Source organism: Streptomyces sp. NPDC005863 (genome assembly GCF_042871345.1).
Taxonomy (GTDB): Bacteria; Actinomycetota; Actinomycetes; order Streptomycetales; family Streptomycetaceae; genus Streptomyces.
The window spans coordinates 281,246-337,793 of the sequence record NZ_JBIAII010000008.1 but is presented as its reverse complement, the minus strand read 5'-3'; the positions used below and the strand labels follow the sequence as shown (position 1 = coordinate 337,793).

Here is a 56,548-nt window from a genome sequence, read left to right as displayed (position 1 = left end):
TTCCCGCGGACCGCGCGGAACCGAGCTTCTCGCCCGGGGTGCCCACGGCGATGTCGCCGTACCCGTCGTGGTCGATGTCGGAGACGGATACGTCCGTGCCGAAGGAGTCGTCGTTCTCGGAGGCGCCGGGCACGCCGGGCGTGGACTGGTTGATCAGGATCGGGTCGGCCTCGGGGTCGACGCCCGTCGCGCTGCCCGGCCAGATCGCGATCTGGCCGCCCTGGTGGCCGGTGCCGGCCTGCGGGCTGCCGTCGACCACCATGTCGCCGGGGTCGCCGATGACGAGGTCTCCGTAGCCGTCGCCGTTGACGTCACCGATGGTGGCGTTGTCGCCGTCGGTGGCGAGCGGGTGGTTGCCGCGCGCCGCCGGGTTCACGTACACGGCGCCCTCCGGCTGGTCGGACATCCCGACGGTGATGTCGACGGTGTCGGCGCGGCGGTCCCCGTCGAGGTCGCCGAGGAGCGTGTCGTTCACCGAACCGGTGCCCGTCGCCGTGGAGTTGGCGACCGGCTTGCCGGCCCGGGTGAAGGGGCCCGTCATCCGGCGGCTCGCGCACCACCCGGCGACGGAGACCGAGCCGCGGGATCCGGTGGGCGCCTGCGCGGCGGCGAGGCCGACGCCGTAGACGCAGCCCGCGTCACCACCCGAGCCGTCCGGAGTGGGCAGCACCGCACTGGACTTGAGCCCGTGGGCGCCGCCCCACAGGACCGTGACGCTGCCCCGGTCGCGGGCGCCGCCGACGTCCTCGTAGGGCACCCCCACGAGCAGATCGGCGTACCCGTCCGCGTCGAGGTCGGCGGTGGCCACGGAGTCGCCGAACCGGTCGAGGGACTCCGCGGCGCCGCTCACCCCTGCGGAGGACTGGGAGATCAACTGCTTCTTCGCGGCGCGCGGACCCGACGCCGAGCCGTACAGCACGACGACGGCGCCCGCCTGGTCCTTGCCGGAGACCTTGGCGTCGGGGGCGGCCACGACGAGGTCACGGTAGCCGTCGCCGTTGAAGTCGTCGGAGAGCCGGGACGGGGCGGCGGGGGCTGCCGGGGCCGTGGCGCCGGCGGGGAACGGGAGGGCGAGCAGGCCGGTGGTCGTCAGGGACGCGGCCAGGAGGAGGGTGCGTGCGCGCACGGGGGGCTCCGGAAAGGGGAGGGTGGGCGCCGGGCCCGCGTCGAGAGAGGTGCGGGCCCGGCGGATCGATGTCGTAACTGCCGTACGGTGTAGGCGAGTCGGGTCAGTCCGCGAAGTTCGTGCCGAGGCGGGGCCGGCCCGTCGCCGAGATGCCCACCGTCGAGGTGTAGACACCCGACGTACCCGCGAGGGTGCCGTCCGCCTTGCTGGTCAGCGGGTAGATCGCACCGTTCTCGCCGTTCTCGCCGGACGCGCCGACCGTGACGTCGCCCCGCCCGTCCCCGTTCAGGTCGTCCACATGGACGTCCGAGCCGAAGAAGTCGTACGTCTCGTTGGAGTTGGGGACGCCCGGCGTGTTCTGGTCGAGGAAGGCCGCGCCCCGCGTGGACAGGCCCGAGCCGTCCGCGGCGCCGTAGATGACGGTGACCGCGCCCGCGTCCGCGACGCCGTCGAGGTCCTCGCCCGCCGCGCCGACCACCAGGTCGAGGTGGCCGTCGCCGTTGATGTCGCCGAGGTCGAGCTCGGTGCCGAACGAGTCGCCCTTCTCGCCCGTGCCCGGCACGCCCGCGCTGTCCTGCGTGAACACCTGCGTGTCGCCGTACGGGCCGTTCGCGGCGCCGTGCACGACGTGCACCGAACCGCCCTTGTGCGCGCCCGCGATCTCGTCGTCCCACTGGAGGCCGATGACGATGTCGCCGTACCCGTCGCCGTCGGTGTCGCCGACGTCGGTGATCAGGCCGCCGGGCAGCCGCTGCTGCCGGGCGGTCTTGAGGCCGTCCGGGGTGCCGGGCACCCACAGGTTGGCGTTGTAGTCGTCGGCCGTGGAGTAGCCGTCGACGATCAGGTCGTCCCTGCCGTCGCCGTTCACGTCGCCGGAGTGCAGGTTGAACGGGCCCGCGCCCTCGCCGCTGATGATGGCGGGCTTGACCGTGTAGCGGCTCTCGCCGGTGCCGTGGGTACGGGAGATGTCACCGTTGATGACGTCGATGGTGGCCGCGCCGGACCGGGCGCCGATGGCCAGGTCGGTGGCGCCGTCGCCGTCGAAGTCGCCGGCTTCCATGGGCCCGCCGAAGAAGTCGTGGCCGGACGGCCGGGGGTCCTGCACGGTGGTGCCGCCGGTGAGGCCGTTCGCGGAGCCCCACAGGATCTGCGCGGTGCCGCCGTCGGTGTCGCTGCCGACGTCCTCGCCGGGCGCGCCGACCGCGAGGTCGTCGTAGCCGTCGCGGTCGAAGTCGCCGTACGCGGTGTCCGAGCCGAAGCCGTCGCCCTTCTCGGCGGAGCCGGGGACGCCCGCGCTGTTCTGGCTGAAGGTCTTGTGGCGCAGGGTCGTACCGCCGTACGTGACGGTGACCTGGCCCGCCGAGTCCTTGCCCGCGACGTTGGCGCCGGGCGCGGAGGTGGCGAGGTCGGCGACGCCGTCGCCGTTGAAGTCCGCCTCGTGCGAGGGCAGCGGCTCGGCGGGCGCGGCGGACGCCGAGGCAGCCGTGACGGTGAGCAGTCCGCCGGTGAGGGCGGCGGCGACGACCGTCGACGCGGCGAGGCGGCCGCGTCTGGAACGGGCGGGGGTGGAGGTGGAGGTGCGCTTGTGCGTGGCCATGCGGGTTCTCCTGCGGCGGGCTGGGATGCGTGGCGGGCATCCGCGGTCAATGGGACGGGGTGGACGACGAAGGGGAGACCGCTGGAGGGGAGCAAGGGTTGTATGGGGCGCGTGAGTTGGGGGTGCAGTCCGCTGAGGCGGGGGATTTTTAGCCCGTCCGGCGTTTGAGGACGAACTCGGCGAAGCCGGTGACTGGACGGCCACCGACCCGCCGGTTCACCGACTCACCGCCCAAGAACCATCCCGTACTCCCGCGCCCCCGCGAGCGAAAGCTTGGCCGGCGTCACCGACGTGACCGGCGGCTTCGGCCCGTCCTTCGGGGTCGGCGCGTACCAGACGCCGCCCTTCCGCGCGTCCTCACCGGGCGCGCCCACCGCCACGTCCGGGTACCCGTCACCGTTGTAGTCGCCCGCCGAAACCGCCGCGCCGAAGTGGTCGTCCGCCTCCGCCGTGCCCGCGACGCCCGCGGAGTTCTGGCTGACGGCGGGCCCCACCAGGGGCTTGCCCGTGCCGGTGGAGGCGAGGACCCAGTACGTGCCCGCGTTCCCCGCGTCGCCGACGGCCTCCGCGTCCGCGCCGACGATCAGTTCGTCGATGCCGTCGCGGTCGAGGTTGGCGGCCGCGAGGTGCGCGCCGAAGTTGTCGCCGGCCTCCGCGGTGCCGCCGACCTCGGGGGAGGCCTGCGTGATGCAGGAGGTGCCGCCGCCGCCGAGCGCGCCGCCCCGCTTGCCGTAGACGGTGAGGATCGCGCCGCCGAGCCGGTCGGCGCAGAGGGTCTCCTCGGTCTCGGGGTTGGGCCGGACGTCGCCGACGGCCAGGTCGGTGGTGCCGTCCCCGTCGAAGTCACCGGCGACGAGGTCGCTGTCGCTGCGGTCGGAGGCGCCCCACGTCTGCTTCCACTCGCCGGAGGCGCGGCTCAGCACGCTCGTGCCGTTGGTCTCCATGCCGTGGTACGAGATCGCCAGGTCGTCGCCGCCGTCCCCGTCGAAGTCACCGCTCGCGAGGGCGGTGGGGCCCGCGAAGTGCCAGCCGTCGACCCGGGAGAGCGCGGCGGACGAGCCCGCGGTGAAGGGTCCGGGGCGTACGACGACCGAACTGGACTCGTCGAAATGGGAGTTGAGGGCGATGTCCTTGTCGCCGTCCTTGTCGAAGTCACCGGTGGCGAGCAGCGCCCCGTACGACGCGTCGCCGTAGTCGCCGTTGGCTGCGGTGAAGCCGCCCTTGAAGCCGGTGGCGGCGCCCCAGACGACGGCTACGGTGCCGGTGCTCAGGCCGATGTCGGTGTCCTCCTCGGGCGTGCCGACGACGAGGTCGCTGTAGCCGTCGCCGTTCATGTCGTCGGAGGCGACGGCGAACCCGAACCCGTCACCCGCCTCCACGGTGCCGGGCACGCCGGCGGTGGCCTGGCTGACGGTGGTGGAGCCGTGTTTGCCGAGGCCGCTCGCGCCGCCCCAGACGACGTTGACGTATCCGGCCTTGGCCTTGCCGTTCACCGTCGCACCCGGCACGCCGACGGCGAGGTCCACGAAGCCGTCGCCGTTGTAGTCGGCGCGGATCTTCGAGGGCGCGGCGCTCGCCGTACCGGCCAGGGGCAGCGTCAGGCCCGTGGCGGCGAGGGCCGCGACGGTGGTGGTGACGGCCAGATTTCGTACGCGCACGGTGACTCCCGAAAGGGGGTGGGGCTGGGCTTTCGGGGGTGTGACTCGTGAGGCGTACGAAGGGTTGTGCGTCGGGGGAGGGTGACGGGGCCCCGCCGCGCTCCCCCCGCCGCCCCTCCATCAGTCGTCGCTAAGCGCCAGGAACTCCGCCGTCGAGAAGGTCAATTGCGCGTCGCGCGCGATCAACTCGCCGCTCTCCCGGCCGGGATACACGGCCACGGTGTCCGCGCTGTCCCCGCGATACGTGTGCACCACCAGGTCGGCCCGCTTGTCGCCGTCGAAGTCCGCGACCTGGAGCACCTGGGTCGTGCCCTTGGCGGCGGGCCGGGTGATCGCCGTGGCGTTGGGGGCGAGCCCCGCGGTACGTCCCCTCAGGACCCGTACGTCGCCCGCGCTGCCCCCGTTGCCGCTGCCCTCACCGCTGATGACGAGCTCGCTGAGGCCGTCCCCGTCGAGGTCGCCTGCGTCGACCGACACGTTCTTGGCCTCCAGGGTGTCGCGCAGGGTGCCCGGCACCTCGTACCGCAGCGCGATGCCCTTCGGCGAGGCGACGGCGGCGTCCGTGCCCTTGCCCCGGCCGAAGCGGCCGAACGCGACGTCCGTGCCCGCCGGGAAGAGCACGCCGGTCTCGCCGGGCCCCTTCGGGCCGCCCAGGACGAGGGCGCTGACGGCGGCGCCGGAGGCGTTCGCGGCCTTGCGCACGAGTACGTCGTCGTAGCCGTCGCCGTCCACGTCCGTGGCCCGGCCCGACACGAGGTTGTTGCCGGGCCCCGTGACGGGCTTGCCCGCGGCGCGCGGTGCGCCGGTCCGCTTGAACGGGCCGCGCAGGAAGCTCAGTCGGGCCTCGCTCGCGTGCAGGACGAGGTCGGTGGCGCCGTCGCCGTCGAAGTCGCCGCAGACGGGCTGGTCCGGCCAGTCGTTGCCGAAACGCGCCTGCGCGGGCACGCGGAGCTTCACCGCCTTGCCGGTCAGGCCCTTGGGCGAGCCGAAGAGGATCTGCAGCGGCACGGGTGGGCGGCCCTGTCCGTCGTACGGGGGGTCGGTGGACACGATCAGATCGGTGAAGCCGTCCTCGTCCAGGTCGCAGGAGGCCTCGGACTCGAAGGCGGCGGGCAGCTCGCCCTTGGTACGGGCGCCGTTGGCGTGGGCACTGAGCAGTTGCCGTGCACCCGGGACGAGTCCGCCCTTCCCTCCGTAGACGATGCCGATGCCCGCGTCGTCGCCGTGGTCGCGGTGAACGAGGTCGTCGAGTACGAGGTCACGGGCGCCGTCACCGTTGAAGTCGTCGTCGACCTTGCTGCCCTTGCCGGGCGGGACGGGGCGCTGGGCGGGGCCCTTGCCCGCCGGGCCGACGGGGTGGCTGCGGCCGTCCTTCGCGCCGGAGCCGTCGCCGTTGCCGCCGCCGCAGCCGGCGAGGATCAGCACGCAGCTGAGGGCGCCGGCGGCTCCGATGAGGGCGGGGTGTCGGGTGCGGGGTCCTGTACGCCGCGTACTCGGCGTGCCCGGCGTGCCTGGCGTGCCCGGCATACCCGGCGTCCTCCGCGTGTCCCGCGTGCTCCGTGCGCCGCGTATCCCGGCACTCCGCATGCCCCTCACCCGCCCCGACCACCTCGCCAGACAACAACCAGCCCATGATGCCGCCCTCCCTCGCCGGGCATAAGACGGGCGGGGTCCCGTTTCCATTACGCCCCGGGGCGGCGTCTTCGGTGACCGGTGCCTTTGCCGGTAACCGGGGCCGCCCCGGGGGTTTTGCGGAGTGTGGCGCTTCCAGGCCGGCAGTAAAGGGCGCCCTTCGGGCGTCGGCTTCGCCGATTCCGCTCCGCTCCACCCTTGACTCCCGTCCCTCCACCGCGACTTGACCTTCGACCCGGACGGCCAGGGGTGAGGCGGCGGGCGCGGCTGGGGTTGGGTCATCCCCTTTCGCTGCCGGGTGCGGTCCGGCTCATCGTGGGCCGACGCTCCGGTGCGAGCTCGGCCCACGGCCGGTCTGGTCGGGTCATCCGCTCGCACGGCCGGGTGCGGGCCGGTCCATCGTGGGCGGGGCCACGGTCGGGGCTCGACCCGGAGCCCACCCTTCGCTGGCCCGGTGCCTTCGATTCGTACCGGGGCCGCCCGGGTGTGAGTGGAGTGTGGCGGTTCCGGGCCGGCAGTAAAGGGCGCTCCCTGCGGTCGCGTCGGCTTCGCCGATTCCGCTCCGCTCCACCCTTGACTCCCGTCCCTCCACCGCGACTTGACCTTCGACCCGGACGGCCAGGGGTGAGGCGGCGGGCGAGGCTGGGTTGGGTCATCACCTTTCGCTGCCGGGTGCGGCCCGGCCCAACGTGGGCGGGCGCCCCGGTGCGGGCTCGGCCCACGGCGGGTGTGGTCGGGTCATCGGCTTTCGCGGCCGGGTGCGGACCGGTCCATCGTGGGCGGAGGCCATGGTGCGTGCTCGGCCAGCCCGGCGGCCTCGCTGCTCGGGTCATCATCTCGCGTTGCCGGGTGCGGAGCGATCCATCGTGGGCGGGGGCCGCGGTGTGTGCTCGGCCAGCCCGGCGGTGTCCTCGCTCGGGTCATCGCCTTTCATCGGCGGGTGCGGTCCGGTCCGTCGTGAGCCGACGTCAGGGTCTGGGCTCGGCCGGGCGAGCGGCCTTACTTCAGGTGCGGGGGCAGGGGGCAGGTACCAACTTCGGCAAAGTTGCGAATCGGTTCGTCGCGCGCCCCCCTCTCATACCGAGTGCGCCGCCCCCCCCCTATGCCCCCAGACGGCCGACCGCCGTGGGTGAGAGCCACGGTCGGAGCTCGGCCAGCCACGCGGCATAGCTGTCGGGGGCGTCGGCTCGCGTTGCCGGGTGCGGGCCGCCCATCGTGGGTGGGTCTCAGGGGCTGGGCTCGGCTCGTCGCTCGGCATCGCGGCTCGGGTCATAAGCCTTCGCGGCCGGGTGCGGTCCGGCCCGGCGTGGGCCGATGTCCGGGTGCGTGTTCGGCCACCCCGGTGGCTTCCCGGGGGGCGCCATGGTCGGGGGGCGCGTGTTGGGCCGCCGATGCGGCCCGTGGCGCTGGGGGGTTTGGCACCTACTTTGGGAAAGTTGCGAAGCGGATCTCCGCGCGCCCCCTGCCACACCCCGCGCGCCGCCCGGCGGGTGGTCGGTCGCAGGGTTCGGCCATCCGCCGTGCCCGGCGGCCCCGCTGAACCCATCCGTCCCACAGGCTTCATGGGCCACGAGAGCTTTGCAGGGGGTGGGTCTGGCACCTACTTCGGGAAAGTTGCGAAGCGGATGCCCGCGCGCCCCCTGCCACGCCCCGCGCGCCGCCCAGCGGTTGCCCGATCGCAGGGTTGCGCGCCTCCGCTGCACCTGGTGGCCCCCCACTGAACTCATTCGTCACACAGGCCTCCTGCGCCAAGAAAACCCACCAGTCCCACGACTCCCACAGCTCGCAGAGGGCCCGCCCACCCCATTCCCTTCGGCGGATGGGACGGTTCCGGGGGCGCTTGGGGTGTGGCAGGGGGGCGTGCGGCATATTCATTCGCAACTTTTCCAAAGTAGGTGACAGCCGCCGGGACGGCGGTCCCCTGTCCTGGGCAGCGCATCGAAGTTGACCTCTGCCGACGATGTGCCGGAGCGCACCCGGCGATGAAAGGTGATGACCCGAGCGGGGAGGCCGCCGGGGTGGCCGAGCTCGCACCGTGGCCTCCGCCCACGATGGGCCGGGCCGCACTCAGCGGCGAGAGGTGATGGCCCGAGCAGCGTGGCCGGGCGGCTGGCAGGGCGCAGACCGTGGCTGCGCCCACGATGGGCCCGTCCGCGCCCGGCCACGAAGGTGATGGCGCGAGCAGCGAGCCCGCCAGGGTGGCCGCGCCCACACAGTGGCACCCACTCACGATGAGTCGGTCCGCACTCGGCCGCGTGAGCGGATGACCCAACCAGACGGGCCGTGGGCCGAGCGCGCACCGTGGCGTCGGCGCACGATGGTCCGGTCCGCACTCGGCCGCGAGAGCCGATGACCCGACCACACCGGCCGTGGGCCGAGCGCGCACCGTGGCCTCCGCCCACGATGGGCCGGTCCGCACCCGGCAGCGAGACGTGATGACCCGAGCAGCGAGGTCCGCCGCCTCACCCCTGGCCGTCCGGGTCGGAGGTCAAGTCGCGGTGGAGGGGCGGGAGTCAAGGGTGGAGCGGAGCGGAATCGGCGGAGCCGACGCGTAGCGCAGCGGAGCGCCCTTTACTGCCGGCCCGGAACCGCCACACTCCGCAAAACCCCGGGCGGCCCCGCCCACCATCCAAGGCACCGGCCCACCAACGTCACCGGTCAGACCTCGCCCCCGCCCCCTCCGACGTCGCGTACAAAACACCCCGCGCCTGCTCCGCCGCCCGCACAAGGCTCTCCGAGACGAAGTCGACGAAGCGGGCTACGTTTTCCAGGCGGGTGGACGCCGGGGTGTCCGGGCCCAGGATCGCCACCCCCTGACGCGCCGTCTCCACGAGCGTGGCGTGGGCCCGCGCACTCGCGATCATCGACTGGTACCAGACGTCGTTGTCGACCACATACCGCTCGCGGCGCCGCTCGTCCCGCTCCCGCCGGACCAGGCCCTGGCTGTCCAGGAAGGCGATCGCCTTGGAGACGGACGCCGGGCTGATCTGCAGCCGCTGGACGAGTTCGGACGCGGTCAAACTGCCCTCGTCCGTGGTGAACAGGGCGACGAGGACCCGTGCGGTCATCTTGGGCAGGCCCGACTGCATGAAGACCGTGGCGAGCACCTCCTCGTACTCGCGCACCGCCTCCTCGTCACGTCCGCGCGAGGACGCGGGCGCCTGCGCACCCCGGGCCGGGGCCTGCCTGCGCCGGTGGGCGCGCTGCTCCGTGGCGCGGTGGGCCAGATCGGCGCGGTAACCGGCGGGACCGCCATTGCGCATCACCTCGCGCGTGACCGTCGACGTGGGGCGGTCCAGGCGGCGGGCGATCTCCGCGTAGGCGAGGTCGTCGGCCAGGCCCAGCGCGATCTGCCGGCGTTCCTGCTGAGTGAGTCTGCCTCCCGGCATCACGGCCTCCTCGGTCGTCTGCGATACCGGGCAGCATAGCGTTTGATTCCTAGTCATTGCAACGCAACCGCACTTGTACGTTGCGTTAGATTCACGCCCGTTGCAATGAAATGGCTGCCCTGAGCTGCGTATATAGGGGTCGGGTGCAACGAGCTTGTTGCCGGGTGCGGAAAGGCAACGTAGCGTTTCGCACATCGGAAACGCCGAGGCGCACCGCCGAAGCTCACCCCAGTCAAGGAGCACTCCATGCAGACGTTCGACACCCCCGCCGCCATCTCCGCCGTCCTCGACATCCCCGCGGGCCGCCTCCAGTTCATCGCCGCCGACCGGTCCGACACCGCGGTCGAGGTCCGGCCCGCGGACGCCTCGAACGGCAAGGACGTCAAGGCGGCGGAGCGGATCGCGGTCGAGTACGCCGACGGCGTGCTGCGGATCGCGGCCGCCGCGCCCAAGAACCGCCTCCTCGGCAGCTCCGGCTCCGTCGAGGTCACCGTCCAACTGCCCGCCGGCTCCCGGGTCGAGGCCAAGGCGGCCGCCGCCGAACTGCGCGGCGTCGGGCGGCTCGGCGACGTCGACTTCGAGAGCGCGCAGGCCACCGTCAAGCTCGACGAGGCCGCCGGCGCCCGGCTCGCCCTGATGGCCGGCGACGTCTCCGTGGGCCGCCTCACCGGATCCGCGGAGATCAGCACGATGAAGGGCGACCTCCGGATCGCCGAGGCCGTCCGCGGCACCGTCGAACTCCGCACCGACGCGGGCGAGATCTCGGTCGGCGCCGCCCGCGGCGTCTCCGCCTCGCTGGACGCCGGCACCACGTACGGCCGGATCCACAACGCCCTCCGTAACTCCGAGGGTGCCGACGCCGGCCTGAACATCCGCGCGACCACCGCCTACGGCGACATCTCCGCTCGCAGCCTCTGAACCGCCGAAGCTCCCTCGCAGCCTCGCCTCGAAAGGGAACAACCACCATGACGAACCTGGCCATCGCGGCGCACGGGCTGCGCAAGTCCTACGGGGACAAAGTCGTCCTGGACGGCATCGACCTGGCCGTCCCCGAAGGCACCGTCTTCTCCCTGCTCGGCCCGAACGGCGCCGGCAAGACCACCGCCGTACAAATCCTGTCCACCCTCATCCGCGCCGACTCCGGCGACCTGCGCGTCGCCGGCCACGACCTGGCCACCCACCCCCAGGCCGTCCGCGCCACCATCGGCGTCACCGGCCAGTTCTCCGCCGTCGACAACCTGATCACCGGCGAGGAGAACATGCTCCTCATGGCCGACCTGCACCACCTGCCCAGACAGGAAGGCCGCCGCACCACCGCTGAGCTTCTGGCCCGTTTCGACCTCACCGACGCCGCCACCAAACCCGCCGCCACCTACTCGGGCGGCATGAAACGCCGGCTCGACATCGCCATGACCCTCGTCGGCGACCCCCGCATCATCTTCCTCGACGAGCCCACCACCGGCCTGGACCCCCGCTCCCGCCACACCATGTGGCAGATCATCCGCACCCTGGTCGCCGACGGCGTCACCGTCTTCCTCACCACCCAATACCTCGAGGAAGCCGACGAACTCGCCGACCACATCGCCGTGTTGAACAACGGCACCATCGCCGCCCACGGCACCCCCGACGAACTCAAACGCCTCATCCCCGGCGGCCACGTCCGCCTGCGCTTCACCGACCCCACCGCCTACCGCACCGCCGCCGACACCCTCCACGACGCCACCCACCACGACGACACCCTCGCCCTGCACCTCCCCAGCGACGGCAGCCAGCACGCCCTGCGCACCCTCCTCGACCGCCTCGACGCCGCCCACATCAACGCCGACGAACTCACCCTCCACACCCCCGACCTCGACGACGTCTTCTTCGCCCTCACCGGCGACACCCACACCAGCGACACCCACACCGGCCACACCCAACAGCCCACGGAGGCCCTGCGATGAGCTCCCTCACCCTCGCCCTGCGCGACTCCCACACCATGCTCCGCCGCAACCTCCTCCACGCCCGCCGCTACCCCTCCCTCACCCTGAACCTGCTGCTCACCCCCGTCATGCTGTTGCTGCTCTTCGTCTACATATTCGGTGACGCGATGAGCTCGGGGATCGGCGACGGCGGCGCCGACCGCGCCGCGTACATCGCGTACGTCGTCCCGGGCCTGCTGCTGATGACCGTCGGCAGCACCCTGATCGGCACCGCGGTCTCCGTCTCCAACGACATGACCGAGGGGATCATCGCCCGCTTCCGCACCATGGCGATCCACCGCCCGTCGGTGCTCATCGGGCACGTCGTCGGCAGCGTGCTGCAGTCGGTCATGAGCGTGGTGCTCGTCGGCGCCATCGCCCTCGCCATCGGCTTCCGCTCCACGGACGCCTCCGCCCTGGAGTGGCTGGCCGCGTTCGGGCTACTGGTGCTCTTCTCCCTGGCGCTCACCTGGATCGCGGTCGGCATGGGCCTGGTCAGCCCGAACGCCGAGGCCGCCGGCAACAACGCGATGCCGTTGATCCTGCTGCCGCTGCTCTCCAGCGCGTTCACGCCCGTCGGCGCGATGCCGGGCTGGTTCCAGCCGATCGCCGAGTACCAGCCGTTCACCCCCGCCATCGAGACCCTGCGCGGACTGCTGCTCGGCAGCGAGATCGGCAACAACGGCTGGCTCGCGATCGGTTGGTGCCTCGGACTCGCGGTACTCGGCTACTTCTGGTCGACGTCGAGGTTCAACCGCGATCCCCGGTAAGCCGCTTACTCGGCCGGTGCCTCGACGGGCGTCTTCACGGAGTCGAGGAGGAGTTGGGCGACGTCGACGACTTGGAGGGTTTCCTTGGCGGCGCCGCCCGCGGCGGCGCCGCTATTGGGCTCAGCCTTCTTGCCGTTGACGGAGTCGGTGAGCATGACGAGGCAGAAGGGGCAGGCGGTGGAGACGATGTCGGGGTTGAGTGACAGGGCTTCGTCGACGCGCTCGTTGTTGATGCGCTTGCCGATGCGTTCTTCCATCCACATGCGGGCGCCGCCGGCTCCGCAGCAGAAGCCGCGTTCCTTGTGGCGGTGCATTTCCTGCTGGCGCAGGCCGGGGACCTTGTCCATGATCTGGCGCGGGGGCGTGTAGATCTTGTTGTGGCGGCCCAGGTAGCAGGGGTCGTGGTAGGTGATCAGGCCCTCGACGGGGGTGACCGGCACCAGCTTGCCGTCGTCGATGAGGTGCTGGAGCAGCTGGGTGTGGTGGATGACCTCGTAGTCGCCGCCGAGCTGCGGGTACTCGTTGCCCAGGGTGTTGAGGCAGTGCGGGCAGGTCGCCACGATCTTCTTCGCCGACTTCGGCTTCTTGGTCGACTCGTACTCCTCGTCCTCACCGAACGCGGCGTTCAGCGTCATGACGTTTTCCTGGCCGAGCTGTTGGAAGAGGGGCTCGTTGCCCAGGCGGCGTGCGGAGTCGCCGGTGCACTTCTCGTCGCCGCCCATGATGGCGAACGTGACGCCGGCCATGTGCAGGAGTTCGGCGAAGGCCTTGGTGGTCTTCTTCGCGCGGTCCTCGAGGGCGCCGGCACAGCCGACCCAGTACAGGTATTCGACTTCGGTGAGGTCTTCGATGTCCTTGCCGACGACGGGGACCTCGAAGTCGAGTTCCTTGAGCCATTCCAGGCGCTGCTTCTTGGCCAGGCCCCAGGGGTTGCCCTTCTTCTCCAGGTTCTTGAGCATCGTTCCGGCCTCGGAGGGGAACGCGCTCTCGATCATGACCTGGTAGCGGCGCATGTCGACGATGTGGTCGACGTGCTCGATGTCGACGGGGCACTGTTCCACACACGCGCCACACGTGGTGCAGGACCACAGGACGTCGGGGTCGATGACCCCGTTCTCCTCCACGGTCCCGATCAGCGGACGCTCCGCCTCCATCGACTTCTCGCCACCGGCGAGCAGATACGGAGCCTTCGCATACGCATGGTCCCGCAGCGACATGACGAGCAGCTTCGGCGAGAGCGGCTTACCGGTGTTCCAGGCCGGGCACTGCGACTGGCACCGCCCGCACTCCGTACACGTCGAGAAGTCCAGCAGGCCCTTCCACGAGAACTGCTCCACCTGCGAGACACCGAAGACCGCGTCCTCGGCCGGGTCCTCCCAGTCGATCGGCTCGCCGCCGGACGTCATCGGCTGCAGTTCGCCGAGCGCCGTGCCGCCGTCCGCCTCGCGCTTGAACCAGATGTTCGGGAAGGCCAGGAAGCGGTGCCAGGCCACGCCCATGTTGGTGTTGAGGCCGACCACGATCATCCAGATAAAGGAGGTCGCGATCTTCAGGCCGGCGAAGAAGTACGTGAGGTTCTGCAGGGTGGAGAGATCCATCCCGGAGAACCAGGAGACGAACGGGTACGAGAGGAAGAACGAGGCCTCGTAGCCGTCGACGTGGTGCTGGGCGCCCTCCAGGGCGTGCAGCGTGAAGATGCAGACGCCGACGACGAGGATGACGGCCTCGACGAAGTACGCCTGGCCGGTCTTGGACCCCGCGAAGCGGGACTTGCGGCCCGCCTTGTCCGGCCGGTTCAGCTGCCGGACGGCGATCAGCGTGAGGATGCCGAGGACGGTCCCCGTACCGATGAACTCGACGAAGACGTTGTACGGCGCCCAGTCGCCGATGACCGGCAGGATCCAGTCGGCGCGGAAGAGCTGGCCGACGGCGTTGACGATGGTCAGGAGCAGGGTGAAGAAGCCCACGGCCACGAACCAGTGCGCGAAGCCGATCACGCCCCACTTGTTCATGCGCGTATGGCCGAGGAACTCCTTGGCCAGGGTGAGGGTGCGGCGGCCGGGCTCGTCGGTCCGCAGCCCGGCGGGCACCGGCTGACCGAGCCGTACGAACCGGTAGATCTGCACGACGGCACGGCAGAACAGCGCGACACCGACCGCGATGAGAACCAGCGACACGATGATCGCGGCGAGTTGCATGGGGGGCTCCTCCGGGGACTGACCTTTACTCCGCCGCACTGTAGCCAGCGAGTGGTGATCCGTGCCGGGAGCGCCCCGTAAGGGGCGCGGGGAACGGCGCGACCAGCCACAACGAACCCGCAGCCGAACCCCTCTCCCACAGGAGGTCAGCGCCCTACCTGCGCGTAAGCACGGGATAAGAGTTGAGCCCCCTCGACTCACTTCTGTTGACGCAAGCACAGCGCTCATGCATCCTTGAGTCAGTTCCACTCAAGAAGTCACTGGAGGCATCGAAATGGCACGTGCGGTCGGCATCGACCTGGGCACGACTAACTCCGTCGTCAGCGTTCTCGAAGGCGGCGAGCCCACCGTCATCACCAACGCCGAGGGTGCCAGGACCACGCCGTCCGTCGTCGCCTTCGCGAAGAACGGTGAAGTGCTGGTCGGCGAGGTCGCCAAGCGCCAGGCGGTCACCAACGTCGACAGGACCATCCGGTCGGTCAAGCGCCACATGGGCACCGACTGGAAGGTGGACATCGACGACAAGGGGTTCAACCCCCAGCAGATCTCCGCGTTCATCCTGCAGAAGCTGAAGCGCGACGCCGAGTCGTACCTGGGCGAGAAGGTGGCCGACGCGGTCATCACCGTCCCGGCGTACTTCAACGACTCCGAGCGCCAGGCCACCAAGGAGGCCGGTGAGATCGCGGGTCTGAACGTCCTGCGCATCGTCAACGAGCCCACCGCCGCCGCGCTGGCCTACGGCCTCGACAAGGACGACCAGACCATCCTGGTCTTCGACCTCGGTGGCGGCACCTTCGACGTCTCGCTGCTCGAGATCGGCGACGGCGTCGTCGAGGTGAAGGCGACGAACGGCGACAACCACCTCGGTGGTGACGACTGGGACCAGCGCGTCGTCGACTACCTGGTCAAGCAGTTCAACAACGGCCACGGCGTGGACCTCGCCAAGGACAAGATGGCGCTCCAGCGCCTGCGCGAGGCGGCCGAGAAGGCCAAGATCGAGCTGTCCTCCTCCACGGAGACCACGATCAACCTGCCCTACATCACGGCCTCCGCCGAGGGCCCGCTGCACCTGGACGAGAAGCTCACGCGCGCCCAGTTCCAGCAGCTCACGTCCGACCTCCTGGAGCGCTGCAAGACGCCGTTCCACAACGTCATCAAGGACGCGGGCATCCAGCTCTCCGAGATCGACCACGTCGTTCTCGTCGGTGGCTCCACCCGCATGCCCGCCGTGGCCGAGCTCGTCAAGGAGCTCACCGGCGGCAAGGACGCCAACAAGGGTGTGAACCCGGACGAGGTCGTCGCCATCGGCGCCTCGCTCCAGGCCGGTGTCCTCAAGGGCGAGGTCAAGGACGTCCTGCTCCTCGACGTCACCCCGCTGTCCCTCGGCATCGAGACCAAGGGCGGCATCATGACCAAGCTCATCGAGCGGAACACCACGATTCCGACGAAGCGCTCCGAGATCTTCACGACGGCCGAGGACAACCAGCCGTCCGTGCAGATCCAGGTCTACCAGGGCGAGCGCGAGATCGCGGCGTACAACAAGAAGCTCGGGATGTTCGAGCTGACCGGTCTGCCCCCGGCGCCCCGCGGCGTCCCGCAGATCGAGGTCTCCTTCGACATCGACGCCAACGGCATCATGCACGTGACCGCGAAGGACCTGGGCACGGGCAAGGAGCAGAAGATGACCGTCACCGGCGGCTCCTCGCTGCCGAAGGACGAGGTCGACCGGATGCGCCAGGAGGCCGAGAAGTACGCGGACGAGGACCACGCCCGCCGCGAGGCCGCCGAGTCCCGCAACCAGGGCGAGCAGCTCGTCTACCAGACCGAGAAGTTCCTCAAGGACAACGAGGACAAGGTCCCGGGTGACGTGAAGACCGAGGTCGAGACCGCCGTCGGCGAGCTGAAGGAGAAGCTCAAGGGCGACGACACGGCCGAGATCCGCACCGCCACCGAGAAGGTCGCCGCCGTCTCGCAGAAGCTGGGCCAGGCCATGTACGCCGACGCCCAGGCCGCCGGCGCGGGCGCCGAGGGCGCGGCCCCCGGCCCGGACGCCGACGCCAAGGCCGACGACGACGTCGTCGACGCCGAGATCGTGGACGACGAGAAGCCCGGTGACGCGAAGGGTGGCGCTGCCTGATGACCGAGGAGACCCCGGGTTTCGGCGAGAACGCCGAGAAGCCCGACGTCCCCTCTGGCGCCACCTCTGATGACGCCGCGCCGAAGGCCGCCGAGCCCTCCACCGAGGAGGGCGCGGCGGCCCCGGCCGGGGACGCGGAAAGCAGCAAGACGTCCGCCCAGGACTCGGGCGTGACCGGCCTGACCGCACAGCTGGACCAGGTGCGCACCGCGCTCGGCGAGCGCACCGCGGACCTCCAGCGGCTGCAGGCCGAGTACCAGAACTACCGCCGTCGGGTGGAGCGGGACAAGGTGACGGTGAAGGAGATCGCCTCGGCGAACCTCCTCTCCGAGCTCCTCCCCACCCTCGACGACATCGGGCGCGCCCGTGAGCACGGCGAGCTGGTGGGCGGCTTCAAGTCGGTGGCGGAGTCCCTGGAGACCGTCGTCGCCAAGATGGGGCTTCAGCAGTTCGGCAAGGAGGGCGAGCCCTTCGACCCGACGATCCACGAAGCCCTGATGCACAGCTACGCACCGGACGTCACCGAGACGACGTGCGTCGCGATCCTGCAGCCGGGGTATCGCATCGGCGAGCGCACCATCCGCCCCGCGCGGGTGGCCGTCGCCGAGCCGCAGCCCGGCGCGCAGACGGTCAAGGGCGAGACGGCCGAGGCCGACACCGAGTCGGCCGAGCCGACGGAGAAGGACAGCGGTGGCCCGGACGAGGGCTGACGCTGAACCGACGAGGGACAACCGGAAGGGGGTGCGTCGAGGATGAGCACCAAGGACTTCATCGAGAAGGACTACTACAAGGTCCTCGGCGTCCCCAAGGACGCCACCGAAGCCGAGATCAAGAAGGCGTACCGGAAGCTCGCCCGCGAGAACCACCCGGACGCCAACAAGGGCAACACCAAGGCGGAGGAGCGCTTCAAGGAGATCTCCGAGGCGAACGACATCCTCGGCGACCCCAAGAAGCGCAAGGAGTACGACGAAGCGCGTGCTCTCTTCGGCAACGGCGGATTCCGGCAGGGCCCCGGAGGCGGCGGCGGTTCGTTCAACTTCGACCTGGGCGACCTCTTCGGAGGCGGCGCCCCGGGTGGCGGTGGAGCGGCCGGCGGCGGCTTCGGGGGCGGCCTCGGTGACGTCTTCGGGGGCCTGTTCAACCGCGGCGGCGCGGGTGCCGGGGCCGGCGCGCGGACGCAGCCGAGGCGCGGCCAGGACATCGAGTCCGAGGTCACGCTGAGCTTCACGGAGGCGGTCGACGGCGCGACGGTGCCGTTGCGGATGTCCTCCCAGGCCGCCTGCAAGGCGTGTTCCGGCACCGGCGACAAGAACGGCACGCCGCGCGTGTGCCCGACCTGCGTCGGCACGGGCCAGGTCTCGCGGGGCGGCGGCGGAGGGTTCTCCCTCACCGACCCGTGCATGGACTGCAAGGGCCGCGGGCTGATCGCCCAGGACCCCTGCGACACCTGTGGCGGCAGCGGCCGCGCCAAGTCGTCGCGGACCATGCAGGTGCGCATCCCGGCGGGCGTCTCGGACGGGCAGCGCATCCGGCTGCGCGGCAAGGGCGCGCCCGGCGAGCGCGGCGGCCCGGCCGGCGATCTGTACGTGGTGGTGCACGTCGACAGCCACCCGGTCTTCGGCCGCAAGGGCGACAACCTCACGGTCACGGTGCCGGTGACGTATCCCGAGGCGGCGCTGGGCGGCGAGGTGAAGGTGCCCACCCTGGGCGGCCCGCCGGTCACCCTGAAGCTCCCCGCGGGCACCCCCAACGGTCGTACGATGCGGGCCCGCGGCAAGGGCGCGGTCCGCAAGGACGGCAGCAGGGGCGATCTGCTCGTGACGGTGGAGGTCTGCGTCCCGACGTCGTTGAGCGACGGGGCGAAGGAAGCACTGGAGTCCTACCGCAAGGCGACTGCGGGCGACGACCCGCGGGCAGAACTGTTCCAGGCCGCGAAGGGAGCGTGACCCCATGGACAGGGTCGGCCGTCGCAATCCGTACCAACTCACCGACGAGACACCGGTGTACGTCATCTCGGTGGCCGCCCAGCTGAGCGGTCTGCACCCGCAGACCCTGCGGCAGTACGACCGCCTCGGTCTGGTCTCGCCGGACCGCACCGCGGGGCGCGGCCGACGCTACTCCGCCCGCGACATCGAACTGCTGCGCACGGTGCAGCAGTTGTCGCAGGAAGAGGGCATCAACCTCGCCGGCATCAAGCGCATCATCGAGCTGGAGAACCAGGTCACCGCGCTCCAGTCGCGGATCGCGGAGCTCTCCGCGGCCGTGGAGGGAGCCGCCGCGGCCATGCAGCAGCGTGAGGCGGCGGTGCACGCCTCCTACCGTCGCGACCTCGTCCCCTACCAGGACGTGCAGCAGGCGAGCGCGCTGGTGGTGTGGCGTCCCAAGCGGGCGACCGAGCAGTAGGTTTCGTAGGCTTGTGCGGGGCCGGGAGGTGGCAACCTCCCGGCCCCGCATCGTTGTATCCGGTTACGGGGAGTGGGGCTGACCATGGCCATGGTGGGGCTGTTCTGGATCGCCGAGGGCGACGTGTACGTGGGCGCGAAACCGGCCGGCCTGGCCCCCGGTGTCCGGCTGACCCCGGAGGGCGTACTGGCCCTGGGCGACCGCCAGTCGGGCCTGTGGCCGTGGGAGGACGTGCACGCGCTGGCCGTCGAGCACGCGCCGGTGAAGTCCCTGAAGCGGCACGTGGGCGTGGCGTTCGACATGGCGCTCTCGCTGGGCCTCGGCGGCGACGACGAGGCGCCGACGATGACGGTACGGGTCACGGACGCGGCGGACGCGACCACGGACCTGACGGCGTACACGGCCCCGGCGGTCGGCTACTCCCGCACGGAGTACGACCTCTCCCGCGCCCTCCTCGCCCGCCTGACGGAGGGCGCGGGCACGCTCCTGACCACGCTGGCGGCGATGTCGGCCTGGGGCCGCACCCACGAGGGCGGGACGCCGCGGGCGGCGGAGCGGGAGGCACTGCTGCGGGAGTGGGCGGACGCCTGACCCCGATCGGAGGGACGCCCCGGCCGCCTACGGGGGAGTAAACGGCCGGGGCGCCCGTCGCGGCGAGGCCCCGCCGTGGTCGGTGGACGGGACGGTCGCCGGGCGGATGGACGCCGGCTGGAGCCCCCTTCCGCCACGGCCAGCCTGCCCGCCCCCGCCCGGGCGCGGGAAGCGCCATTTTGTTGCCGTGCAGCGAGCTGAGGGGGCCGCGAACGGTCCCATATGCCCGCGCACCGGACGGTTCACTCGACCTGCCCGAGAATCCCGGACCGCCCGATGAGATAGCCGAGTTGGGCGCGACTGTTGCTGCCGAGGACGGCGGCGAGTTTGGCGATGTGGACGCGGGCGGTACGGATGTTCATGCCGAGACGACCGGCTATCTCGGCGTCGGTGAGGCCTTCTACGAGGAGGGCGGCGATGGCGTGCTGACGGGTGGTGACGCCGTTCTCGGTGGGCTGGGGGGCGGTGCGCGGGTACATGGGGGTGGCCAGTCGCCACAACCGCCAGAAGGTGGTGGCGAAGTACTCGACGAGGGCGGGGTTGCGCAGTTCGAGGACGTGACCGTGGTCCCGGCCCATCGGGATGAAGGCCACCGTCCGGTCGACGACTAGGAGGTGTTCGGTCACCTCGTCCAGCGTGCGGACTTCGACGTCGCCCTCCAGCTGACGGAGATCGAGGAGAGGCCCGCGAGAAGGGTCGTCCACCTGCTGGCAGAGGGTCCTCATGCGGCAGTCACGGGCGAGAAGACGCAGGTTTTGGCGCTGGATGGTGGCCAACGTCTCCGGCGGGCGGGAGCCGTGGGGCTGGATGGCCAGCAATGCGTCCACGGCTTCTTCCATGGCGTCGGCGACAGCCGCTCTGATGCGCTCGGCGCCGGAGAGGACGGTGATGCCCGGGTCGTCGGACAAGGGTGCGTGGTGCCGGTCGTCGATGGCCAAGAGTGGCCGGAAGGCCGCCGTGAGCATTTCCTCCCGCTGCCGGTGGGCGACGACGCGATCTTCGATCGTCCGCAGGAGGCGCGACAGGGCGACGTGGGGAGCGGTCGGCCTGAGCCACCGCAAGTCGTCGAGTTCGGGGTGGAGCAGACCGAAGTCGACGAGGCATGGCGCCGGTTCGGCGTCGCCGCTCGGTATGCGGCCCTCGCGCAGGGCTCGCGCGTAGAGGGCGGTTCCCGCTTCGCAGAGCTCCTCGGTCCCGTGTGGCACGTGCTGTCGCGTCACGTGGCCCCCCTCTCCGACGTGGTGGTGGCGCCGGAGGTCTCCGCGGAGCGGTCGTGCTCCAGCATCCCGGAACGACTGATCAGGTAGCCGAGTTGGGTACGGCTGCGGCTGCCGAGCGTGGTGCTCAGCTTCGCGATGTGGACGCGGGCCGTTCGTACGTTCATGCCGAGCCGTACGGCTATCTCGTTGTCAGTAAGCCCCTCGGCCAGGAGGGTGGCGACCGCTCTCTGGCGGATGGAGATGCCGTCTTCGGCGGGCTGCGGAGCGAAGTTCGGGTGCATCGGGGTGGCCCGGCGCCACAGATGGTGAAAGACGCCGACGAGGTGCTCCACGACGGTCGGCTGGCGGATCTCCAGCGCGGCGGTGCGGTCTCCGCTCGCGGGGATGAACGCGACGCGACGGTCGAAGACGAGAAGCCGGTCCGAGACCTCGTCGAGAGTGCGGACCTCCACGTCACCGACGAGTTCCTCGTAGTGCGCGACGGTCGCCTGCGAATAGCGCGTGGTGTGCTGGTAGAGGGTGCGCATCCTGGCCCCTCGCGAGAGCATCCCCTGATGGAGCGGGACGGCGGCCATCAGCCGGTCAGGAGGGCGGATGCCACCCGGCTGGATGGTGAGCACCTCCCCGGAGGTCAGGTTCACGGCCCGGTCTATGGCTGCCTCGATGACAGGCAGGCCGTCGAGGACCCTGAGGGCTCGGGTGCCCTCTGGCGGGGGTTGCTCGGTGACCTGCCGGAGCAGCGGTGCGAAGGCCGTGGCCAACCGTATTTCGCGGCGGCGCTGTTCCGCTGTCTCGTCGGCGAGTGATGCGAGCAAGGAGGAAAGGGCGATGGCGGGTGGCGCGGGCCTGAGCCATGTCGCGGGCGCCGTCGGGTCCGGGCTCAGGAGGCCGAGGCCCGCCAGACACGGGGCGTGTGCCGCGGCTTCGTTCCGTACGCGTCCTTCGCGCACGGCCTGTGCGTAGACGGCCAGGCCCGCGTCGCAGAGTTCCCCGGGCGCGTGGGGAACGTGCTCATCGGCCATGACGGTCCGCCGCTGAGGAGGGGGCCGTGGGGATGATTCCCGACTGGCCGATGAGGTAGCCGAGTTGGGCTCGGCTGTGGCTGCCGAGTCTGCTGGACAATTTCGCGATGTGCACGCGCGCGGTCCGGACGTTCATTCCCAGTCGGACGGCTATCTCGTTGTCGGTGAGGCCCTCGATCAAGAGCATGGCGATGGCTCTTTGACGTGCGCTGACATCGCTCTGCTCGGGCTGCGGGATCGACTTGGGGAGCATGGGCGCTGCCAGGCCCCACAGGCGGTAGAAGACGGCCACGAGGAAATCGACGACGACGGAGTGCCGTATCTCCAGGGCCACGCGGTGGCTACGGTCGCTGCTCGTCGGTATGAAGGCCGTGGTCCGGTCGAAGACGAAGAGGCGCTCGGTCACTTCGCTCAGTGTGCGTACCTCCACGTCGCCCTGGAGATGTTCGTAGTGGGCGACGGCCGGCAAGGAGTAGCGCGTCGTGTGCTGGTAGAGAGTTCGGAGCCGGGCGCCTCTGGAGAGGATTTCCTGGGCGCGGGGGAAGGACTCCGCCATGTGCTCCGGGCGACGGGCGCCACCGGGCTGAATGGTGAGGACCTCGTGGGAGGCGTCGGCGACGGCCATGTCTATGGCTGCGTCGATGCGCTGCTGACCGTTCAGCACGGTGAGTGCCGCCGTTTCACGGCTGACGGTTCGGGCGTCCAGTCCCAGGAACGCCTCGAAGGCTGCCGCCAGTTCATCCTCGCGTTTCCGATGCTCGCTGATGCGGTCTGCGATGGTGCGCAGCAGACGGGGAAGCGCCACGGCCGGCGGAGTAGGGAGCAGCCACCCCGAGTCGTCGGGGCAGGGACGAAGCAGCCCGTTCGCGAGGAGGCAGGGGGCATTGTCTGCATCGACCCGGTGTACACGTTGTTCACGCAACGCCCGGGCATACGTGGCTGAACCCGCATCGCAGAGGACTTCGATTCCGTGCGGTACATGCTCGTCGCGCATGCTCGGTGCTCCTCCCGCCGACTTGAGCGTCGCGATTGTAAGCGGGACCACTGGCGTGATGGCCGGGGTTTGTTTCGGCCCTCGTGTCGGGAGCGCGCCTCGACGCCGGCTCCGTGAGGAGGTGCTCGCCGGTTCCTCGGGCGGATGTGCCGTGAGGACCTAGTTTGACTTCGAACGGTCTACGTCGAGGATCCCGGACTGGGCGATCAGATAGCCGAGTTGGGCCCGGCTTCCGCTGCCCAGGGCGGCGGCGATCTTGGCGATGTGGGCGCGGCAGGTGCGGACGTTCATGCCGAGGCGGCGGGCGATGGCCTCGTCGACGTGGCCCTCGATGAGGAGTTTGGCTATGGAACGTTGCACTCCGGTAATGCCGTCCGAGGCGATGTCGTACGGCACTTCCTGGGTGAGTGGGACCCCTCGTTGCCAGAGTTGCTCGAAGACCTTGCTGAGATAGGCGACAAGGCCGGGATGACGTAGCTCGAGGGCCACGCGTCGATCGTCGCTCGCCGGAATGAACGCCACGGTCTGGTCGAATATGATCAGGCGTTCCACGAGCTCTTCGAGTGTTCTTACTTGAACCTTGCCGCTTGAAATGCGATCGACGTAGGCCAGCGTTCCCTGGCTGTGCCGGGCGGTGTGCTGGTACAGCGTCCGGATGCTGACGCCACGGTCGGTGAGTGGCCTGTCCCGCTCCAGAGCCTGGGTCAGGGCGTCGACAGGACGACCGCCGCCGGGCTGGATGGTCAAGACGGTGGTTTGGCACTCGTTTGTGGCTGAATTCAGTGCCGCGTTGATGCGGTCAAAACCCTCCAGCACTGTGATCGCGTGGATGTTCACCGGGCTCTGCGTGCTGATCGCGACGAACTGGTCGAAGGATTCGGTCAGCTCGATGGCATGGCGCCTGCGGTCCTGGATCTCCCGTTCCAGCGGATGGAGGCGCTGGGCGAGAGCCACGGACGGTGGAACAGGGCGCAGCCAGTTCGCGTCGTCAGGGTCCGGGTGAAGGAGTCCGAACTCCGTGAGGCAGGGAGCCAGTTCCACTTCGACACGATTGACACGTCCTGAACGCAGCGCGCCGGCGTACAGACGTGTCCCCTCGTCACACATCTCAGTGACAGCATGGGGATGTGTCGGTTGTGAGTTGATTGTGGTCATATCTCCACCCCCCAGGGTCCTGAACGTGCAGGAACATGATGCATCGCTCCTGTGGCGTTGACATGCCTGAATGAGCCATCGTCTTGATGGCCGGGGGAGAAGAATCCATCAAGTGAGGACGAAGCCGACTATGCGCGTGAGAATACTTGGCTCAGTGCTTGCCGCAGTCTTCTCTGCCGCCGTGGCCCTCGGTGCCCTGAGCGGTGCGAGCCTTGGCAGCGGCGATCCGGGGGCGGGCCCGGCTGATACCGGCTGGAGCAATGTGAAAGCAGGACCGTCCACCGACACCGGGTGGACGGTCGACCCGAGGGGGGCGACAGCATGAGTACCCCTCCCGACGACCGCACCTTCCGCCGAGAAATGGCCACTGCCTACCGTTCCGGCTGGCACTTCATCGATCTCGTGACTGCGATCCCCCACCGCGGCGACTCGTTGATGGTGACGCTGCTCGGCGAGCCGATCGTCGTCACCCGTGACGACGAGGAAGAGATAAGGGCCTACCGGTGCCTGCGCAGGCCCCGCGGGGCGCCGCAGCCCGTTCGGTGTGCCATTCGGTACGGGATGGTCTTCGTCAACCTCGACCGGCGTGACCACCAGGTGGTCGGCGACGGTCAGGACCGGCAGGGCCGGGGCGCCGCGAGCGCCCAGGACAACATCACAGCCACCCCCCGCAGTGCCTGACGCGATTCCCCCGTCGTTGTAAATCGCGCAGGCGCTTCCCCCAGCAGCGGCGTCACCGTGGACCTGAACACGGTGGCGCCGCTGTGGTGTGCCCCCACGGTCACCTCAGGCTGGCCCGCCCCGGCCGGGAGGCCCTCACGCCTTCCCCATCGCCCGCGTCACCGTGATCTCCATCAGCACCCGCTCCGGGTTCGGTGACGGCCTGCGGCCGTACCGCTCCTCGTACCGTTCCTCCGCCTCCGCGATCGCCGCCGGCTCCGTCCTGATCACCGCCCGGCCCTCCAGCGTCGCCCACCGCCGGCCCTCGAACTGGCACACCGCCACCCGCGCTCCGGCGCCGTCCGGGCCCGTCGCTGCGAGAACGTGTGCGATCTTCCGGCTCGTCCTGCGCGCGATGACCCGGGCCACGCCCGCCTCGGGGTCGTACGTCACGCCCACCGGCACCACGTGCGGCGTGCCGTCCGGGCGCAGGGTCGTCAGGGTGCACACGCGCCGTTCACGCCAGAAGCTGAGGTAGGGCTCGGGCGGGTTCCGGGGGTCGATGTACGGAGGCGCAGTCATGGCCCGGAACATAGCCGCTCCCGGGCTTCCCGCTTTCGCCTTGAGTGGAATAGACTCAACTTTGTGCACGTTGACCAAGTCAGTGTGCCGGTCAGTGTTCAAGTCGGTGTTACGGACGCGGGTACGTGGAACCCGTAGAGCCGTAGAGCCGTAGGACGACCTGATCGGACCCCGTAAGGAACCCCGTAAGGAGGAGAAGCGCACGTGGACGCCGAGCTGACCAACAGGAGCCGGGACGCGATCAACGCGGCCACCCGCCGCGCCGTGCAGGACGGGCACCCGGATCTGACCCCCGCGCACCTGCTGCTCGCGCTGCTGGAGGGGCAGGACAACGAGAACATCACCGACCTGCTCGCCGCGGTCGACGCCGACCAGGCGGCCGTGCGCGCGGACACCGAGCGGGCCCTCGCGGCGCTGCCCAGCGTCACCGGGTCGACCGTCTCGCCGCCGCAGCCCGACCGCGAGATGCTGGCCGTCGTCGCCGACGCCGCCAAGCGCGCCAAGGAGCTCGGCGACGACTATCTCTCCACCGAGCACCTGCTCATCGGCGTCGCGGCCGAGGGCGGCAAGGCCGGGGACGTCCTCGCACAGCACGGAGCCGGCAGCAAGAAGCTGCTGGCCGCATTCGAGAAGAGCAGGGGAGGGCGCCGGGTGACCACACCCGACCCCGAGGGTCAGTACAAGGCCCTGGAGAAGTTCGGCACCGATTTCACCGCCGCCGCCCGCGAAGGGCGCCTCGACCCGGTCATCGGGCGGGACCAGGAGATCCGGCGCGTCGTGCAGGTGCTCTCGCGGCGGACCAAGAACAACCCCGTCCTCATCGGCGAGCCCGGTGTCGGCAAGACCGCCGTCGTCGAGGGGCTCGCCCAGCGCATCGTGAAGGGGGACGTCCCCGAGTCGCTGAAGAACAAGCGGCTCGTCTCCCTGGACCTCGGCGCGATGGTCGCGGGCGCGAAGTACCGCGGTGAGTTCGAGGAGCGCCTCAAGACCGTCCTCTCCGAGATCAAGGAGAGCGACGGGCAGATCATCACCTTCATCGACGAGCTGCACACCGTCGTCGGGGCCGGCGCCGGCGGCGACTCCGCCATGGACGCCGGGAACATGCTCAAGCCGATGCTCGCCCGCGGTGAGCTGCGGATGGTCGGCGCGACCACCCTCGACGAGTACCGCGAGCGGATCGAGAAGGACCCCGCCCTGGAGCGCCGCTTCCAGCAGGTCCTCGTCGCCGAGCCGTCCGTCGAGGACTCCATCGCGATCCTGCGCGGGCTCAAGGGGCGGTACGAGGCGCATCACAAGGTCCAGATCGCCGACAGCGCGCTCGTCGCCGCCGCCACCCTCTCCGACCGGTACATCACCTCGCGCTTCCTGCCCGACAAGGCCATCGACCTCGTCGACGAGGCCGCGTCCCGGCTGCGCATGGAGATCGACTCCTCGCCCGTCGAGATCGACGAGCTCCAGCGCGCCGTCGACCGGCTGAAGATGGAGGAGCTGGCGATCGGCAAGGAGACGGATCCGGCCAGCAGGCAGCGCCTGGAGAAGCTGCGGCGCGACCTCGCCGACAAGGAGGAGGAGCTGCGCGGCCTCACCGCACGCTGGGAGAAGGAGAAGCAGTCCCTCAACCGCGTCGGTGAGCTGAAGGAGCGGCTCGACGAGCTGCGCGGCCAGGCCGAGCGCGCCCAGCGCGACGGCGACTTCGACACCGCGTCCAAGCTGCTCTACGGCGAGATCCCGACCCTGGAGCACGACCTGGAGGTCGCCTCGGAGGCCGAGGAGGAGGCTGTGCAGGCCAAGGACCTCATGGTGAAGGAGGAGGTCGGCCCGGACGACATCGCCGATGTCGTCGGCGCGTGGACCGGCATCCCCGCAGGCCGCCTCCTCGAAGGCGAGACGCAGAAGCTCCTTCGCATGGAGGACGAGCTCGGCAAGCGGCTCATCGGGCAGACCGAGGCCGTACGGGCCGTCTCCGACGCGGTGCGGCGCACCCGCGCCGGGATCGCCGACCCCGACCGGCCGACCGGCTCCTTCCTGTTCCTCGGCCCGACCGGTGTCGGCAAGACCGAGCTCGCCAAGGCGCTCGCGGACTTCCTCTTCGACGACGAGCGGGCCATGGTCCGCATCGACATGAGCGAGTACGGCGAGAAGCACAGCGTGGCCCGGCTCGTCGGCGCCCCGCCCGGGTACGTCGGGTACGAGGAGGGCGGCCAGCTGACGGAGGCCGTGCGGCGGCGCCCGTACAGCGTCGTACTCCTCGACGAGGTCGAGAAGGCGCACCCCGAGGTCTTCGACGTCCTGCTGCAGGTGCTCGACGACGGGCGGCTGACCGACGGCCAGGGGCGGACGGTGGACTTCCGCAACACGATCCTGGTGCTGACGTCCAACCTCGGCAGCCAGTACCTGGTAGAGCCGCTCACCTCCGAGGAGGAGAAGAAGCAGCAGGTCCTTGAGGTGGTGCGGGCCTCCTTCAAGCCGGAGTTCCTCAACCGGCTCGACGACCTTGTGGTCTTCTCCGCGCTCAGCAAGGACGAGCTGGCGCACATCGCCGAGCTGCAGATCAACCGCCTCGCCAAGCGGCTCGCCGACCGCAGGCTCACCCTGGAGGTCTCGCCCGAGGCGCTGGCCTGGCTGGCGGACGAGGGCAACGACCCGGCGTACGGGGCGCGGCCGCTGCGGCGCCTCATCCAGACGTCGATCGGCGACCGGCTCGCGAAGGAGATCCTCGCGGGTGAGGTGAAGGACGGGGACGTGGTCCGCGTGGACCACGCCGGGGACGGACTCATCGTGGGCCCGGTGACGGGTTCCCCCTCCGGCAAGTCCTTGTAACGGCATCGCGTTTGCCTTCTCCGGTCGACTGCCGGGTGCGGCGGCTTGGTGGTTGCTCGCGCAGTTCCCCGCGCCCCTGAGGGGCGCGCAGCGCCCTCCTGGGGGCGCGGGGAACTGCGCGGCCAGCCATGGCCTGTCCGCGGTCGGCGAACGGCGGAACCCGGCAGTCGAGGGGCCGGGCTTGCCCCGGGGGCCCCATCCTGCGAGAGGATGGGCCCATCCATACGAAGGGACAAAGTACGTGAGCATCGACCCGTCCTCCATTCCGAATTTCGGGGGCCAGCCCGATCCGCAGCAGGGCGCAGGACCGGCGGGCCCCGTCGTCCCCGACCAGGACCTGGTCAAGCAGCTCCTGGACCAGATGGAGCTCAAGCACGTCGTCGACGACGAGGGTGACCTCGCGGCGCCGTGGGAGGAGTTCCGTACGTACTTCATGTTCCGCGGTGAGGACGACCAGCAGGTCTTCTCGGTGCGGACGTTCTACGACCGGCCGCACCAGATCGAGGAGAAGCAGCAGCTTCTCGAGTCGATCGACGACTGGAACCGCCGCACGCTGTGGCCGAAGGTCTACAGCCACACGCACGACGACGGCACGGTCCGCCTCATCGGCGAGGCCCAGATGCTGATCGGCACCGGGGTCTCCCTGGAGCACTTCGTGTCGTCGACGGTCAGCTGGGTGCGTGCCGCGATCGAGTTCGACCGCTGGCTCGTCGAGCAGCTCGGCCTGGAGGCCGACGTCGACGCCGCCGACGGCGAGGAGAAGCCCGGCGACGCCGAGGCCTGAGCGGCCCCGCGGCGGAGTACCCGGGCGAGAGCCCGGCCGGGGCGCACACCACCAGGTGGGCGCCGTTCGGCCGGGCTCTCGTCATGACCGGGACCGGGACGTCCGTCATGACCGAGGCCGGGGCGTCCGTAGCCTGGTCCCTCTCGGCTACAACCGATTCGGGAAGCAGGGTGGCATGGAATCGCTGGGGACCGCCGGCGCACGCGGCGTCGTGGGCACGAAGGAATGGGCACCGGCCGCGCGGGTGCGGGGCATGGGAACGTCGATCTTCACGGAGATGACGGAGCTGGCCCGCCGCACCGGGGCGGTCAACCTCGGCCAGGGCGTCCCGGAGCTGCCCAGTCCGCCTCAACTCCTCAAGGACGTCGCGGACGCCGTGCTGTCCGGCGCCAACCAGTACCCGCCCGCCGTCGGATTCCCCGCCCTGCGCGAGGCGATCGCCGCGCATCAGCTGCGCCGGTACGGGCTCGACTACCGGCCCGCGGGCGAGGTGCTCGTCACCACCGGCGCGACGGAGGCCCTGGCCGCGGCGCTCCTCGCGCTCTGCGACCCGGGGGACGAGATCGTCGCGTTCGACCCCTGCTACGACGCGTACGCCGCCGACGCGCGGCTGGCCGGCGCCCGGCTCGTGGGCGTCCCCCTCGTCCTCGACGGCGACGGGTTCGCCCTGGACGCCGACGCGCTGCGCGCCGCGGTCTCCGCGCGGACGCGGGTGCTGATCCTGAACACCCCGCACAACCCCACGGGCAAGGTGTTCACGCCGGACGAGCTGGCCGTCGTCGCCGACGTCGTGCGGGAGCACGCGCTCACGGTGATCACGGACGAGGTGTACGAGCACCTCGTGTACGACGAGGGGGCGCGGCATCTGCCCATCGCGTCGCTTCCGGGCATGCGGGAGCGGACGCTGATCGTCTCCTCGGCCGGCAAGACCTTCAACACGACCGGGTGGAAGGTGGGTTGGGTCTGCGGTCCCGCGCCGCTCGTCGCCGCGGTGGGGGCCGCGAAGCAGTTCCTGACGTACGCGTCGGGCACCCCGTACCAGGAGGCGCTGGCCCGCGCGCTGGGCTCGGTGGAGGGCTGGGCGGCGGAGCTGCGCGGCACCCTGCGCGGCAACCGGGACCTCCTGACCGACGGCCTGACCCGGGCGGGCCTGCGCCCCTTCCGCGCCGAGGCCGGCTACTTCGTCCAGGCGGACGTACGGCCGTGGGGGTACGAGGACGGCGTCCAATTCTGCCGCGAGCTGCCGGAGCGGGCAGGCGTCGTGGCCATCCCCACGTCGGCGTTCTACCTGACCCCGGACGCCCCGCCCTGGCTCGTCCGCTTCTCGCTCTGCAAGCGGGAACAGTCATTGCGCACCGCGGTGGACCAGCTGATCGGCGCGCGGTGAGAAACGGTGACGGCCGGCCGTAACCTCTGGAGTTCCTCAACTCTGCTTTGCGGGGGTGTGGGTACGGGCATCCCCCTGGCACGCACGGAGCACGGCCCACGGGGGACCTGCTTCGGGGGAACAGAAGGAGTGTGGTGGCCGTGATCGGGTTCTTCGTCCTCATCGGGGTGGTCGTCGTCGTGCTGGCCGTGGTGTCCGGCCGCAAGAAGAGCCGCAAGGCGCACCGCGGGTGGGGCGGCGGCGCGGCGAGCGGCTCGGCGGGCGGGGGGAGTTGGTGGGCCGGGGGCGGTGACAGCGGTGGCGGCGGCGGTCATCACGGTGGTCACCACGGCGGGCATTCCTGCGGAGGCGGGTCGTCCTGCGGGAGCAGTGGGTCCTCGTGCGGGGGCGGTTCCTCGTGCGGAGGCGGCGGGGGCGGATGCGGCGGAGGCAGCTGACACGGGGCAGCTGGTCCATCGATCCGACGAAGTGCCCGGCGGGGGCGGATGTTTCCCGCCGGGCGCTTCGGCGTCGGGGGCGGAGTGCGACGGGGGCGTGCTCAGGAGCCGTGCCGTGATTGCCGTACTGAACAGTTGAACTGTGCGGCCCTCATCGGGATGGAAACCCCACGAAGTTGGGTAAAAGCGCTGTGGCAGCGTCGCCGACCATGATTCCCTCTTGTCCGTCAGCACCGCCCTCGTGCGTCGCAGGTTTCGCGGACCGTGTTCTGGAAACCCGTCAGATGACGTTCTCGTGGGCACGAGCCGGCATCCCGACCACCCGGTGCCCACACCGGGTGCGCCGGCCCCACCTCCATTGAGTGTTAGCGGAGCCGACCCATGCTCACGACCCTGAAGACTGCGTACACCGACACGCGCGCCGAGGACCTGGCCTGGGCCCTGGGACGCGAGCCCCTGCCCGCACTCGCCACCCTCGACCTCGAACTGGGCGGCGCCAAGATGCAGTTGAGACTGCTCGGCGCCTCCCACCAAGTCCTCCTGGAGGAGGAGCAAGGCGGCTGTTCGGAGACGGTGGCCTGTATCCCCGGCAGCAGCACCCCGCTCCCGCTCGGCGTCTCCAAGCGCATGGGCGAATGGGAGTACGAATTCGCGGCGCGCGTAGAAACGTTGTCGCACGGTCAGTTCGTCGGCAGAGCACAGGAGTTGCTGGCTCTGGTCGCCGAACACCCGCACGGCCTCGCGGGCAAGTTCCCCGGCAGCCCGTACGCCTTCACGGCGATGCTGGCGCAGCGGGACGAGGACGCGCTCATGTGGCGTACGTGGCACGCGTATCCGCAGGAGGGCCAGCTGGTGGCGACGCGGACCCGGGTGGGTGTGCGCATGCCGATGCCCGCGGCCCTGTGACGCCGCGGGGTCGCAGCCCCGCGAACGGAATCGCTCACATGTGCCCGGCATAGAGCCGGAGTTACACCCATGTGGGGGACCCGGAGTGAGCATGCCGTGACGTAGCGTTCCTGGCGTGCTCGAGTCGTCGGTGCGGTTGCCGGTCTCGCCCCAGACAGGACGGTTCTTCGTCCTCGCGGGCGTGTTCGTCTGCGCTGCCTGCGGCCTCGTCTACGAACTCGAACTGGTCGCCCTCGCCTCCTACCTGATCGGCGACTCCGTCACCCAGGCCTCCGTCGTGCTCTCCGTGATGGTCTTCGCCATGGGCGTCGGCTCGCTGCTCGCCAAACGGCTGCGGTGCCGCGCCTCCGTCTGGTTCGGCCTCGTCGAGTCGGCGCTCGCGCTGACCGGCGGCTGCAGTGCCATGGCGCTGTACGCGGCGTTCGCGTGGACCGGCGACCGGGGCGGGGTGTGGTCCGGCGGGTCGCGGTACCTCCTCGTCGGCTTCTCCCTCGCCATCGGCGTCCTCATCGGCGCCGAGGTGCCGCTGCTCATGGTCCTCATCCAGCGCATCCGGCGCCAGGACGCCGGCGGCGCCGTCGCCGACCTCTTCGCCGCCGACTACGTGGGCGCCCTCGTCGGCGGCCTCGCCTTTCCCTTCCTGCTGCTGCCGTTCTTCGGTCAGCTGACCGGCGCCCTGTTCACCGGCGCGGTCAACGCCCTGGTGGGCGGCGCGCTGGTGTTCGGCCTGTTCCGGCGCGACCTCAGCGTGCGCGGCCGCTGGGCGCTCCTCACCGCGAACGTCGTCGTCCTCTCCCTGCTCGCCTCCGCCGCCGTGCTCGTGGACGACTTCGAGCGGGCCGCCCGGCGCGCGGTGTACGGCGGGGACATCCGCGTCGCCGTACAGACCGACGTCCAGGAGGTCGTCCTCACCGGCGGGAAGCGGCGCTCCCTCAACCTCTTCCTGGACGGCCGGCTGCGCATCAGCGGCCGCGACGAGAAGCGCTATCACCAGGGCCTGGTCTCCCCCGCGATGCGCGGGCCGCACGCGCGCGTGCTCGTCCTCGGCGGCGGCGACGGCCTGGCGGCGCGCGAGATCCTGCGCCACCCCGGCGTGCGCCGCCTCGACGTCGTCGAGCTGGACGCGGGCGTGATCGACCTCGCCCGGCACGACCCGGCGCTGAGCCGGCTGAACGGCCACGCCTACCGCGACCCGCGGGTCCACGTGGTGAACGCCGACGCGTTCCGCTGGCTGCGCTCCGCGCGCGCGACGTACGACGTGGTCGTCTCCGACCTGCCCGACCCCGGCATCACCGCCAGCACGAAGCTGTACTCCCAGGAGTTCTACGGCCTCGCCACCCACGTCCTGGCCGGCACCGGCAGGCTCGTCGTGCACGCTGGACCGCTGTCGTCACGGCCGCGCACCTTCTGGACGGTGGAGACGACGCTGCGCGCGGCGGGCCTGCGGACCGTGCCCTACGGCGTCGGCGGCCGCGAGTCGGGGTTCGCCGCCGGGCCCGACCGCACCGCCCAGGGCGGCCGGGCGCCGCGGGACTGGGGCTTCGTGCTCGCCTCGCGGACCCGGCCGGTCCTGCTGCGCGCGGCCGGATCCGAGGTGGTGCGCGCCGGGGTGCGGTCGGCCGAGCGGAGCGGGCAGACCGGGCTCGTGCCGTCCACGCTCGTACATCCGCGTTACGCGAACTGAAGTACAACGTCCGACGAACTGACGTACAAGTGGCTGACTCGTGGGTAGGCTCGGTTGACATGGAGCATGAGGTGTTCGTTCCGGTTTCGGCAGAGCGGCTCCGGCAGGTCCTGGCCGACCCCGAGCGGGTCGCCGGGGCGGTACCGGGGCTCCAGCGCGATGCGGAGGAGGCGGCGGATCCGCTCTCCGGGCGCCTCAAGGTGCGCGTCGGCGGGCACTCCATCACGTATCGCGGGGCCGCCACGGTCGAGCCCGGCTCCGACGGGGCGTACGCGCTGCGGGCCGAGGGCGCCGAGGTGCGCGGGTCCGGAACCGTGAAGCTGTCCCTCGCGCTGCGGCTCGTGCAGGGCACGGAGGGGACGACCCTCGCCTTCGACGGCGGCGCGACGGCGGACGGCCGGATCACCGAGGGCGCCCCCGAGACCGTCGAGGCGGCGATGCACCGGCTGCTCGAACGTTTCGGCGAGGGCCTCGCGGCCGCGGCACCGCCCGACACGGCGCCGGAGGCGGCCGCCGAGGCAGACGGAATCCATGAGGCCGACGGTATTCACGAGACCGACGAGATCGACGACGGCGACGAGATCGATGAGGACGACGACCTCGACGACCTGCCCGACGTGGGCGACGCCGACGACGTCATCGCCGAGGCCGAGGCTGTCGACGCCGAGAACGCCGAGAACATCGACGAACTCGATGACCTGGACGACATCGACGACCTCGACGTACCGCCCGCCGAGGCCGCCCACGCCCGCCGCACCATGATCGGCCGCAGCGCCGAAGAGGTCGACCACGCCCCGCCCCGCGGCCGGTACGCCCCGGCGCCCGCCCCCGAGTCCCTCACCGCCGGCGCCACCCTGCGCTGGGCCGCGCCCGCCGCCGCCCTCGCGCTGGCCTCGGCCATCGTGGTGGGCCGGGCCCTGCGCCGCCGCCGCTGACCCGTTACGCCGTAGGGTCGCCTCCGTGAGTACCGAAGACGTGATCCTGACCGCGGGCGACGCGGAACTGACGGTGCAGCCGGGCAACGGCTGCCGCATCACCGGCCTGCGCATCGGCGGCGTCGAGCTGCTGCGGCAGGGGAAGAAGTACGGCTGCTTCCCGATGGTGCCGTGGTGCGGACGCATCCGGGACGGACGGTTCCACGACGGCGCGACCGTCCACCGGATGCCGCTGAACTCGCCGCCGCACGCCATCCACGGCTTCGGCCGCGACGCCGAGTGGCGCACCGCCCGTACCGGCGCGGGCGAGGCGGTCTTCACGTACGACCTGACCGACCCCTGGCCCTACCCGGGCCGCGTCACCCAGATCGTGGAACTCACCGAGGAGGCGTTGACGCTGCGGCTCGGCATCGAGACGCGCGGCGGCTCCTTCCCCGCGCAGGCCGGCTGGCACCCGTGGTTCAACCGGAACCTCGGCGGCGACGACGTGCGGGTCGACTTCACCGCCGCCTGGCAGGAGGAGCGCGGCGACGACCACCTGCCCACCGGCCGCCGCGTCGACCCGAAGCCCGGCCCCTGGGACGACTGCTTCGGCATGCCCGAGGGGGTGGACGTCACGCTGACCTGGCCCGAGCAGCTGGAGCTGCGCGTCACCAGCCGCGAGCAGTGGGCCGTCGTCTACGACGAGCAGGCGGCCGCGGTCTGCGTGGAGCCGCAGACCGGGCCGCCGAACGGGCTCAACACCGACCCGCGCCTGGTCACCCCCATCGAGCCGCTGGAGACGGCGACGACCTGGACCTGGCGGCGGCTTTAAGCTCTTGGGCATGACTGACGTACGCGGCGAGCTGCTGCAGCAGATCAAGGACAAGGCCGTCGTGCACGGCAAGGTGACGCTCTCCTCCGGCCTGGAGGCCGACTACTACATCGACCTCCGCCGGATCACCCTCGACGGCGAGGCCGCCCCGCTGGTCGGCCAGGTCCTCCTGGACCTCACCGCCGACCTCGACTTCGACGCGGTCGGCGGCCTGACCATGGGCGCCGACCCGGTCGCGGGCGCGATGCTGCACGCGTCGGCCGCCCGCGGCAGGCGCCTGGACGCCTTCGTGGTGCGCAAGGCCGCCAAGGCGCACGGCATGCAGCGCCGCGTCGAGGGCCCGGACATCAAGGGCCGCCGCGTCCTGGTCGTCGAGGACACCTCCACCACCGGCGGCTCGCCGCTGACCGCCGTCGAGGCGGTCCGCGAGGCGGGCGCCGAGGTCGTCGGCGTCGCCACGATCGTGGACCGGGCGACCGGCGCCGGCGAGAAGATCACCGAGGGCGCGGGCGTGCCGTACCTCTTCGCGTACTCCAAGGACGACCTCGACCTGGACTGACGCCCGCGTCTGGAAGGATGGGGGCGACGATGACGTCGCCCCCATAGGTCAGGGCCCAGCACATACCCCGCACATCACAAGGAGCGGACACATGCCCATCGCAACCCCCGAGGTCTACGCCGAGATGCTCGACCGGGCGAAGGCAGGCAAGTTCGCCTACCCGGCGATCAACGTGACCTCCTCGCAGACCCTGCACGCGGCCCTGCGCGGCTTCGCGGAGGCCGAGAGCGACGGCATCATCCAGATCTCCACCGGTGGTGCGGAGTTCCTGGGTGGCCAGCACAACAAGGACATGGTGACCGGCGCGGTCGCGCTGGCCGAGTTCGCGCACATCGTCGCCGCGAAGTACGACGTCACCGTCGCGCTGCACACCGACCACTGCCCCAAGGACAAGCTGGACACCTACGTCCGTCCGCTGATCGACGTCTCCGCGGAGCGCGTCAAGGCCGGCCGGAACCCGCTGTTCCAGTCGCACATGTGGGACGGCTCCGCCGAGACCCTCGCCGACAACCTGGCCATCGGCCAGGAGCTGCTCGCGAAGGCCGCCGCCGCGAAGATCATCCTTGAGGTGGAGATCACCCCGACCGGCGGTGAGGAGGACGGCGTCACGCACGAGATCAACGACGAGCTGTACACGACCGTCGACGACGCGCTGCGTACGGCGGAGGCCCTCGGCCTCGGCGACAAGGGCCGCTACCTCCTGGCCGCGTCCTTCGGCAACGTGCACGGCGTCTACAAGCCGGGCAACGTCGTGCTGCGTCCCGAGCTCCTCAAGGACCTTCAGGAGGGCGTCGCCGCCAAGCACGGCAAGGCGGCGGGTTCGCAGCCCTTCGACTTCGTGTTCCACGGCGGCTCCGGCTCCACCGCCGAGGAGATCGCGACCGCCCTGGAGAACGGCGTCGTGAAGATGAACCTCGACACGGACACGCAGTACGCGTTCACGCGTCCCGTCGCGGACCACATGTTCCGCAACTACGACGGCGTCCTGAAGGTCGACGGCGAGGTCGGCTCGAAGAAGACGTACGACCCGCGCACCTGGGGCAAGGCGGCCGAGGCGGGCATGGCCAAGCGTGTCACCGAGGCGTGCGCGAACCTGCGCTCCACGGGGACGAGGCTGAAGTAACGCCCACGGCGTCCGTACGGGCCCGGCACCCTTCCCTGGGTGCCGGGCCCGTACGCGTATGCAGCAGACTGGAACCCATGGCCATTCACAAGGATCTGCTCGGGGGACCGCCCCCGACCCACCTGCCCGACGACCCCGAGCCTCGCGAGCTGCTCGCGAACGGCGCGGCTCCCGCGGACGTCGCCGCGAAGTACCCCACGTCCTCGCTCGCCTGGGCGCAGCTTGCCGACGCGGCGTACGAGCGGGGTGGCGTCGTCGAGTCGTACGCGTATGCCCGTACGGGTTATCACCGGGGCCTGGACTCGCTGCGCCGCGCGGGCTGGAAGGGGCACGGCCCGGTGCCGTGGGAGCACGAGCCCAACCGGGGCTTCCTGCGCGCCCTGCACGCGTTGGCGCGGGCCGCGCAGGCGATCGGGGAGCAGGAGGAGTACGAGCGCTGCGCGGGCTTCTTGCGGGATTCTTCGGAGACCGCGGCGGAGACGCTCGGCTGACGTCGGCGGAGTCCCCGGGGCGAGGTCGACCACCACCCCGGGGGCTCCGCCCCCGGACCCCCGCATCGGCCTGAACGGCCTCGTCCTCAAACGCCGGACGGGCTGAAACCCCCCGGCCCCGGGTGGGCTGAACCCCCGGGGCCCGGGTGGGCTGAAACCCCGGCGCCGGGGGTGGTCTTTAGGGGCGCGGGGAACTGCGCGACCAGCCACAGCGGGCCCGCAGAAGACGCGCTCAGGCCAGCCTGCGCAGCAGCCCCGCCTCGTAGGGCGCCGCCTCCCCGAGGCGGTCCGTCAGGGCCTTGTTGGCCCATTCCGCGTCCGCGATCAACGCGCGGCCCACGGCGACCGCGTCGAACTCGTCCCGCTCCATGCGGTCGAGGAGCAGGTCGATGCCGGTCGACGCGGTCTCCTTCGTGAAGCCCTGCGGGCCCACGAACTCCTTGTCGAGGCCGACCGAGCCGACCGACAGCGTCGCCTTGCCGGTGAGCTTCTTGGCCCAGCCCGCGAGGTTCAGGTCGGTGTCGTCGAACTCGGGGAGCCAGTAGCGGCGCGTGGAGGCGTGGAACGCGTCGACGCCCGCCGCGGCCAACGGGGCCAGCAGGGACTCCAGTTCCGCGGGACTGCTCGCCAGCTTCGCGTCGAACGCGTTCGCCTTCCACTGTGAAAGGCGGAAGATCACCGGGAACTTCGGCGAGACCGCCGCCCGCACCGCCTCGACGATCTCCGTGGCGAAACGCGTACGGGAGGCGAGGTCGCCGCCGTAGCCGTCGGTGCGGCGGTTGGTGACGCCCCACAGGAACTGGTCGATCAAGTAGCCGTGCGCGCCGTGCAGTTCGACGCCGTCGAACCCGATGCGCTCGGCCGCGGCCGCGCTGTCGGCGAAGGCCTTGATCACCGCGTCGACGTCCGCGCCGGTCATCGCGTGCCCCTTCGCCTCGCCGTCCAGGCCGAGGCCGGAGGGGCCCGCCGGGGGCGCGGAGGGGTTCGGGCCCTGCCCCGCGTCGCGCGTGGCGCCCACGTGCCACAGCTGCGGGACGATCTTCCCGCCCGCCGTGTGCACCGCCTCGGCGACCCGCCGCCACCCCGCGAGGGCCGCCTCGCCGTGGAAGTGCGGGACGCGGTGGCTGCTGCCCGCCGACGCGTGGTCGACGTACGTGCCCTCGGTGACGATCAGGCCGACGCCGCCCGCGGCGCGCCGCGCGTAGTACTCGGCCACGTCCGCGCCGGGCACGCCGTCCGGCGAGAACTCGCGGGTCATGGGCGCCATGGCGATCCGGTTGTGGAGGGTGAGGCCGTTGATGTCGAAGGGGCGGCCGAGTATCCGTGCGGCGCGTGAGGTGGTCGGATCGGTGGGGGCCGTGGCGTCCATGCGCTCTCCTGGGGTGCTGCGAGGGTGTCCGGCGCGAACGGGGGGCGTTCGCGCCTGACAGCACTGTAAGCACTTTGCCCCTGTCACGCCAAGGCGGGTACCGTGAACGGCATGAACTGGCCCGCGACCGAGCGTCTCTCCCTGGCTCCCGCGCCCGGCGGCCTCGCCCTCGTCCAGGAGCTCCTGAACACCGCGTCCGGCGCCCCCTCCGGCGCCGCCGCCCCCGCCGACCTGCTCGCCGACGGGGCGCTCGGCGCCGCCCAGGAGTGGGCCGACCGGGCCGTGCGGTCCTGGGCGGGCGAGACGGGCCGCGGTGACGTACGTCTCGTGCTGACCGCGGAGGACCTGCCGAATCTGCGCTGTCTGCGGGACCAGCTGCGCCGGGCGCTCGCCGCCTGCGACGAGGGCGGCGGCGCGGTGCGCTTCACCTCGGCGCCGGTGGTGGTCGCGCTCTCCGGGGACGGCGCGCTGAGCGTGGAGCCGGAGGGCGCGGGCGCGCGCTGGCTGGCCTCCGCCGTCCTCGCCGAGGGGCTGCTCGCGCAGGCCACGGGCGTGTGGCGGCGGCTGAAGATCTGCCGCAACGCCGGCTGCGCGGCCGCGTTCTACGACCGCTCCCGCAACAACAGCGGCGTCTGGCACTCGGTGCGCGGCTGCGGGAACGCCGCCCACCTGCGGGCCTGCCGGGAGCGCCGCCGCGTGCGGAACTGAGTGGGCGGGCATCCGGGATGACAGTCCCGTATCTCGTTCGGTGCTGTGCGGGATTTGGGCTCCCTTGCCGATTGCCGCAAAGTTGCAGAAGATTCCGGTGGGGACCGGGGCCCCCGTGCCGGTAACGGCAGGGGCGGACCGCTACCCGGAGCACGTATCGAGGAGACAGCGATGTCCCCAGAGACGCATGAGGCATCCCCCGAGGAGCGCGCGGCGTCCACCGAGGTCCCCGAGGCGGAGAGCCCGAACCTCGACTTCGCAGGCACCACCCCGTACGAGGACTACGTCCAGGCGGACGTCCTCACCCACCTCCAGCACCTGCGCTCGGACGACCCCGGCGAGATGGTCTTCCTGGTCACCACGCAGGTCATGGAGCTGTGGTTCACGGTGATCGTCCACGAGTGGGAGACCGCGGCGCACGCCCTGCGCCGCGACGACATCCCCGTGGCGCAGAACGCGCTCAAGCGCAGCCTGCGCGAGCTGGAGGCGCTGAACGCCTCCTGGCAGCCGCTCGCCCAGCTCACCCCGGCCCAGTTCAACTCCTACCGCGGCTCGCTCGGCGAGGGCTCCGGCTTCCAGTCCGCGATGTACCGCCGCATGGAGTTCCTGCTCGGCGACAAGTCGGCGTCCATGCTCGTCCCGCACCGGGGCGCGCCGCGCGTCCACGCCGAGCTGGAGAAGGCGCTGCAGGAGCCCAGCCTGTACGACGAGGTGCTCGCGCTCCTCGCCCGGCGCGGCCACGCGGTACCGCAGTCCGTCCTGCAGCGCGACCTGACCAAGAAGTACGAGCCCTCGCCCGAGGTCGAGGCGGTCTGGACGGAGCTCTACTCCGGCGACGAGAGCGGTGAACTGGCCCGCCTCGGCGAGACGTTGACGGACGTCGCCGAGCTGGTGTGGCGCTGGCGCAACGACCACCTGGTCGCCACCCGCCGCGCGATGGGCTCCAAGACCGGCACTGGCGGCTCGGCCGGCGTGGCGTGGCTGGAGAAGCGCGCGCAGAAGAACGTCTTCCCCGAGCTGTGGACTGCGAGGAGCCATGTCTGAACCCCGCGAGGACGATCTGCGGGCCGAGGCCGAAGCGCTCGACGCCCGGGACGAACTGCGCGCCAAACGCAAGGAGTTCGTCCTCGACGACACGGTCTATCTGGACGGCAACTCGCTGGGCGCGCTGCCCGCGCACGTCGCCGACCGGGTCGCCGACGTCATCACCCGCCAGTGGGGCGAGCTGCGCATCCGCTCCTGGGACGAGAGCGGCTGGTGGACCGCGCCCGAGCGGATCGGCGACCGCATCGCGCCGCTGGTCGGCGCCGCCCCGGGGCAGCTCGTGGTCGGCGACTCGACCAGCGTGAACGTCTTCAAGGCGCTGGTGGCCGCCGTCCGCATCGCCCGGGACGCCGGTGGGGACGGGCGCGACGAGATCGTCGTCGACGCCACCACCTTCCCCACCGACGGGTACATCGCCGAGTCGGCGGCCCGTCTCACCGGCTGCCGGCTGGTCCAGGCCGCCCCCGCCGACGTCCCCGGCGTCCTCGGCGAGCGCACCGCCGCCGTCCTGCTCAACCACGCCGACTACCGCACCGGCCGGCTGCACGACCTGCCCGGTCTGACGGCGGCGGTCCACGCGGTGGGCGCCCTCGCCGTCTGGGACCTCTGCCACACGGCGGGCGCCCTGCCGGTCGGCCTGGACGAGCACGGCGTGGACCTCGCGGTGGGCTGCACGTACAAGTACCTGAACGGCGGCCCGGGTTCGCCCGCCTACCTCTACGTACGGGCGGAGCTGCAGGACCGCTTCGACTCGCCGCTGCCCGGCTGGAACTCGCACGCCGAACCCTTCGGGATGCGGCCGGAGTTCGAGGCGGCCGCCGGGGCGCTGCGCGGACGCGTCGGCACGCCGGACATCCTGTCGACGCTCGCCCTGGAGGCGGCGCTCGACGTCTGGGACGGCGTCTCGGTAGACGAGGTGCGCGCCAAGTCCCTCGCGCTGACCGACTTCTTCCTGCGGTGCGTCGGCGCGTACGTGCCGCAGGGGCGCGTGCGCTCCCTCACGCCCGCGGCGCACTCCGAGCGCGGGAGCCAGGTCGCCCTGCGCTGCGAGGGCGCCGGTGACGTGATGCGGCGCCTGATCGAGCGGGGGGTGGTGGGCGACTTCCGCGCGCCGGACGTGCTGCGGTTCGGTTTCACGCCGCTGTACGTCTCCTTCGGCGACGCCGAGCGGGCCGCCCGGGTGCTGGCGGAGACGCTGGGCTGATAACGTCCGGCGGATCTTGCTCCCGTTCTCCCGCTGCCGCGCGCCGGGAGGGCGGGGGCCCCTCGCCGCACTGCTGTTGAGAGGTTGTCGCATGCCGGACGACGCCGCCGTGGCCCGCGATGCCGCCGAGGCCGATGCCGCCTTCTCGCATCCCGCCGTGGAGCCGGACACCACCGCCGCGTACGGGGACCACCCCGACCAGGTCATCGACTTCTACGCCCCGCGGGGCGCCGCGGAGGGCCCCGCCCCGCTCGTCGTCGTCCTGCACGGCGGCGCGTGGCGGGCCCCGTACGACCGGCGCCATCTCACCCCCTTCGCGGACTTCCTGGCCCGCCGCGGCTTCGCGGTGGCCAACGTCGAGTACCGCAGGGGCAGCCCGATCCCCGCGCAGGGCGGCACCGCCCCGGTCGCCGGGCGCTGGCCGGAGACCTTCGACGACGTGGCGGCCGCCCTGGACGCCCTGCCCGCGCTCGTACGGGACGCGCTGCCGTCCGCCGACCCGCGCCGCACGGTGGTCACCGGGCACTCCGCGGGCGGCCACCTCGCCCTGTGGGCGGCGGCGCGGCACGTGCTGCCCGCCGACGCGCCCTGGCACACCGCCCGCCCCGCGCCCCTGCGCGGCGTCGTCGCGCTCGCGCCCATCGCGGACTTCCGGGCCGCCCAGGAGCTGGGGGTCTGCGGCGGCGCGTGCGCGGAGCTGCTGGGCGGCGCCGCCCGCTTCGACGAGCGGCTCCCGTACGCCGACCCGGCCGCGCTGCTGCCCACCGGCATCGCCACGACCGTGGTGCAGGGCCGCACCGACATCACCGTCCCCGAGGCGGTCGCGGAGGCGTACGCGGACGCGGCGGCGAAGGCGGGCGAGGTGGTGGGCCTGACCCTCCTGGAGGACGTCGGCCACTTCCCGCTGATCGACCCGGCGGCGGACGCCTGCGCGGTGGTGGCGGAGGAGATCGCACAGCTGGCGTACTGACGCCCGTAGTACCTGGGACGGACCCCGGGGAACCCGTCTTGCTGTGGACGACCTCGCGCGGCGGCCCCCGTACCGTCGTAGAGGTGACCGAGAAGACCGAGCCGTTCAAGGCCAGAGGCCAGAAGAGCCCCGAGTACCGCCTGGTCGTGGGCGTCGTCGGTGGCCTGCGCCAGACACTGTTCCACGACGCCTTCGCCTACCGCCCGCTGCCGCCCCGGGCCACCGACGGGCCGCTCGTCGGCCGGCTGCCCGGGCGGCTGCGCCGGTACGCGGCCTGGCTCCCGCACGCCCTGGTGGCGTCCGCCGCCCTGATCACCCTGTTCATCGGCCTCGGCATGGGCGGGTTCGGGAACACCCTCGCGTACGCCCTGACCGGTCTGATCCCCGCCGCCGCGGTCCTGATGACGCTGGTCAGGCCGGTCGGCGCCTACTGGATCGCGCTGCTCTCCGCGCCGTTCACCGGGGCGCTCGGCAACACCTGGGACGGCTGGCCGTGGGCGCCCGCCCCCTTCTTCGCGCACATCGCGGTGATGGTCGTGGTGGCGGCACGGACCGGGCCGCGCACCGCCGTGTGGATGTGGCTCGGGACGGCGGCGTACGCGCTGGCGACGCAGGTGTTCCTCGGCGGCTCCTCGGTGAACGACAGCCCGGAGATGCTGTTCTTCTCCGCGCTCGCGCTGCTGATCACCACGATGGTGCACGTGCGCCGCGAGGCGCAGCGCGAGGTCACCGTGCAGCGCACCGTCACCGCCATCGAGCGCGACAAGCGCACGCTCCTCGAGGAGCGCACCAACATCGCCCGCGAGCTGCACGACGTCGTCGCGCACCACATGTCGGTGGTCGCCATCCAGGCGGAGGCCGCGCCCTACCGCGTGGAGAACCCGCCGCCCGAGCTGGAGCAGGCGTTCGTGACGATCCGCGAGAACGCGGTGTCCGCCCTCACCGAGCTGCGCCGCGTCCTCGGCGTCGTGCGGGCCGAGGACTACGAGGCGCCGGACGCCCCGCAGCCCACGCTCGCCGACCTCGACCGGCTCCTGGACAACGTGCGCGACGCGGGGCTGACCGTCGACAAGGTGATCACCGGGGCGGCCCGCGAGCTGCCGCAGGGCGTGGAGCTCTCGGCGTACCGCATCGTGCAGGAGGCGCTCAGCAACAGCCTGCGCCACGCACCCGGCGCGGACGCCCGCGTGGAGGTCGGCTACGTCCTCGGCGGCCTCGGCCTGCGCATCGTCAACGGCCCGGCGACGGGCCTGGTCAAGCCCTCGCCGGGGGCCGGCCACGGGATCACGGGCATGCGCGAGCGTGTCACGATGCTGAACGGCGAGATGACGGCGGAGCCGACGGCCGAGGGCGGCTACGAGGTCACCGTCTTCCTGCCGGTCCCGCACGCGGACCGGCTCGACCCGGCCGGAGAGGACCTGGCATGACCATCCGTGTGCTGATCGCGGACGACCAGATGATGGTCCGCGAGGGCTTCTCCGTGCTCCTGAACGCCATGCCCGACATCGAGGTGATCGGCGAGGCGGTCAACGGCCGCGAGGCGGTGCGGCGGGTGCGGGAGCTCGCCCCCGACGTCGTCCTGATGGACATCCGCATGCCCGAGCTGAACGGCATCGAGGCGACCCGCGAGATCATCGCGGCAGAGGGCGGCACGGACGGGTGCAAGGTCCTGGTCCTGACCACCTTCGACCTCGACGAGTACGTCTACCAGGCGCTGCGCGCGGGTGCGTCGGGCTTCCTCCTCAAGGACGCGTCAGCGCGCCAACTGGCGGACGGCGTACGGGTGGTGGCCTCCGGCGAGGCCCTGCTCGCGCCCACCGTGACGCGCCGCCTGATCACGGAGTTCTCGAAGCTGGCGCAGACGCCCCGGCTCTCGGCGTCGGTCCAGGCCCAGCAGTACGGGGAGCTCACCGAGCGCGAGACGGAGGTCCTCGTCCTCATCGCGCAGGGCCTGTCGAACGCGGAGATCGCCTCCCGGCTCGTGGTCGCCGAGTCCACGATCAAGACGCACGTCAGCCGGGTCCTGGTGAAGCTGGGCCTGCGGGACCGCACGCAGGCGGCGGTGTTCGCGTACGAGGCGCGGCTGGTGACGCCGGGGTGAGGCGGGGGCTGGTCACGGCCGCGCGGGCGGACTAGCGTCGCGCCATGGAGCCAGCCTTCGACGTCACCGAGGTCTTCGCCCCGGCCTCGCCGGAGTTCGTCGCCGACCCCTATCCGGCGTACGCGCGACTGCGGGCGGCGGGCCGCGTCCACCACTACGCGCCGACCGGCCAGTGGCTGGTCCCGCACCACGCGGACGTCGCGGCCCTGCTGCGCGACCGGCGCCTCGGCCGCACCTATCTGCACCGCTTCAGCCACGAGGAGTTCGGCCGTACGCCACCGCCGGCCGCGCACGAGCCGTTCCACACCCTCAACGACCACGGCATGCTCGACCTGGAGGCGCCCACGCACACCCGCATCCGCCGCCTGGTGTCGAAGGCGTTCACACCGCGCACGGTCGAGCAACTGCGGCCGTACGTGGAGGAGTTGGCGGACCGGCTCGTGCGCGAGCTGGTGGCGGACGGCGGCGGGGACCTCGCCGCGCGGGTCGCCGAACCGCTGCCCGTCGCGGTCATCGCCGAGATGCTCGGCATCCCGGAGTCCGACCGGCCGCTGCTGCGCCCCTGGTCGGCGGCGATCTGCGGCATGTACGAGCTGAAGCCGTCCGAGGAGACGGCGGCCCGCGCGGTCCGTGCCTCGCTCGAATTCACGGCGTACCTACGGGAGTTGATCGCCGTACGCCGCAAGGAGCCGGGTGAGGACCTGATCTCCGGGCTCATCGCGGCGTACGAGGACGGCCGGTCGCTCAGCGAGCAGGAGATGATCTCGACGTGCGTGCTCCTGCTGAACGCGGGGCACGAGGCGACGGTGAACGCCACGGTCAACGGCTGGTACGCGCTGTTCCGCGACCCGGCGCAGCTGGCCGCCCTGCGCGCGGACCCGGTGGGTCTGGTGCCCGGTGCCGTCGAGGAGCTGTTGCGCTACGACACCCCGCTGCAGCTCTTCGAGCGGTGGGTCCTCGACGACATCGAGATCGACGGGGTGACGGTCCCGCGCGGCGCGGAGCTGGCGCTCCTCTTCGGCGCGGCCAACCACGACCCGGCGGTCTTCGCGCGCCCCGCCGAGCTGGATCTGACCCGCCGCGACAACCCGCACGTCAGCTTCAGCGCGGGCATCCACTACTGCATCGGCGCGCCCCTGGCCCGCATGGAACTGACGTCCTCGCTCCGGGCCCTGCTGCGCAGGGCCCCCCGCCTCACCCTCGCGGCGGAACCACGCCGCACCCCGGGTTTCGTGATCCGGGGCCTCCAGGAGCTCAAGGTCGAGGTGTAGCAGCGCCGCGCACCGACCGGCGGGGGGTGGACGGGTCCCGCCCTCGCTTCCCTCTGCGGGCCCAAACAGCCCCGCCGCTCCGCGGCGGATGTATCCCACCCACCCACCCGTTTGCCCCGCGACGCAGGGCGGGAGTAGGGGCGGGTGGGAGGGGGTGTCCCACGACGTGCCGTGGCGCGGGGAGCCGCCCCACCGGCCCGGCACCCGCGTACGAGACGGGAGGGGACGTGGGGGTATGTGCGCACGGAGCACCGAGCACGCTGTAGCAATGTTGTCCGCGAGGCGTGGCGAACAGTGGATGGCGAGTACGCACATACCCCCGCGGCCCCGCACCCACAAACGAACCCCCGGCGCAGACGCCGACCCCCACGCCCCCGCACCCACAGCCGAGCCCCAGCCCCCCGCACCCCCCCGGGCACCCCGTCCTCACCGAGGCAACGTCAGGCCCCAGGCCAGCGGCCTCACCGTCCACGTCCGCCTCCGCACCGGCCCCCCCACCGCCGCATCCGCCCGATACCGGAAATCCGGCCCCGACACCGTCACCGTACGCGCCCGCACCCGCAGAGCCCCGGCCCCCGACCCGGGACCGGACCCCGGCCCCGCCCGCCGCACCTCCACCTGCGCCAGCCCCCCGTACACCTCCGACACCCGCACGTCCTCCACCGGCTCGTCCAGATCCACCAGCGTCACCCCGTCCGCCTCCACCCGCAGCCGCGCCGGCACCTGCGCCCCCGCCCCGGCCCGCGACGGCCGCGCCGCCAGCGTCCGTACGAACGACTGACAGCTCCGCAGCCACGCGTGCCCGTCACCACCCTCACCGGCACCCACCCCCGACACGGACACCCCGGCAGCCGCCGGCGCCTCGGCGGGCCCGAACAAACCCGCCCCCGCCCCCGCCACCGGCGGAATCCGCAGATCCCCCAGCACCACCCCGTCACTGTCGTCCACCAACAGATCCAGACGGCGCTCCGCGCCCTCGAGCACCGCCCGCGCCGCCGCCACCGCCCCGGCCGGCACCCCCAGCGCCCGCGCCAGCGCCAGCGTCCGCGCCGCGCCCACGGGGACGACCGAGAGCCCGCATCCGGCGAGCTCCCGCTCCCGGTGGAGCGAGCCGACCGCCCGCAGCAGCGCGCGGTCGTCGCCGACCACCACCAACCGCCGCGCACCCCTCCTGGCCAGCGCTTTCGTGAAGTCCTCGGGCCCGTCGGGGAGGCAGATCCGGACCGCCGCGCCCGCACCGAGCACGTCCTTCGCGATCCGTACCGACTCACCGTCCGTGCGCCGGGCGACCGGGTCGATGACGACTAGGAGCTGGTCGCGAGCCGACAAGGTGCGCCCTTTCTTTTAGCCGTTCTTTGAGACCTCGGGTAGCATCTTTGTGCAAGAGCCCCTTGCGCTATTGCGCCAGGGGCTTCGTCTATTCCGGGGCAGCATCCAAGGCACACCCATACGGCGGCTACGGCCCCTGACCTTGGACATGCCCCGCCCGGAAGGGGTGTACGCCTGTGCCCGCACTTGTGCTGCTCGGTGCTCAGTGGGGTGACGAAGGCAAGGGAAAGGCCACCGACCTGCTCGGTGGCTCGGTGGACTATGTGGTGCGCTACCAGGGCGGCAACAACGCCGGCCACACGGTCGTCGTAGGCGACCAGAAGTACGCGCTGCACCTCCTCCCTTCCGGGATTCTCTCCCCGGACTGTGTGCCCGTCATCGGCAACGGAGTCGTCGTCGACCCGTCGGTCCTGCTCTCCGAGCTGAGCGGTCTGAACGAGCGCGGCGTCGACACGTCGAAGCTGCTGATCAGCGGCAACGCGCACGTCATCACGCCGTACAACGTGACCGTCGACAAGGTCGGCGAGCGCTTCCTCGGCAAGAGGAAGATCGGCACCACCGGCCGCGGCATCGGCCCGACCTACGCCGACAAGATCAACCGCACCGGCATCCGCGTGCAGGACCTCTACGACGAGTCGATCCTGACGCAGAAGGTCGAAGCGGCCCTTGAGCAGAAGAACCAGCTGCTCACCAAGGTGTTCAACCGTCGCGCCATCGAGACGGAGCAGATCGTCGAGCAGCTCCTGGAGCACGGCGAGAACATCAAGCAGTACGTCGCCGACACGACCCTGATCCTCAACAACGCGCTCGACGAGGACAAGGTCGTCCTGTTCGAGGGCGGCCAGGGCACGCTCCTGGACGTGGACCACGGCACGTACCCCTTCGTCACCTCCTCGAACCCGACCGCGGGCGGCGCCTGCACGGGTACGGGCGTGGGCCCGACGAAGATCAGCCGTGTCATCGGCATCCTGAAGGCGTACACGACCCGCGTCGGCGCGGGCCCGTTCCCGACGGAGCTGTTCGACAAGGACGGCGAGGCGCTGCGCACCATCGGCGGCGAGCGCGGTGTCACCACCGGCCGTGACCGCCGCTGCGGCTGGTTCGACGCCCCGATCGCCCGCTACGCGACCCGCGTGAACGGCCTGACGGACTTCTTCCTCACCAAGCTGGACGTCCTCACCGGCTGGGAGCAGATCCCGGTCTGCGTGGCGTACGAGATCGACGGCAAGCGCGTCGAGGAACTCCCGTACAACCAGACCGACTTCCACCACGCGAAGCCGGTCTACGAGATGCTGCCCGGCTGGTCCGAGGACATCACCAAGGCCCAGACCTTCTCCGACCTGCCGAAGAACGCGCAGGGCTACGTGAAGGCCCTGGAGGAGATGTCCGGCGCGCCGATCTCCGCGATCGGCGTGGGTCCGGGCCGCACCGAGACGATCGAGATCAACTCGTTCGTCTAGAGCGGAGCTCCCTGGAGCTGACCAGCTCACCAGCTCACCAGCTCACTCGAAGGGGTGGGTCGCGCGGAAGCGCGACCCACCCCTTCCGCGTGTCCGGCAAGACTGCGGGCATGACAGCGACCGGCGTTACCGTGGGAGGGCATCTCCGTCATGCCCGAGCGAGGAGTAGGCCGATGAGCGCGCAGCCGGTGGAGCCAGAGGTACGGCAGGTCACCTATGAGCAGCTCACGGAACTCGTCGAGTTCATCGAGGCAAAAGAGAACAACCACGGCCACGTGGTGCGGGCAGACATTGCGAACCAGGAGATCACCGTCCACATGATGTCCCCTTCAAATTCTCATGGCGAGATCGTGGCGGAGGTCGTCTTCCAGATCCGGTCCCGGGACCGCGACGCGGTCCCTCTCGTGGAGAACCGCGTGCACCACCCCGACCTCGGCATGTGCCGGACGGCGGATCTGCTCGTCGTAACCCGTGAGGTCAGGGACGGGCAGGAGGAGGAGTTCGGCACGCTCGGCCCTGACGCCTCCATCGCCGTAGAGGTCGTCTCTCCCTCGAACCCGAACAACGACCACATCACCAAGCTCCGCGACTACCCCCGCATGGGCATCCCGGTCTACGTGATCATCGACCCCCGTGACGGCACGATCACCGTGCACTCGGGCCCCGACACCTCCGCGGCCGGGCCCCGTTACGCCGACGCCCCGCGCCACTACAAGTTCGGTGACACCGTGCCGATGGGGCAGTGGTCGGTGGACACCGGGACGTTCCCCCGGTACCGCTCCTGAGCGATGCCGGGGTCGGACGTGGGGGGCGGTGTCCGCCGGGGCGTCAGTTCCTGTCGTAGGTCAGCTCCCCGCTGCCGTCCGTGTTCGCGCGCCGCAGCTTTCCGTTGCCGAGGATCGTGACGACGCTCGGTTCGCCCGGGGTGCAGGACGCCATGGGCTCGCCCACCGTGATCACGGTGGGGCCGATGTGCAGGCGGTCGTCGGACGCGGACTGCAACTTGCCCTCGAAGACACAGTGGTACGTGCCGCCGCCGTCGGTCGGGCCGTCCGCCGTCACCGCGAGGACCGTGTCGCCCTCCTCGCCCTGCCGCAGCGAGAGCGTGCGGGTGCTGTGGCCGCTCTTGGTGTCCAGGCCACCGCTCCAGGAGCCCAGGAACTTCTCCGGGACGGTGCCGCCTTCCTCGTCCGATGCCGACGGGGACGGGCTCGCGCTGCTCGGGCCGGGCGTCGACGCCGAGGGGCCCGGGGTCGTCGGGGCGGTGTTGGCGCTGTTCTTGGCGTCGTCGCCCTTGTCGTCGGTGCCGTCGCCGTTCATGACGGCGTAGACCGTGCCGCCCGCTCCGATGGCCACTATCAGCGCGACCGCGATCAGCGCCGCCGTGGAACGCCCGTTGCGGCGCGGGGGCTCGGGCGGCGGGACGGGCCCGTAGGGGGGAGTGGCGCCGGGCCCGTAGGGAGGCGTGGAGCCGGGCCCGTACGGGGGCGTCGGCCCGTAGCCGGGCGGCAGCTGGGGGCTCTGCTGGGGGTACTGCGGGTAGCCGTAGCCGGCGGCCTGGGGGTACTGCTGCGGATAACCGTACGCCGGGGAGCCCGGTGGGGGCGTGGGCGGCGGGGCCTGTCCGGAGATCATGGTGGGCAGGTGGTTGAGAGGCGCGGCGGGACCGGGGATCCCGGGCGGCGGGGGCGGAACCGCACCGTCCCGGTGCCCGTCACCCGTACCGCCGTCGCTGCCACCCCCCGCACCCTTCGCGTCACCCTCACCCTTCGCGTCCCCGGCACCGGCACCGGCCCCGTTGCTGCCCGATGCGGCCCCCGAGGCACCCGCCCCGGCCGCCCCCGCCGCCGCGGCCCGCGCCGGCGACGGGACGCCGTCGACCGCGCCCACCTTCCCCGCGGGCGCCCCCGACGTCGTGTCCTCCGGGTCCTCCGAGTCCAGCAACTGCACCGCGTGCCGCCCCAGTTGGGCGACGAGGGCGCCCGGCAGCCAGGGGTCGAGCGTGCGGCCGTCGCCGAGCGCGTCCGCCGCGCCCGTGCGCTCCTGGATCTCGTCCAGGGAGGGCCGGGCCGCCGGGTCCTTGCGCAGGCAGGCGCCGATCAGCTCGGTGAGGCTCTCGGGGAGCCCCGTCAGGTCCGGCTCCTCCTGCGCGATGCGGAACATCAGCGCGTGCACACCGCTGTTGGCCGTCCCGAAGGGCAGCGCCCCGGAGGCCGCGTACGCGAGGACGGAGCCGAGGCAGAACACGTCGCACGCCGGCGTGATGCGGTCCCCGCGTACCTGCTCGGGGGCCATGAAGCCGGGCGAGCCGACCAGCGCACCCGTACGGGTCAGGCCGCCGTCGGTGACCGTCTCCAGGGCGCGGGCGATGCCGAAGTCGATGACGCGCGGCCCGTCGATGGTGACCAGGACGTTCGACGGCTTGAGGTCGCGGTGCACGATGCCCGCCGCGTGGATGTCCCGCAGCGCGCTCGCGAGCCCCGCCGCCAGGATGTTCACGGACCGCTCGGGCAGCGGCCCGTGGTCGTGCGAGACGACGCCCTGCAGCGAGGGCCCCGCCACGTACCCCGTGGCGACCCACGGGATCGCCGCCTCCGTGTCCGCGTCCAAAACGGGCGCCGTCCACGCGCCGCCCACCTGCCGTGCGGCCTGCACTTCCTGCCGGAAGCGGTTCCTGAACTCGTCCTGTTCGGCGAGCTCTTGGCGGACCAGCTTGACCGCCACCGTACGTCCGCGGTCCGACCGCGCGAGGTACACCTGTCCCATGCCGCCGGCGCCGAGCCGCGCCAGCAGCCGGTACGCCCCGATTCTCTGCGGATCTCCGGGTACGAGCTTCTCCATCGCCGCACCGACCTCCCCCACTGGTGTGCAACAGAGTGAGGATAGTGCGCGGGCACGACAGGGTGGAGCGGGCTTCGCTCTACGGTTGCGTAACGGGTTGGGTGCGGGGCCGTGGGGCGGGCCCCGGGCCGGGTGCGTCGAGCACGGCGGACAGCCGCTCCAACACCCGTACCGTCTCCTCGAATCCATCCGTGCCGAGCGCCTCGGCGAGCCGGCCCGCGAGCCCGGCGTGGCCCGGCGCGATCTTCGCCACGGCGGCCCGCCCCGCGTCGGTGGGGCGCAGCAGCTTGGCGCGGCGGTGCGCCGGGTTCGGGGTGTAGGCGGCGAGGCCGTCGCGCACCAGCAGGTCGGCGACGCGCTGCACGCTCTGCCGGGTGATGCCCATGGCGCGGGCGATCCCGGCCACCGGCAGCGGCTCGCGCAGGACGGCGCCGAGGACCTGCCAGCGGGCGGCGGTCAGCCCCGCCGGTCCGGCCAGCTCCTCGGACAGCGCGAGGAACTGGCCGTTCAGCCGGAAGACGGTCAGGGCCGTGCGGCTGAGCAGGTCCTGTCGTATCCGGGTCGCGTCGTCGTTCATCTGCCGTCCTCTGCTCAGGAGTTGAGGGTCTCGTACGCCGCCGGGTCGGAGTCGTGGAAGAGGCGGAACCACGCGTCGAGCTTCTTTCCCTCGAAGACGTCGCCGAGCCGGCCGAAGATCTCCCGGGCGAACGCGACCGGTTCGGTCGGGCCCGCCGTGATCAGGTCGCCGTCGGTGACGGCGTCCGCCTCCACGTACCGCTCGCCGCCCCCGTATCCGGTGGCCGCCAGGTACACCGACGCCGCGCTGGTGTGCGCCCGGTCGTCGAGGAGCCCCTCGCGGGCGAGGCCGGCGGTCGCCCCGCAGATGGCGCCGACCGGCACGCCGGCGTCGAGGAAGGCGCGGGCGGTGCGGGCGAACGGCGCGAGGTCGTCGCTCGTGTCCCACAGGTCGGCGCCCGGCAGGACGAGCAGCGCGCTGTCCTCGGGGCGCAGCTCGTCGAGGGTGAGGTCGGACTGGACGCGCAGGCCGCCGATGGAGGTGACCGGGAGGGCGGAGGGGGCGACCGTGCGGACCTCGTACCCCACCCGGGCGAGCCAGGCGGTGGTGTGGCCGGTCTCCCAGTCCGCGAACGTGTCGTAGAGGGCCAGGTGCACGGGTTTGCGGGACGTGACAGACATGACGGCCTCCGTGGCGGGTGGCTGTGCTCTGTACTGCGTACGTAAGCATGCTGTCAAAGCGACAGGATGCTGTCAAGAGTTCCCAGGAGGGACCGGACCCCGGAAGCCGGGCCGCATCGTTAACGTCCACAGGGGGCGGCCTTAACCTGCCCGTCCCTAGCGTCCTCGGCATGGAAAGCACCCTGAACCTCGGCGCCCACCTGGGCCTCGATCTCGCCGCCGTCGCCCTGCTGACCTTCGGTGTCTTCTATCCGCGGCACCGCAGGCGCGAGCTGGTCCCGGCGTATCTCGCCCTGAACACCGCGCTGTTCGCGGTGGTCGCCGGGCTCGGGACGGTCGGCGGCAACGGCGGGCTCGCCCTCGGCTTCGGGCTCTTCGGCGTGCTCTCGATCGTGCGGCTGCGCTCCGACGCCCTGCAGCACCAGGAGGTCGCGTACTACTTCATCACCCTGGTGCTCGGGCTCCTGTGCGGTCTGCCCGGCCTGAGCCTGCCCGTGGCCGCGCTGCTCGCCGGTGTGCTGCTCGCGGTGATGTACGGCGCCGACCATCCGCGCCTGTTCGCGCGGGACCGTCGGGCCGTCGTCACCCTGGACACCGTGCACCGCGAGGAGGCGCCGCTGCGGGCCGACCTGGCCCGGCGCCTCGGTGAGCCGCTCGGATGGACCGTCCAGGAGGTGGACTACGTACGCGACCTCATGGTGCTGGAAGTCCGTTTCCGTCAGCCGGAACCTTCCGCGCCATCCCGGGAGTTGACGGAACGACGACGCACGACCCGGTCCGACACGATCGCCCCCAGGTACCCGAAGGAGACCGTGTGAACCCCGCCGTACGCGCCATCGGCCGCGCCGCCCTCGCCGCGCACCCCATCGCGCTCGACGAAGTGAACGCCAGGGCGGAGCTGCTCGCCCGCTACGACAACAGCTATCTCGTGCCGGTCGAGATATTCGAGGACCTCGCGGCCCTGCTGACCGACCCGCGGCGGCCCTGCGGCCCCTTCCGGGCGCTCAGCATCGGCGGGAAGCGCTGGTTCCGCTACCACTCGACGTACTACGACACCCCCGAGCTCGGCACGTTCCACGACCACCGGCAGGGCCGGCGGCTGCGCTACCGGATCCGCGAGCGGGTCTACCGGGACAGCGGCGAGCGGCAGTTCGAGATCAAGCTGAAGAGCGGGCGCGGCGAGACGGTCAAGCACCGCCAGCGCCTGGAAGGGGACGACCACGCCCTGGACGCGGTGCGGCTCGGCTTCCTGGCCGGGGTGCTGCGCGGCTCGTACGGCATCGACGCGCCCGAAGGTCTCACGCCGTCCCTGGTGACCGACTACCAGCGGGCCACGTTCGTCGCCGACGGGCAGCGCATCACGTGTGACGCGGGGCTCGTCGTACGGGACACGGTGACCGGCCGCAGCGCCGCCGCCGACAGCGGCCTGGTCCTGGTGGAGACCAAGACCAAGGGCCACCTCACCGAGGCCGACCGGGTGCTGCACCGCTACGGAGTGCGGGCCGCGGACTTCACCAAGTACTGCGGTGGGTACGCGGCGGTCCGCCCCGAGCTCGGCATCAACAAGTGGGCGCGGGCGGTCCGGACGGCGTTTCCCCGGGAGGTACGGGCGGGAAGGTGAGGGTGACGCGGGCGCCGGCGGCTGTACGCGCGTGACTGTTCGCGCCGTCGCCGTCGCCGTCACCGCCGTCGCCCGTCCCCGTGTTCGCCGTCTCGAAGCGGCCGTTCGCCTCCTCGGCGGTGCGGCGGGCGATGTCCAGGCCGAGGCCCGTGGAGCCCGCGCCGCTCGTGCCGCGGTCGGGGGCCGTCCCGCCGGGGAAGCCGGGGCCTTCGTCGGTCACGGTCAGCTCGGCGCCGCCGCCGGGCGTACGGCGGACCGTGATGGTGAACGCCGTGCCCTGGGGCGTGTGGTCGAGGACGTTGCCGATCAACGCGTCCAGGGCGGCGGCCAGTCCGTCCGCGGGGACCGGCACCGGGACCGGCTCCCCGCGGGGCGGGGTCGTGACGCGGGTGGCCCGGTTCTGGTCCTCGGCCAACGGCTCCCAGAACGCGGCCCGTTCGCGCGTCACCGCCGCCAGGTCCGCGCGCGGCGCCTCGCGCAGGGGGCGCCGTGCCTTGCGGATCACCTCGTCGACACTGTGCTCAAGAGCGGTGACGTCCGCCGTGATGCGACGGGACTCGTCCGTGTCGCGCAGGGTCTCCGCGTCCAGGCGCAGGGCGGCGACCGGGGTGCGCAGCCGGTGGGCGAGGTCGGCGGCGTTCTCCCGCTCGGCGGTGAGGAGTTCGTCGATGCGGGCGGCAAGCCGGTTCAACTCGCCCGCGATCAGGCGGAGTTCGGGCGGCCCCTCCGGCTCGGCGCGGGCCGTCAGATCGCCCGCGGCGAGCCGGTCGGCGGTGCGGGCGAGGCGGCGGGTCGCGCCGACCAGACGGGCGCCGAGCCGGTCGGCGAGCAGCAGCCCGAGCAGGACCAGGCCCACGCCGATGCCGGCGAGGACGAGCCAGGACGCGAGCGTGCCCGCGTACAACTGCTTCTCGGTCAGCGTCACCTGGACGACCGCGGTGCCGCCCTTCGCGCCCTGGACGGGGACGAGGACCAGCCGGGCGCCGGAGCTCGTCTCGTAGGTGAAGGCGCGGCCGGTGCGGGCGAGGCGGATGGGGTCGGTGCCGGCGGGGGAGTGGTGCGCGCGGGGGCCGATGACGTCGTCGTTCGCGAGGATCAGCGAAGTGGTGGGCAGGTCGGGCCCGTTGACGCTCTCCACGGTCTGCTCCGCGGTCTCGCGCTCCTTGGCGGTCGCGAGTGCGGGGCCGAGGGCGTGCGCCACCCACTGGGCACGCGCGGTGGCCTCGGCGGTGGCGCGGTCCGCGGCGTGGGTGCGGGTGAGGAGGGTGAGGGGGACGAGGAGGGCGGTGAGGACCAGGGCGGTGGTCGCGGCGGTGAGCAGGAGGAGGCTGCGGCGCATGGTTCAGTCCGTGTCCTGCCCGGCGTCCTGCCCGGCGCCGTCCCCGTCCGCCGGCCCGTCGGGCGCGGCGAGCTTCACGCCCACCGTGCGGACCGTATGTAGATAGCGGGGCTGCTGGGCGGTCTCGCCGAGCTTCCGGCGCAGCCAGGACAGATGGACGTCGACGGTCTTGTCGGCGCCGCCGAGGGGCTGTTGCCAGACCTCGGCGAGGAGTTCGCGGCGCGAGACGACCTGGCCGGGGCGGCGGGCCAGGTAGGCGAGCAGGTCGAACTCGCGGGGCGTGAGGTCGAGGGCGGCGCCGTCCAGGGTGACCTCGCGGGCGGCCGGGTCGACGGCGAGGGCGCCGACCCGCAGCGGCTCCTCGGTCTCGACGGCGCCGAGCCGCCGCAGCACCGCCTTGACGCGGGCGTCCAGTTGGGCGGCGCCGAACGGCTTGACGATGTAGTCGTCGGCGCCCGACTCCAGGACGGTGACCATGCCCGTCTCGTCGTCGCGGGCGGTCGCCACGATGACGGGGACGTCGCTGACGGCCCGCAACATGCGCAGCACTTGGGCGCCGTCCACGTCCGGCAGCCCCAGGTCGAGGACGACCAGATCGGGGCGGCCGGTCATCGCCGCGTCCAGGCCCGCCATGCCGCTCGGAGCGGTGGCCACGGCGTGGCCCTTGTCGCGCAGGGCCCGTACCAGCGCGACGCGGAGCTGGGGGTCGTCCTCGACGACGAGAAGATGCGCCATACAACCACCGTAGTCAGAGGTGTGGGGAGCACCCTTGTCGGGGCCTTAACCGGACGTTAGGAAACGATGCGGCACAGTGGCGCCATGAGGAAGTGGCGGAACGCCGTCGTCACGGCGGCGTGGGTGGCCGTGGGCACGGCGGCGGGGGCGCTGGGCGCCTGGCAGTTGGCGAGTTCCGACGGTTCGGGGGGCGCGGCGCACAGTCGTCCGCTGGACGAGGGGGCGGTACGGAAGGCCTTGGCGGCGGCGTCATCGTCCCCGTCACGGTCGTCGCGGGGTACCCCGTCGCCGGGGGGCACGCCCGCGTCTCCCGCGCCCTCCTCC

Annotated in this window: 49 protein-coding genes (2 of these 49 cut by a window edge); 30 read left to right on the top strand and 19 right to left on the bottom strand. The window is 71.7% G+C overall.

The genetic code is table 11. From position 1 onward, the window contains the following. The 5 genes from ACFYO9_RS27410 to ACFYO9_RS27390 all read right to left on the bottom strand — a co-directional run. Positions 1–1,126 carry the 5' portion of an FG-GAP-like repeat-containing protein gene (locus ACFYO9_RS27410; RefSeq protein WP_358779216.1) on the bottom strand. Its footprint begins 338 nt before the window's first position, so 1,126 of the gene's 1,464 nt are visible here — the first part of the coding sequence; it begins with the start codon at positions 1,124–1,126; the stop codon falls past the left edge of the window. Between the two features lie 103 nt (positions 1,127–1,229). Next, positions 1,230–2,723, bottom strand: a complete 1,494-nt coding sequence (locus ACFYO9_RS27405; RefSeq protein WP_358779215.1) for a VCBS repeat-containing protein — start codon at positions 2,721–2,723, stop codon at positions 1,230–1,232. A gap of 224 nt (positions 2,724–2,947) precedes the next feature. Then, a complete protein-coding gene (locus tag ACFYO9_RS27400; protein ID WP_358779214.1) occupies positions 2,948–4,381 on the bottom strand; it encodes an FG-GAP repeat protein in 1,434 nt (477 codons plus the stop codon). A 120-nt stretch (positions 4,382–4,501) separates the two neighbouring features. Continuing rightward, positions 4,502–5,908, bottom strand: coding sequence for a VCBS repeat-containing protein (locus ACFYO9_RS27395; protein WP_358779213.1), 1,407 nt, complete (start codon positions 5,906–5,908; stop codon positions 4,502–4,504). A 2,756-nt stretch (positions 5,909–8,664) separates the two neighbouring features. After that, the gene (locus ACFYO9_RS27390) at positions 8,665–9,402 is read right to left on the bottom strand and encodes a helix-turn-helix domain-containing protein (RefSeq protein WP_358779212.1); all 738 of its coding nucleotides are present in this window, start codon (positions 9,400–9,402) and stop codon (positions 8,665–8,667) included. 246 nt (positions 9,403–9,648) lie between these two features. Between ACFYO9_RS27390 and ACFYO9_RS27385 the strand changes: the two genes are divergently transcribed. The 3 genes from ACFYO9_RS27385 to ACFYO9_RS27375 are packed head-to-tail and all read left to right on the top strand — an operon-like array spanning position 9,649 to position 12,133. Then, the gene (locus tag ACFYO9_RS27385; protein WP_355812644.1) at positions 9,649–10,320 is read left to right on the top strand and encodes a DUF4097 family beta strand repeat-containing protein; all 672 of its coding nucleotides are present in this window, start codon (positions 9,649–9,651) and stop codon (positions 10,318–10,320) included. Between the two features lie 47 nt (positions 10,321–10,367). Continuing rightward, positions 10,368–11,345: an ATP-binding cassette domain-containing protein gene (locus ACFYO9_RS27380; RefSeq protein ID WP_358779211.1), complete on the top strand. Its 978-nt coding sequence runs from the start codon at positions 10,368–10,370 to the stop codon at positions 11,343–11,345. Next, on the top strand, positions 11,342–12,133 hold the full coding sequence (locus tag ACFYO9_RS27375) for an ABC transporter permease (protein WP_358779210.1): 792 nt from the start codon (positions 11,342–11,344) through the stop codon (positions 12,131–12,133). Before ACFYO9_RS27380 ends, ACFYO9_RS27375 begins: the two co-directional genes overlap by 4 nt. 5 nt (positions 12,134–12,138) lie before the next feature. On the opposite strand, the gene ACFYO9_RS27370 is transcribed toward ACFYO9_RS27375, so the two are convergent. Continuing rightward, positions 12,139–14,331 carry a (Fe-S)-binding protein gene (locus tag ACFYO9_RS27370; RefSeq protein WP_388666649.1) on the bottom strand — a complete coding sequence of 731 codons (2,193 nt, stop codon included), beginning with the start codon at positions 14,329–14,331 and terminating at the stop codon, positions 12,139–12,141. Positions 14,332–14,605: 274 nt separating this feature from the next. Here ACFYO9_RS27370 and dnaK point away from each other — a divergent pair, with 274 nt between their 5' ends. From dnaK to ACFYO9_RS27345, 5 genes are all read left to right on the top strand, one after another. Next, on the top strand, positions 14,606–16,468 hold the full coding sequence (dnaK, locus tag ACFYO9_RS27365; protein ID WP_358709972.1) for a molecular chaperone DnaK: 1,863 nt from the start codon (positions 14,606–14,608) through the stop codon (positions 16,466–16,468). Beyond that, positions 16,468–17,178: a nucleotide exchange factor GrpE gene (gene grpE / locus ACFYO9_RS27360; RefSeq protein WP_358779144.1), complete on the top strand. Its 711-nt coding sequence runs from the start codon at positions 16,468–16,470 to the stop codon at positions 17,176–17,178. The genes dnaK and grpE overlap by 1 nt, the downstream gene beginning before the upstream one ends. Positions 17,179–17,220: 42 nt before the next feature. Then, complete coding sequence (gene dnaJ, locus ACFYO9_RS27355) at positions 17,221–18,414, top strand: molecular chaperone DnaJ (RefSeq protein ID WP_355811353.1); 1,194 nt, start codon at positions 17,221–17,223, stop codon at positions 18,412–18,414. A gap of 4 nt (positions 18,415–18,418) precedes the next feature. Then, positions 18,419–18,871 (top strand): heat shock protein transcriptional repressor HspR, encoded by a 453-nt coding sequence (locus ACFYO9_RS27350; protein ID WP_355811350.1) that lies wholly within the window; start codon positions 18,419–18,421, stop codon positions 18,869–18,871. A gap of 84 nt (positions 18,872–18,955) precedes the next feature. Beyond that, positions 18,956–19,462 (top strand): hypothetical protein, encoded by a 507-nt coding sequence (locus ACFYO9_RS27345; protein WP_355811348.1) that lies wholly within the window; start codon positions 18,956–18,958, stop codon positions 19,460–19,462. Positions 19,463–19,704: 242 nt separating this feature from the next. On the opposite strand, the gene ACFYO9_RS27340 is transcribed toward ACFYO9_RS27345, so the two are convergent. From ACFYO9_RS27340 to ACFYO9_RS27325, 4 genes are all read right to left on the bottom strand, one after another. Then, positions 19,705–20,682 (bottom strand): helix-turn-helix transcriptional regulator, encoded by a 978-nt coding sequence (locus ACFYO9_RS27340; RefSeq protein WP_358779145.1) that lies wholly within the window; start codon positions 20,680–20,682, stop codon positions 19,705–19,707. After that, positions 20,679–21,704: a helix-turn-helix transcriptional regulator gene (locus ACFYO9_RS27335; RefSeq protein WP_355811342.1), complete on the bottom strand. Its 1,026-nt coding sequence runs from the start codon at positions 21,702–21,704 to the stop codon at positions 20,679–20,681. Before ACFYO9_RS27335 ends, ACFYO9_RS27340 begins: the two co-directional genes overlap by 4 nt. Then, positions 21,694–22,698: a helix-turn-helix transcriptional regulator gene (locus tag ACFYO9_RS27330; protein WP_355811339.1), complete on the bottom strand. Its 1,005-nt coding sequence runs from the start codon at positions 22,696–22,698 to the stop codon at positions 21,694–21,696. Before ACFYO9_RS27330 ends, ACFYO9_RS27335 begins: the two co-directional genes overlap by 11 nt. A gap of 159 nt (positions 22,699–22,857) precedes the next feature. Then, positions 22,858–23,853: a helix-turn-helix transcriptional regulator gene (locus ACFYO9_RS27325; RefSeq protein ID WP_355811336.1), complete on the bottom strand. Its 996-nt coding sequence runs from the start codon at positions 23,851–23,853 to the stop codon at positions 22,858–22,860. A gap of 321 nt (positions 23,854–24,174) precedes the next feature. Here ACFYO9_RS27325 and ACFYO9_RS27320 point away from each other — a divergent pair, with 321 nt between their 5' ends. Then, on the top strand, positions 24,175–24,534 hold the full coding sequence (locus tag ACFYO9_RS27320; protein WP_355811334.1) for a hypothetical protein: 360 nt from the start codon (positions 24,175–24,177) through the stop codon (positions 24,532–24,534). A gap of 135 nt (positions 24,535–24,669) precedes the next feature. On the opposite strand, the gene ACFYO9_RS27315 is transcribed toward ACFYO9_RS27320, so the two are convergent. Continuing rightward, positions 24,670–25,095, bottom strand: coding sequence for a TIGR03618 family F420-dependent PPOX class oxidoreductase (locus tag ACFYO9_RS27315; protein WP_358709967.1), 426 nt, complete (start codon positions 25,093–25,095; stop codon positions 24,670–24,672). 204 nt (positions 25,096–25,299) lie between these two features. On the opposite strand from ACFYO9_RS27315, the gene clpB reads away from it, so the two are divergent. The 10 genes from clpB to ACFYO9_RS27265 all read left to right on the top strand — a co-directional run bounded on the left by clpB (position 25,300) and on the right by ACFYO9_RS27265 (position 37,035). Continuing rightward, positions 25,300–27,915, top strand: a complete 2,616-nt coding sequence (clpB, locus tag ACFYO9_RS27310; RefSeq protein WP_358779146.1) for an ATP-dependent chaperone ClpB — start codon at positions 25,300–25,302, stop codon at positions 27,913–27,915. 241 nt (positions 27,916–28,156) lie between these two features. After that, positions 28,157–28,699 carry a YbjN domain-containing protein gene (locus tag ACFYO9_RS27305; protein ID WP_358709965.1) on the top strand — a complete coding sequence of 181 codons (543 nt, stop codon included), beginning with the start codon at positions 28,157–28,159 and terminating at the stop codon, positions 28,697–28,699. A 175-nt stretch (positions 28,700–28,874) separates the two neighbouring features. After that, on the top strand, positions 28,875–30,086 hold the full coding sequence (locus tag ACFYO9_RS27300; protein ID WP_388666646.1) for an aminotransferase class I/II-fold pyridoxal phosphate-dependent enzyme: 1,212 nt from the start codon (positions 28,875–28,877) through the stop codon (positions 30,084–30,086). Between the two features lie 818 nt (positions 30,087–30,904). Further along, positions 30,905–31,429: a DUF2617 family protein gene (locus tag ACFYO9_RS27295; protein ID WP_355811320.1), complete on the top strand. Its 525-nt coding sequence runs from the start codon at positions 30,905–30,907 to the stop codon at positions 31,427–31,429. Between the two features lie 115 nt (positions 31,430–31,544). After that, a complete protein-coding gene (locus ACFYO9_RS27290; RefSeq protein ID WP_358779147.1) occupies positions 31,545–33,113 on the top strand; it encodes a polyamine aminopropyltransferase in 1,569 nt (522 codons plus the stop codon). 59 nt (positions 33,114–33,172) lie between these two features. Continuing rightward, on the top strand, positions 33,173–34,048 hold the full coding sequence (locus tag ACFYO9_RS27285) for an SRPBCC domain-containing protein (protein WP_358779148.1): 876 nt from the start codon (positions 33,173–33,175) through the stop codon (positions 34,046–34,048). A 25-nt stretch (positions 34,049–34,073) separates the two neighbouring features. Further along, positions 34,074–34,862: an aldose 1-epimerase gene (locus tag ACFYO9_RS27280; protein ID WP_358779149.1), complete on the top strand. Its 789-nt coding sequence runs from the start codon at positions 34,074–34,076 to the stop codon at positions 34,860–34,862. 10 nt (positions 34,863–34,872) lie between these two features. Then, positions 34,873–35,421 carry an orotate phosphoribosyltransferase gene (gene pyrE, locus ACFYO9_RS27275; protein WP_355811308.1) on the top strand — a complete coding sequence of 183 codons (549 nt, stop codon included), beginning with the start codon at positions 34,873–34,875 and terminating at the stop codon, positions 35,419–35,421. A 91-nt stretch (positions 35,422–35,512) separates the two neighbouring features. Beyond that, entirely contained in the window at positions 35,513–36,544 is a 1,032-nt protein-coding gene (gene fbaA, locus ACFYO9_RS27270) for a class II fructose-bisphosphate aldolase (RefSeq protein WP_355811306.1), read from the top strand. 77 nt (positions 36,545–36,621) lie between these two features. Next, positions 36,622–37,035, top strand: a complete 414-nt coding sequence (locus ACFYO9_RS27265; protein WP_358709960.1) for a DUF3151 domain-containing protein — start codon at positions 36,622–36,624, stop codon at positions 37,033–37,035. A gap of 232 nt (positions 37,036–37,267) precedes the next feature. Here the strand turns inward: ACFYO9_RS27265 and ACFYO9_RS27260 are convergent, their stop codons facing one another. Then, positions 37,268–38,404 carry an NADH:flavin oxidoreductase gene (locus ACFYO9_RS27260; RefSeq protein WP_358779150.1) on the bottom strand — a complete coding sequence of 379 codons (1,137 nt, stop codon included), beginning with the start codon at positions 38,402–38,404 and terminating at the stop codon, positions 37,268–37,270. 111 nt (positions 38,405–38,515) lie between these two features. On the opposite strand from ACFYO9_RS27260, the gene ACFYO9_RS27255 reads away from it, so the two are divergent. From ACFYO9_RS27255 to ACFYO9_RS27225, 7 genes are all read left to right on the top strand, one after another. Then, positions 38,516–39,112, top strand: a complete 597-nt coding sequence (locus tag ACFYO9_RS27255) for a CGNR zinc finger domain-containing protein (RefSeq protein WP_358779151.1) — start codon at positions 38,516–38,518, stop codon at positions 39,110–39,112. A gap of 171 nt (positions 39,113–39,283) precedes the next feature. Then, on the top strand, positions 39,284–40,156 hold the full coding sequence (locus ACFYO9_RS27250; protein WP_355811294.1) for a tryptophan 2,3-dioxygenase family protein: 873 nt from the start codon (positions 39,284–39,286) through the stop codon (positions 40,154–40,156). Beyond that, positions 40,149–41,360, top strand: a complete 1,212-nt coding sequence (kynU, locus tag ACFYO9_RS27245; RefSeq protein ID WP_358709957.1) for a kynureninase — start codon at positions 40,149–40,151, stop codon at positions 41,358–41,360. The genes ACFYO9_RS27250 and kynU overlap by 8 nt, the downstream gene beginning before the upstream one ends. Before the next feature lie 91 nt (positions 41,361–41,451). Further along, entirely contained in the window at positions 41,452–42,330 is an 879-nt protein-coding gene (locus tag ACFYO9_RS27240) for an alpha/beta hydrolase (protein WP_355811287.1), read from the top strand. Then, positions 42,327–43,757, top strand: coding sequence for a sensor histidine kinase (locus ACFYO9_RS27235; RefSeq protein WP_388666660.1), 1,431 nt, complete (start codon positions 42,327–42,329; stop codon positions 43,755–43,757). The genes ACFYO9_RS27240 and ACFYO9_RS27235 overlap by 4 nt, the downstream gene beginning before the upstream one ends. Continuing rightward, positions 43,754–44,431, top strand: a complete 678-nt coding sequence (locus ACFYO9_RS27230; protein WP_355811283.1) for a response regulator transcription factor — start codon at positions 43,754–43,756, stop codon at positions 44,429–44,431. The genes ACFYO9_RS27235 and ACFYO9_RS27230 overlap by 4 nt, the downstream gene beginning before the upstream one ends. 44 nt (positions 44,432–44,475) lie before the next feature. Beyond that, complete coding sequence (locus ACFYO9_RS27225; RefSeq protein ID WP_358779152.1) at positions 44,476–45,702, top strand: cytochrome P450; 1,227 nt, start codon at positions 44,476–44,478, stop codon at positions 45,700–45,702. A 426-nt stretch (positions 45,703–46,128) separates the two neighbouring features. On the opposite strand, the gene ACFYO9_RS27220 is transcribed toward ACFYO9_RS27225, so the two are convergent. After that, a complete protein-coding gene (locus ACFYO9_RS27220) occupies positions 46,129–47,031 on the bottom strand; it encodes a diacylglycerol kinase (RefSeq protein WP_358777212.1) in 903 nt (300 codons plus the stop codon). Positions 47,032–47,207: 176 nt separating this feature from the next. Here ACFYO9_RS27220 and ACFYO9_RS27215 point away from each other — a divergent pair, with 176 nt between their 5' ends. After that, entirely contained in the window at positions 47,208–48,491 is a 1,284-nt protein-coding gene (locus tag ACFYO9_RS27215) for an adenylosuccinate synthase (RefSeq protein ID WP_355810654.1), read from the top strand. A gap of 173 nt (positions 48,492–48,664) precedes the next feature. Then, the gene (locus ACFYO9_RS27210) at positions 48,665–49,276 is read left to right on the top strand and encodes a Uma2 family endonuclease (protein ID WP_358709952.1); all 612 of its coding nucleotides are present in this window, start codon (positions 48,665–48,667) and stop codon (positions 49,274–49,276) included. A 43-nt stretch (positions 49,277–49,319) separates the two neighbouring features. Here the strand turns inward: ACFYO9_RS27210 and ACFYO9_RS27205 are convergent, their stop codons facing one another. From ACFYO9_RS27205 to ACFYO9_RS27195, 3 genes are all read right to left on the bottom strand, one after another. Continuing rightward, positions 49,320–51,332, bottom strand: a complete 2,013-nt coding sequence (locus ACFYO9_RS27205) for a serine/threonine-protein kinase (RefSeq protein WP_358777213.1) — start codon at positions 51,330–51,332, stop codon at positions 49,320–49,322. 79 nt (positions 51,333–51,411) lie between these two features. Continuing rightward, positions 51,412–51,909 carry a MarR family transcriptional regulator gene (locus ACFYO9_RS27200; protein WP_358777214.1) on the bottom strand — a complete coding sequence of 166 codons (498 nt, stop codon included), beginning with the start codon at positions 51,907–51,909 and terminating at the stop codon, positions 51,412–51,414. Positions 51,910–51,923: 14 nt separating this feature from the next. Beyond that, complete coding sequence (locus ACFYO9_RS27195) at positions 51,924–52,529, bottom strand: DJ-1/PfpI family protein (RefSeq protein ID WP_358777215.1); 606 nt, start codon at positions 52,527–52,529, stop codon at positions 51,924–51,926. 170 nt (positions 52,530–52,699) lie between these two features. Between ACFYO9_RS27195 and ACFYO9_RS27190 the strand changes: the two genes are divergently transcribed. Next, positions 52,700–53,347, top strand: coding sequence for a DUF4956 domain-containing protein (locus ACFYO9_RS27190; RefSeq protein WP_355810669.1), 648 nt, complete (start codon positions 52,700–52,702; stop codon positions 53,345–53,347). Then, positions 53,344–54,150, top strand: a complete 807-nt coding sequence (locus ACFYO9_RS27185) for a VTC domain-containing protein (RefSeq protein ID WP_358777216.1) — start codon at positions 53,344–53,346, stop codon at positions 54,148–54,150. The genes ACFYO9_RS27190 and ACFYO9_RS27185 overlap by 4 nt, the downstream gene beginning before the upstream one ends. Here ACFYO9_RS27185 and ACFYO9_RS27180 read toward each other — a convergent pair. The 3 genes in view from ACFYO9_RS27180 to ACFYO9_RS27170 are tightly spaced (at most 56 nt apart) and all read right to left on the bottom strand, a layout consistent with a single transcriptional unit that may run on beyond the window. After that, positions 54,089–55,489: a HAMP domain-containing sensor histidine kinase gene (locus tag ACFYO9_RS27180; RefSeq protein ID WP_358777217.1), complete on the bottom strand. Its 1,401-nt coding sequence runs from the start codon at positions 55,487–55,489 to the stop codon at positions 54,089–54,091. The two genes, ACFYO9_RS27185 and ACFYO9_RS27180, sit on opposite strands and share 62 nt — an antisense overlap. Before the next feature lie 3 nt (positions 55,490–55,492). After that, positions 55,493–56,224 carry a response regulator transcription factor gene (locus ACFYO9_RS27175; protein ID WP_358777218.1) on the bottom strand — a complete coding sequence of 244 codons (732 nt, stop codon included), beginning with the start codon at positions 56,222–56,224 and terminating at the stop codon, positions 55,493–55,495. Positions 56,225–56,280: 56 nt separating this feature from the next. Further along, on the bottom strand, positions 56,281–56,548 hold the 3' portion of the coding sequence (locus ACFYO9_RS27170; RefSeq protein WP_358777219.1) for a hypothetical protein. Its footprint extends 119 nt past the window's final position; the window shows 268 of its 387 coding nt (coding positions 120–387); the start codon falls outside the window, past its right edge; the stop codon is at positions 56,281–56,283.

Coding starts and splice junctions, on each gene's coding strand:
- fbaA (WP_355811306.1), top strand. CDS start 35,513: ATGCCCATCGCAACCCCCGAGGTCTACGCCGAGATGCTCGACCGGGCG.
- ACFYO9_RS27380 (WP_358779211.1), top strand. CDS start 10,368: ATGACGAACCTGGCCATCGCGGCGCACGGGCTGCGCAAGTCCTACGGG.
- ACFYO9_RS27390 (WP_358779212.1), bottom strand. CDS start 9,402: ATGCCGGGAGGCAGACTCACTCAGCAGGAACGCCGGCAGATCGCGCTG.
- ACFYO9_RS27385 (WP_355812644.1), top strand. CDS start 9,649: ATGCAGACGTTCGACACCCCCGCCGCCATCTCCGCCGTCCTCGACATC.
- dnaJ (WP_355811353.1), top strand. CDS start 17,221: ATGAGCACCAAGGACTTCATCGAGAAGGACTACTACAAGGTCCTCGGC.
- ACFYO9_RS27295 (WP_355811320.1), top strand. CDS start 30,905: ATGCTCACGACCCTGAAGACTGCGTACACCGACACGCGCGCCGAGGAC.
- ACFYO9_RS27350 (WP_355811350.1), top strand. CDS start 18,419: ATGGACAGGGTCGGCCGTCGCAATCCGTACCAACTCACCGACGAGACA.
- ACFYO9_RS27240 (WP_355811287.1), top strand. CDS start 41,452: ATGCCGGACGACGCCGCCGTGGCCCGCGATGCCGCCGAGGCCGATGCC.
- ACFYO9_RS27255 (WP_358779151.1), top strand. CDS start 38,516: ATGAACTGGCCCGCGACCGAGCGTCTCTCCCTGGCTCCCGCGCCCGGC.
- ACFYO9_RS27260 (WP_358779150.1), bottom strand. CDS start 38,404: ATGGACGCCACGGCCCCCACCGATCCGACCACCTCACGCGCCGCACGG.
- ACFYO9_RS27320 (WP_355811334.1), top strand. CDS start 24,175: ATGAGTACCCCTCCCGACGACCGCACCTTCCGCCGAGAAATGGCCACT.
- ACFYO9_RS27200 (WP_358777214.1), bottom strand. CDS start 51,909: ATGAACGACGACGCGACCCGGATACGACAGGACCTGCTCAGCCGCACG.
- ACFYO9_RS27285 (WP_358779148.1), top strand. CDS start 33,173: ATGGAGCATGAGGTGTTCGTTCCGGTTTCGGCAGAGCGGCTCCGGCAG.
- ACFYO9_RS27190 (WP_355810669.1), top strand. CDS start 52,700: ATGGAAAGCACCCTGAACCTCGGCGCCCACCTGGGCCTCGATCTCGCC.
- pyrE (WP_355811308.1), top strand. CDS start 34,873: ATGACTGACGTACGCGGCGAGCTGCTGCAGCAGATCAAGGACAAGGCC.
- ACFYO9_RS27175 (WP_358777218.1), bottom strand. CDS start 56,224: ATGGCGCATCTTCTCGTCGTCGAGGACGACCCCCAGCTCCGCGTCGCG.
- ACFYO9_RS27395 (WP_358779213.1), bottom strand. CDS start 5,908: ATGCCGGGCACGCCAGGCACGCCGGGCACGCCGAGTACGCGGCGTACA.
- ACFYO9_RS27300 (WP_388666646.1), top strand. CDS start 28,875: ATGGAATCGCTGGGGACCGCCGGCGCACGCGGCGTCGTGGGCACGAAG.
- ACFYO9_RS27375 (WP_358779210.1), top strand. CDS start 11,342: ATGAGCTCCCTCACCCTCGCCCTGCGCGACTCCCACACCATGCTCCGC.
- ACFYO9_RS27250 (WP_355811294.1), top strand. CDS start 39,284: ATGTCCCCAGAGACGCATGAGGCATCCCCCGAGGAGCGCGCGGCGTCC.
- ACFYO9_RS27345 (WP_355811348.1), top strand. CDS start 18,956: ATGGCCATGGTGGGGCTGTTCTGGATCGCCGAGGGCGACGTGTACGTG.
- ACFYO9_RS27230 (WP_355811283.1), top strand. CDS start 43,754: ATGACCATCCGTGTGCTGATCGCGGACGACCAGATGATGGTCCGCGAG.
- dnaK (WP_358709972.1), top strand. CDS start 14,606: ATGGCACGTGCGGTCGGCATCGACCTGGGCACGACTAACTCCGTCGTC.
- ACFYO9_RS27205 (WP_358777213.1), bottom strand. CDS start 51,332: ATGGAGAAGCTCGTACCCGGAGATCCGCAGAGAATCGGGGCGTACCGG.
- ACFYO9_RS27335 (WP_355811342.1), bottom strand. CDS start 21,704: ATGGCCGATGAGCACGTTCCCCACGCGCCCGGGGAACTCTGCGACGCG.
- ACFYO9_RS27330 (WP_355811339.1), bottom strand. CDS start 22,698: ATGCGCGACGAGCATGTACCGCACGGAATCGAAGTCCTCTGCGATGCG.
- ACFYO9_RS27325 (WP_355811336.1), bottom strand. CDS start 23,853: ATGACCACAATCAACTCACAACCGACACATCCCCATGCTGTCACTGAG.
- ACFYO9_RS27315 (WP_358709967.1), bottom strand. CDS start 25,095: ATGACTGCGCCTCCGTACATCGACCCCCGGAACCCGCCCGAGCCCTAC.
- ACFYO9_RS27370 (WP_388666649.1), bottom strand. CDS start 14,331: ATGCAACTCGCCGCGATCATCGTGTCGCTGGTTCTCATCGCGGTCGGT.
- kynU (WP_358709957.1), top strand. CDS start 40,149: ATGTCTGAACCCCGCGAGGACGATCTGCGGGCCGAGGCCGAAGCGCTC.
- ACFYO9_RS27210 (WP_358709952.1), top strand. CDS start 48,665: ATGAGCGCGCAGCCGGTGGAGCCAGAGGTACGGCAGGTCACCTATGAG.
- grpE (WP_358779144.1), top strand. CDS start 16,468: ATGACCGAGGAGACCCCGGGTTTCGGCGAGAACGCCGAGAAGCCCGAC.
- ACFYO9_RS27265 (WP_358709960.1), top strand. CDS start 36,622: ATGGCCATTCACAAGGATCTGCTCGGGGGACCGCCCCCGACCCACCTG.
- ACFYO9_RS27180 (WP_358777217.1), bottom strand. CDS start 55,489: ATGCGCCGCAGCCTCCTCCTGCTCACCGCCGCGACCACCGCCCTGGTC.
- ACFYO9_RS27405 (WP_358779215.1), bottom strand. CDS start 2,723: ATGGCCACGCACAAGCGCACCTCCACCTCCACCCCCGCCCGTTCCAGA.
- ACFYO9_RS27195 (WP_358777215.1), bottom strand. CDS start 52,529: ATGTCTGTCACGTCCCGCAAACCCGTGCACCTGGCCCTCTACGACACG.
- ACFYO9_RS27225 (WP_358779152.1), top strand. CDS start 44,476: ATGGAGCCAGCCTTCGACGTCACCGAGGTCTTCGCCCCGGCCTCGCCG.